We start from the raw sequence: 56,416 nt of genomic DNA, 5'->3' as shown, positions 1-56,416 counted from the left end.
TGCGAAGTCGCGGAAGAACTACGCCGATGCGCTGGCCACCATCACCCCAGCGCTCGTGAAGACGAAAACGGGGATGCCCGACACCGCGCTCATGCGGCGCGCGCTGTACGGGTGGGCGTACAACCGGAACCGCTGGGACGAGAGCCCGCCGGACGATGTGGCCCGCGCTCTCGCCTGGATCTCAAAACACTCGATGCCGGTCTCTGCGATGGAGGACCCAGCGACCGTGCGTCTGGCCTTGGATGCACTGTCCCTACGGCTGGACGGGAAAGAGGCATCGCCGCGCACCGCGAAGCGCAAGCGAGCCTGCCTGAGCGATGTTCTCGGGCTCGCCGTGGAAGAGCAGTACTTCACCATGCCGGTCAACCCGATCACGGCCGTGAAGTGGACTGCCCCGAAATCGGTGGAAGCGGTCGACCCCGAGAGCGTCGCCAACCCTCGCCAGGTCCGCGCGCTGCTGGCGGGGGTGCGTGAGCAGGGGCCGCGTGGGCGACACCTGGAAGCGTTCTTTGGGTGCCTGTACTACGCAGCCATGCGCCCCGCCGAAGCCTCCGGATTGCGCGTGAGCCAGTGCCACCTCCCGGAGACGGGGTGGGGCATGCTCACCCTGCGGCAAGGAATCGTCCGGGCCGGACGGAGCTGGACCGACGACGGAACGGCACATGAGACGCGTCACCTCAAGGCCCGCGCCAAGAAGGACTCCCGTCCGGTACCGATCCCACCCCACTTCGTCCGCCTACTGCGGGAGCACATCACCACGCACGGCACGGCACCCGATGGGCGCCTTTTCCGGACGAACCGCGATGGGCTGCTACAGGAGACCGGATATGGAGAGGTGTGGGCCAAGGCCCGGAAGGACGTACTGACCGAAGCGGAAACAGCCTCGCTGCTGGCCCGCCGGCCCTACGACCTTCGGCACGCCGGCGTGTCGTTCTGGCTCAGTTCCGGGGTGGACGCCATGGAGTGCGCCCGCCGGGCCGGACACAGCATCGCGGTGCTGCACAAGGTGTACGCCAAGGTGCTTGACGAGACCCAGGAGCGTGCGAACAGCCGGATCGACGCCGCACTTCGGGAGTGGAACGAGCCCGAGTGATCATGCTCACCCCCGGGGGACACCTGGGGGACACGCACTGATCGACAGTGGGATATGGGCGGTACGAGGTGAGACACGTCCACGTCCCGTCAACGGCGAATCGAACAGCACGGGCAACGCAGAGACCCCCTCTCACCAGGTGATTAACCTGGTGAGAGGGGGTCTCTCTCAGCGTGGCGGCGCCAGGATTCGAACCTGGGAAGGCTGAGCCGGCAGATTTACAGTCTGCTCCCTTTGGCCGCTCGGGCACACCGCCGGGGATGCTGCCCTTCGAACCGTCTTTCGGCGGTGCTCCGTGGCAACGACGTAAACAATACCCGATGCCCAGGGGTGCTTCGCCACCCGATTGATCTGCGCCCGCGGGGCGTGGGGTGACTAGGCTTGGGCGGATGCGGCCCGGGTCCACGACAGGCTCGGCGCCCACCCCCACGTACGCCGATACACATCCGTACGCACGCCGACACGCACCCCGATACAAGGAGCCACAGGACATGGCCGACTCCAGTTTCGACATCGTCTCGAAGGTCGAGCGGCAGGAGGTCGACAACGCCCTCAACCAGGCCGCCAAGGAGATCTCCCAGCGCTACGACTTCAAGGGCGTGGGTGCCTCGATCTCGTGGTCCGGTGACAAGATCCTGATGGAGGCGAACTCCGAGGACCGGGTCAATGCGGTCCTCGACGTCTTCCAGTCCAAGCTGATCAAGCGTGGGATCTCGCTGAAGGCGCTCGACGCGGGCGAGCCCCAGCTCTCCGGCAAGGAGTACAAGATCTTCGCGTCGATCGAGGAGGGCATCTCCCAGGACAACGCGAAGAAGGTCGCGAAGATCATTCGTGACGAGGGCCCGAAGGGTGTGAAGGCCCAGGTGCAGGGCGACGAGCTGCGGGTCAGCTCGAAGAGCCGCGACGACCTTCAGGCCGTTATCGCCCTGCTGAAGGGCAAGGACTTCGACTTCGCGATCCAGTTCGTGAACTACCGGTAAGCCGCTGACCCATCGAGCCATGGAGCCATCGAGCCGCTGGACCGACGGCTTCACGGCTTCACGAGGAAGGGTGGGCACCTGGCCGGTGCCCACCCTTCTCGCCTGCTGGCTGCGGTCCAGGGTGACTCAGTCGCGCGAGTTGCCGAACAGGAGACGGTAGGCGATCAGGAGGACGAGTGAGCCGCCGATCGCGGCCGCCCAGGTGGCGCCGTCGAAGAAGTCCTTCGAGATCGGGTGGTCCAGCCAACGGGCCGATATCCAGCCGCCGATGAACGCGCCCGCGACTCCGATGAGTGTGGTCCCGAGGATGCCGCCCGGGTCGCGTCCCGGCAGCAGGAACTTGGCGATGGCTCCGGCCAACAGCCCGAGGATGATCCAGCCGATGATGCTCATGCCCTGAACCTGCCCTTCCGCGCTGTGCCCGCACAGTCCGCGGGCTGTGATCTACGTCCCGGCGAACCATGCGGATCCTGCCGGAGAGGACGTCAGGGCCATGCTCCGCGGTTGCACCCGGTCAGTAGGGTGCGGCTCATGACGCAATCCGCTGCCGAACTGCGGCGCACCCTGGGGGTGACCGACGCCGTCGTCATCGGGCTCGGTTCGATGATCGGCGCCGGCATCTTCGCCGCCCTCGGTCCGGCTGCCCGCGCCGCCGGTTCCGGGCTGCTGCTCGGACTCGCCGTCGCCGCCCTGGTCGCCTACTGCAACGCCACGTCCTCAGCTCGGCTGGCCGCCCTGTACCCCGCCTCGGGCGGCACGTATGTCTACGGACGCGAACGGCTCGGTCCGTTCTGGGGTTACCTCGCGGGCTGGTCGTTCGTGGTCGGGAAGACGGCCTCCTGTGCGGCGATGGCTCTGACGGTGGGGGCGTACGTCTGGCCGGGACAGGCCCATGCCGTGGCCGTCGCTGCTGTGGTGGCACTGACCGCGGTGAACTACGGCGGCATCCAGAAGTCCGCGTGGCTGACCCGGGTGATCGTGGCGGTGGTCCTCGCTGTCCTCGCTTCCGTCGTGGTCGTGTGTCTCGGGTCGGGTGCGTCCGAGGCCGGGCGGCTGGACGTGGGGGCCTCGGGCGGCGCGGGCGGGGTGCTGCAAGCTGCCGGTCTGCTGTTCTTCGCGTTCGCGGGTTACGCGCGCATCGCAACCCTCGGCGAGGAGGTACGGGACCCCGCGCGCACCATCCCCCGCGCGATCCCCCTGGCCCTGGGTATCACGCTGGTCGTCTACGCGGCGGTGGCCGTGGCTGTCCTTTCTGTGCTCGGTGCCGACGCTCTGGGACGTGCAGGTGCGCCGCTGGTCGAGGCGGTGCGGGCGGCCGGGGTGCCGGGGCTCGCGCCGGTGGTGCGGGTCGGTGCCGCCGTGGCCGCGCTCGGCTCGCTGCTCGCCCTGATCCTGGGCGTCTCACGGACGACGCTGGCCATGGCACGGGACGGACATCTGCCCCGCGCGCTGTCCGCCGTCCACCCCCGTTTCCAGGTACCGCACCGGGCTGAGGCGGCCGTGGGCGCGGTGGTCACGGTCCTCGCCGCCACGGTGGACGTCCGGGGCGCGATCGGGTTCTCCTCCTTCGGTGTGCTGGCGTACTACGCGGTGGCCAACGCGTCGGCATGGACGCTGAGTTCGGCTTCGGGATCGGGATCGGGTTGGTCTGCGGGTTCAGGATCGGGATCGGGATCGTCCGCGGGTTCGACGTCGGATGCAGATTCGGGTTCAGATTCGGGTTCAGGTTCGGGTTCGGTGGCTCGAGTGGTTCCGGCGGTGGGTCTGCTCGGGTGCGGGGTACTGGCGTTCGCGCTTCCGGCCGTTTCGGTGGTTGTGGGGGCGGGAGTACTGGGGGTCGGGGCGGTCGCGTACGGGGTACGGAAGTTGCGGGCGCGGTAGTGGAGGCAGCGCCGTACGTGGGGCGGCTCCGTGGGGGCGGTGCGGCTGACAGGTCGGCCGTGGCGCATGCCCTGGCGGGCGGCGCGGCCCGCGCGGCCTGTTGTTAACCCCGCCCGAGTCGCAGTCGCCGCACCGCGGTGTGCGGCGTAGGGGTCGGTGTCCCCTCTCCCGTCAGGACGCCTGAACTGACCGGCTCGTGCGTATTCGGAACTCCGCCCAAGGGGCCATCTCCAGCTCCTCGTTCATCTCCTCGTACCAGCCCGTGCCGTCGACCCACGTTCGCAGCCAGTCGGCGAGGGTGGCGCTGTCGACGAACCAGGAGTGCTCGCAGTCGCCTGCGTTGGGTTCGAAGAGCAGGACCGGGGCTCCCTCGGTGCGGCAGTCCACGCACGCGTACATCGCGCAACCCCAGTGGGATATCGGCAGGACGCCTTCGGGCCAGGGCCAGTCGGGGTCCTTACGGCCGCTCTTGCGGTTGGCGAGGTACTGCACGACGGCGGCGGGCTCGCCGGCCGGCGGACTGTCGAGGAGGGGCAACAGCCCGTACTCCGGGCCGAATCCACCGTCTCCTATGTGCAGGTACAGGTCTGCGAGCAGCGGAGGCAGGCGGAAGCCCAGCGCGGCCTCGGCGCGGCTCAGGGTGGCCGCATCCACCGGCTCGGGGAGGGAAGCCCAGCCCCACGGACGGGTGTTGCGGGCCTTGTCCGCCACCCGTGCCAGCAACTGCTCGCTCTCGGTCATGCATTCATGATGCAGCGCGGCACCGACAGTCGGGCGGGCCTGTGGACAACCATCGACCTGTGGACAACCCCCGGCCCGAGCCCGACCACCAGCCTGTGGACAACTGCCGACCTGGAAAGCCTGGACGCCCCCGGCGACCACGACTCAGCCCAATGCGCCCCCCTTCCGCTCAGGCCAGGCGGACCTCGACCCGATCGCGCTCGGCGAGAAAAGCGACGAGCTCATCGAAACTCGGCGGGCGGCGGACGGCGTGCGGGGTGACGCCCAGACAGCGGTGGGCGACCTCGGAGTCGTGCCAGACCAGGCGGAAGGGCGGAGCTACGCCCCAACGGCCGTGCAGGCAGTCGTTCAGGGCGTCCAGGCCCCACCCGAAGTAGCCACCGGGGCCGTTGACCGCCTCACCCAAGGCGCAGAAGAAGCCGGGCAGGTCGGTGATATGGCGGCCGTCGAGATGACAAATCGTGTCCGGTGCCAGGTCCGGGCGGCCGTGTTCATGGTTGTCGAGCGCTGTTCGCAGCCAGAACCGGCGTCCTTCGGGACCGCACTGCTTCCAGCGGTTGCACTCCTCCGGGCGCCCCGCTCCCCACAGGTCCCACACCTCTGGGGCTGCGAGCGGTGGCCGCTCCGACCACAGGTCGAGGGTGAGGTCGACGAGGCCGGGACCTCGAGCTGACGGGATCCAGGCCCGCAGCTCGCCTTCGGCGGCGGTCTGCACGGGACGCCCGGACGAGTCGACACGGAGGAGCTTCGCGTGTCCGAGGTCTTCCTCCCCGGCGTCCAACGCGGCCTTAAGGGCGCCTTGTGGTGAGCATCCGAGCAGGCGCACCGGCGGTTCCGTGGGATCGTCCTGAGGCTCTCGGAGGTGAGCCAGGTCGCGGCATGTGCCGTACTGTCCGTTCTCCGCGGCAAGCAGCCGATAGCCCGGGGACAGCGGCGGGCGCCTCGGATAGTCGTCCTGATCGTCTTCGGCTTCGGTGCCCTCGATCGTGACGTCGCGGAGGGTCAGATCGCGGGCGCAGGGGCGGTCGCCGAGTACTCGGACGTCTTCCAGGTACCACTCGCCGCCCACCGCGCCAGCCTTGTCAAGGATCTCCAGGATCAGTTCGCCGAGGGGCGCCGAGCCCGTGGCACGCGCCTCTACGAGGGCTTCCCGGAGGACGCCTTCAGGAGCGCAGCCCAGGAGTTCGTACGTCTTTCGGACCGGTGGCGGCGGGTCGGCGAAGAGGTCGGTGACGTCCTCGCACAGGGCCCAGGTCGCCTCGTAGCCCTCATGGCCCTCGAACTCGGCCTGACGGTCGTACGACAGCAGGACGTACTTCGGTGCCCCCACTCCCCCGACCCGCCCGTCAGCGGGCCGCGAACGGTACGTCCGTGGGGACGATCTCCCGGCCCAGCGGGAAGAGGGACACGGGGATCAGCTTGAAGTTGGCGATGCCGAACGGGATTCCGATGATCGTCAGGCAGAGGACGAGTCCGGTCGCGATGTGGCCCAGGGCGAGCCACCAGCCGGCGAGGACCAGCCACAGGACGTTGCCCAGGCAGGAGGGCGCGCCCGCGTCCCGGCGCTCGATCGTGGTGTACCCGAAGGGCCACAGGGCGTAGACGCCGATGCGGAAGGCGGCTATCCCGAACGGGATGCCGATGATCGTGATGCAGAGCAGCACACCCGCGGCCAGGTATGCGAGGAAGAGCCAGAAGCCGCTGAGGATGAGCCAGATGACGTTCAGGATGGTTTTCACTGGGGGCGACCTGCCATCTTCTCGAGCCGGGCGATGCGCTCCGCCATCGGCGGGTGCGTCGAGAACATCTTGGACAGTCCCTGACCAGGGCGGAAGGGGTTCGCGATCATCATGTGACTCGCGGTCTCGATACGTGGTTCCGGGGGCAACGGCAGCTGCTGGGTGCCCATTTCGAGCTTGCGCAGGGCGCTGGCGAGCGCGAGGGGGTCGCCGGTGAGCTGGGCTCCGGAGGCGTCCGCCTCGTACTCCCTGGACCGGCTGATCGCCAGCTGGATGAGGCTGGCCGCCAGCGGACCGAGGATCATGATCAACAGCATGCCGAGCAGGCCCGGGCCGTCATCGTCGTCGGAGCGGCCGACGGGGATCAGCCAGGCGAAGTTGACCAGGAACATGATCACGGAGGCGAGCGCGCCGGCGACCGACGAGATCAGGATGTCGCGGTTGTAGACGTGGCTGAGCTCATGGCCGATGACGCCGCGCAGTTCGCGCTCGTCCAGGATCCGCAGAATGCCGTCGGTGCAGCACACCGCGGCGTTGCGCGGGTTGCGGCCGGTCGCGAAGGCGTTGGGGGCCTCGGTCGGCGAGATGTACAGGCGCGGCATGGGCTGGCGGGCCTGGGTGGAGAGCTCGCGAACCATGCGGTACAGGGCCGGCGCCTCGAACTCGCTCACCGGGCGCGCGCGCATCGCGCGTAGAGCCAGCTTGTCGCTGTTCCAGTACGCGTACGCGTTGGTGCCCAGCGCGATCAGGACGGCCACGATCAGCCCCATGCGGCCGAAGAAGCTGCCGATGACGATGATGAGTGCGGACAGCCCTCCGAGGAGGACTGCGGTCCTGAGCCCGTTGTGCCGGCGGTGCACGGTGCGCCCTCCAAGTGGTGCCGCAGAGGAACCCTTTGCTTACTGGTCTCCGATGTCTTCCGAGCCACTGGTCCGTGGTGTCACGTCCAGTGGACCCTTCCGTTCTCCTCAACGCCAGGCGGCGGCCACGAGTTCCCTGGTGGGCGTGGAGGCCCAGGTGGGCCGTCCGGGTGACGGGTCGGGAGACAGGTCGGGTTCGGGTTCCGGAAGGGTGACGGCTCGCTTCTGTGCCGGTGGTTTCAGAAGAGGCCGGTGTCGGTGAAGCGCAGCACCAACTGGGGTGCGCCGGAGAGGACGAGACCGAGGACTCCGGTCAGGGCGAGCGCCGCGGTCAGGGGGGCGGGAACGCGGTGCGCGGCCGGTTCGCCCTCGGGGGCCCGGAACAGCAGGGTCGTCCACTGGAGGTAGTAGAACAGCGCGATCACGACGTTGATCGCCATGACGACCGCCAGCCAGCCGAGTCCCGCGTCCACGGCCGCCGAGAACACGGTGACCTTGGCGAACAGGCCGATGATGCCCGGCGGCAGCCCGGCCAGGCAGAGCAGGAAGAAGGCCATGAGGAGGGCGGCGAGGGGGTTGGACGCGTAGAGGCCGCGGTAGTCGGAGAGGCGGTTCGCGGTCCTCGTACGGCCCACCAGAGCGGCCACCGCGAAGGCGCCGAGGTTCACGGCGGCGTACATGAGGGCGTAGGCGACGGTGGAGCCCACGGAGCGCTCGGCATGGTCGGTGTACGCGGCCGCGGCGATCGGGACGAGGAGGTAGCCGGCCTGGCCGACCGAGGACCAGGCGAGCAGTCGTACCGCGCTGTACGCGCGCGTGGCCTGCTGTCGCAGTGCGCCCACATTGCCGACGGTCATGGTGAGGGCGGCCAGAGCGGCGAGTGCCGGTCCCCAGACGTCGGCGTACGACGGCAGGGCTACGACGGTGACAAGGATCAGGCCGGAGAAGCCGACCGCCTTGCCGACGACCGACAAGTAGGCGGCGATCGGGAGGGGCGCGCCCACGTACGTGTCGGGCACCCAGAAGTGGAAGGGCACCGCGGCCGTCTTGAAGGCGAAGCCGACGAGGGTGAGGACGACGCCGGTCTGGGCGAGGGTGTGGAGCTGTCCGTCGACGTGCTGGATGCGGTCGGCGACCTGGGTGAGATACAGGGTGCCCGTCGAGGCGTACACGAAGCTGATGCCCATGAGGCTGACCGCGGTCGCGGTGACCGAGGACAGGAAGAACTTCAGGGCCGCTTCGGACGATTTCCTGTCGCCGTGCCGGATGCCCACGAGCGCGAAGGCGGGCAGTGAGGCAACCTCCAGGGCGACGATCAGGGTCGCCAGGTCGCGGGAGGCGGGCAGGAGGGCGGCGCCGGCCGCGGAGGAGAGCAGCAGGAACCAGTACTCCCCTTCGGGGAGCTGCTTGTCGGCGTCCTTGAGGGTGGTGACCGACAGGAGGGCCGCCAGCAGGGCTCCGCCGAGGACGAGGAACTGGATGACGAGGGTGAAGCGGTCCACCGTGTAGCTGCACACGCGTGTGTCGCCGGTCAGGCAGAAGGTGCTGCGGTCGCCGTCCAGGAGGGGCAGCAGCAGGAGCGCGGAGGCGGCGAGGCCCGCGACCGACAGCCAGCCGAGCAGGGCCTTCTTCCGGTCGCCCACGAACAGGTCGGCGACCAGGACGACGAGCCCGACGACCGCCACGAGGGTGGGGGGTGCGATGGCGAGCCAGTCGACGGACTGGACGAGGTTCGCGGCCATCACGGCCGGCGACTCTGCCGAGGATGCCAATGGCGTGGCCACGGCGGCCAGGGTGCTCATCGTTTGCCTCCTGCGAGGAGCTGCTGCACGGCCGGGTCGGTCAGGCCCAGGAGGGCCTTCGGCCACAGGCCCGCTACGACGGTGAGGGCGACGAGTGGCGTCCATGCGGCGAACTCGTAGGTGTGGACGTCGGCGAGCTGCGGGGCGTCCTGGGGTACGGCGCCCATGCAGACGCGGCGGACCACGACGAGCATGTACGCGGCCGTCAGGAGGGTGCCGAACGCGCCGATCGCCATGAAGGTGAGGAAGGCGGGGCGGCTGAGATCGTCGGCGGGCTTGAACGCGCCGAACAGGGCCAGCATCTCGCCCCAGAAACCGGCGAGCCCGGGGAGCCCGAGCGAGGCCACCGCTCCGAAGGCCAGCAGGCCGCCGAGGCGGGGGGCCTTGCCGTACAGGGCGGCGCCCGTCTCCTCGGCGAGGGTGTCGAGATCGGTGGTGCCCGTACGGTCCTTCAGCGCGCCGACCAGGAAGAACAGGAGTCCGGTGATGAGGCCGTGGGCGATGTTGGCGAACAGGGCGCCGTTCACGCCGGTCGGGGTCATGGTGGCGATGCCGAGGAGGACGAAGCCCATGTGGCCGACGGAGGAGTAGGCGATGAGGCGTTTGAGGTCGCCCTTCGCTCCCCTCTTGGCGAGGGCGAGGCAGGCCAGGGATCCGTAGATGATCCCGACCACGGCGAAGGCGGCGAGGTAGGGCGCGAACTCGCGGAAGCCGTCGGGCGCCACCGGCAGCAGAATGCGCACGAACCCGTACGTACCCATCTTCAGCAGGACACCGGCCAGCAGGACCGAGCCGACGGTGGGGGCGGCGGTGTGGGCGTCGGGCAGCCAGCTGTGCAACGGCCACATCGGGGTCTTGACCGCGAGCCCGATCCCGATCGCCAGAACGGCGATGACCTGCACGGATGTGGTCAGCGACCGGCCGTTGTCAGTGGCGAGTGCCACCATGTCGAATGTGCCCGCCTTGATCCCGATCAGGAGCAGGCCGAGCAGCATGACGACCGAACCGAGCAGGGTGTACAGGATGAAGCGCCAGGCGGCGGCCTGACGTTCCGCGCCGCCCCAGCGGGCGATGAGGAAGTACATCGGGATGAGCACCGTCTCGAACGCGAGGAAGAACAGCAGCAGATCGAGGACGGCGAAGGTCGCGAGGGTGCCGGACTCGAGGACGAGCAACAGCGCGACGAAGGCCTTCGGGGTCGGCCCCGAAGGCATCTTGAAGTAGGAGTAGAGCGCGCAGAGGAAGGTCAGCAGCGCGGTCAGGACCAGAAGGGGGAGGGAGATGCCGTCGATGCCGAGGTGGATGCGCACGTCGAGTGCGGGGATCCAGCTGATGTCGGTCGTGGCCTGCATCTTCGACGGATGGTCGTGGTCGAAGCCGAGCGCGAGGACGATCGCGGCGATGAGGATCACGCCGGTGACCGTGACGCCGTGCCGCAGCACCGCCTGCTCGGGCGACTTCCCCCTCAGTCCGGGCGGGGCGGGCAGCAGGGCCGTGACGGCGCCGAGGAGCGGACCGGCCACGATCAATGCCAGAAGGAACTGCATCACGGACTCGTTGATATCGATCACGCCTGCTCACGCTCCCGTGGCGACGAGGACGACGGCGACCGCGAGGACGACGGTGCCGGCGAGCAGCGCGCTCACATAGGTCTGGAGATTGCCGGTCTGGGCTCGCCGTACGGCGACGCCGAGCCAGCGGGGCAACGCGCCCGCGCCGCGCACGTACGTCTCGACGACCTCCCGGTCCAGGAACCGCACGAGGGTGGCTCCGGCCTGGACGGGGCGGACGAAGACGGCCGTGTACAGGGCGTCCAGGTGGAAGCCGACGGCCGCGTGGCGGTGCAGGGGCCCCAGCAGCAGCCGGCCGGGGTCGGCGGGGTCGGGCGCGTAGGCCACGTCTCCGTAGGCGGGCTCGTGGGTGGCGATGGCCTCGGCCTCGACCAGTCCGGCGTCGCCCTCGGGGTGGGCGGCGACCGCACCCAGCGGGACGGCCGCCGCGGCCGCGCTGGTGTGGCGCCAGGCGGCGTAGGTGACCAGGCCGCCGATCAGGGCCACGCCCGTGCCGAGGACGGAGGTGGTGAGGGTCGGGGTGAGGTCGCGTCCGTCGAACCAGTCGGGCAGCACACGGTAGGCGAAGGCGCCGAGGGCGAGGGAGGGGACTGCGAGAACCCACAGCACCACGTTCATCGTCAGCGGCTGGCGGCCGTGGTCGGGCGCTTCGGCGCCTCGTCCGTGGAAGGCCAGCAGCCACAGGCGGGTCGCGTACGCCGCGGTGAGCAGGGCCGTGATCAGGCCGGCGACCAGGGTGATCCAGCCGGCGGCGCCGGGGGCGTGCTCGGTGTGGCCGGTGGCGACGTGCTCGGCGGCGCCGAGGACGGACTCCTTGGAGAAGAAGCCGCTGAAGGGCGGGATCGCGGCGAGCGCGAGGAGCGCCACGGTCATCGTCCAGAAGGCGTCGGGAACGCGGAGGCGCAGGTCCTTCATGCGGGACATGGCGGCGAGTGAGTTGGTGCCGGCGGCGTGGATGATCACGCCGGCCGCGAGGAACAGGAGCGCCTTGAAGGCGCCGTGGGACAGGAGGTGGAAGACGGCGGCGCCGCGGTCGCCGACGGCGAGGGCGCCGGTCATGTAGCCGAGCTGACCGATCGTCGAGTAGGCGAGGACGCGTTTGATGTCGTCCTGCGCGAGGGCGGCGAGACCCGAGCCGAGCATCGTGACGGCGGCCATGACGGCGAGGACCACCATCGCGGCCCGGGACGCCTCGAAGACCGGAAGGAGACGGGCGATGAAGTAGACACCGGCGGCGACCATCGTCGCGGCGTGGATGAGCGCGGAGACGGGCGTGGGGCCCGCCATCGCGTCGGGGAGCCAGGTGTGCAGCGGGAACTGCGCCGACTTGCCCGCCACGCCCGCGAGGAGGAGCAGGGCGATCAGGGTCGGGTGGTCGAGTCCGCCGTGCGCGACGGTGTCGAGGACCTTCGTGATCCGGAAGGACCCGGCGTCGGTGGCCAGCGCGAACAGGCCGATCAGGAAGGGGACGTCGCCGAGCTTGGTCACCAGGAAGGCCTTGAGGGAGGCGGCGCGGGCCTCGGGAGTCTCCCAGTAGTGGCCGACGAGGAAGTACGAGCAGATGCCCATGACCTCCCAGCCGACCAGCAGCACGATCAGGTCGCCGGAGTAGACGACGAGCAGCATCGCGGAGGTGAACAGGGAGACGAGAGCGGCGTACGAGGGGTAGCGCGGGTCGTCGCGCAGATAGCCCGTCGAGTAGATCTGCACGCAGGTGGCGACGAAGGCCACCAGGACGGCGACGAGGGCGGCGAAGCCGTCGATGTGCAGGGCGAGTTCGATCGGGACCGAGCCGGTCGGCGTGAGTTCGGTGGCCGCGTTCACCGCCTGGTCGCCGCCCTGGCGTACGGCGACCACCGCGGCCAGTGCGAGGGCGGCGAGCGTCGGGACGACAGCGAGGGGGCGGACGAAGCCGGGGGCGGTGCGGCCCAGGAGCAGGCCGGCCGCGGCACCCAGGAACGGAAGGAGGGGGACGAGGACGGCGAGGGTGGTCGTGGTCACGCGGTGGCCTCAGCCTTCCCGGTCCGCCCGGTCTCCGCGGCCGGCTCGGCCGTGCGGGCGTCGTCGTCGGTGTCTTCGGGGCCGTGGCCCTCGGCGGTGTCGCGGAGCTTGTCGATGTCTGCGGTGCCGCGGTTGCGGTGGACGGCGAGGACGATCGCGAGGCCGATGCCGATCTCGGCCGCGGCGATGGCGATGGTGAACAGGGTCAGGGCCTGACCGGAGTGCAGGGTCTCCTCGGCGGCCTTGCTGAGCCAGACGTCGAAGGCGACCAGGTTCAGGTTGACGGCGTTGAGCATCAGCTCGACCGACATCAGGACGAGGATCGCGTTGCGGCGGGCGAGGACTCCGTAGAGGCCGGTGCAGAAGAGGAGGGCGGCGAGTACGGCGGGATAGGCGAGGTGCATCAGCGGGCGCCTTCCTGCTCGGTCGGGTTGGTTGCCTCGACCGGGTTGCTTGCCTCGGTCGGCCCCGTTTCCTTGGTCGTCGACGCCGTTCCTCTGGCCGTCGGCTCGGTTCCCGCAGCCGATCGGGTTGCCTCGGATCGCCCATTTCGCCTGATCGGGCGATTACGGGAATTCGGAGCAGATGGGGAACTACCGGTCGCGGCTCGGGAGTTCAGAGGGGGAGAGCTCGACTCCGCCTTCGCCTTGCGGGACAGGACGATCGCGCCGACCAGGGCCGCGAGGAGCAGGACGGAGAGGGCCTCGAAGGGGAGCACCCAGTTCTGGAAGAGGCTGGCGCCGGTGGCCTCGGTGGAGCCGGCGGCGGGGCCGTCCAGGTCGATCCAGGTGGTGCGGAAGGCGTCGGCGACCACCCAGACCAGGGCCGCGGCCGCGGCGACGGCCACCACGAGGGCGGCCCAGCGGTTGCCGGAGTCGGCGTCCGGAGAACGGCCGATGGGGGCCCTGGTGAGCATCAGACCGAACAGAAGGAGGACGACTACGGAACCGACATAGATGAGGACCTGCACCCAGGCGATGAACTCGGCGGTGAGCAGGAGGTATTCGACGGCGAGGCCGCCGAGGGCCACCACCAGCCACAGGGCGGCGTGCACCAGCTGCTTGGTGGTGACGGTGACGAGGGCGGCGCCGAAGGTGACCAGGCCGACGAGCAGGAAGGCGACCTCGACGCCGGTCGGGGAGAGAAAGCCGTGGGATTCGGCGGCGACTGTGGTGAGTGTGGGGTGCGCCGTCGTCGCGGTGGCTGCGGCGAGGGTCACGGGGCGTCTCCCTCAGGGGCGGTGGGCCCGGCGGGCGGCTCGGTGGGCGGCTCTGGGTTAGATCCGGTCGGGTCCGTCGGCTGGGGCTGGGTCGTCGGCTGGGGCTGGGTCGTCGCCAGTTTTTCGGCGGTCTTGCGGGCGGCGGCGATCTCCTTCGGCTCCTCCGCGCCGGGGTCGAGGGCGGGCGGGGCCGGGACGGTCCACATCCACTCCCGCAGCTTGTCCCGCTCGTGGGTCAGGTCGCGGATGTCGGTCTCGGCGTACTCGAACTCCGGGGACCAGAACAGGGCGTCGAAAGGACACACCTCGATGCAGATACCGCAATACATGCAGAGGGAGAAGTCGATGGCGAAACGGTCGAGGACGTTGCGGCTGCGTTCGCGGCCACCGGGGGTCGCGGCGGGGACCGTCTCTTTGTGGGAGTCGATGTAGATGCACCAGTCGGGGCACTCACGGGCGCACAACATGCAGACCGTGCAGTTCTCCTCGAACAGGCCGATCACCCCGCGGGTGCGGGGCGGGAGGTCGGGCTGGGTGTCGGGGTACTGCTCGGTGACGGTCTTCTTCGTCATCGTGCGCAGGGTGACGGCCAGGCCCTTGGCGAGGCCGCTGCCAGGAATCGGGGCCATGGCTACTGGATCACCACCTTGACGATGCCGGTGAGGGCGATCTGGGCGAGGGAGAGGGGGACGAGGAGGGTCCAGGAGAGCTTCTGGAGCTGGTCCTCGCGCAGGCGGGGGTAGGTCACGCGGAGCCAGATGACGACGAAGGCGAGCAGGGCTGTCTTGAGGAGGGTCCAGACCCAGCCGAGGCCGTCGGCGCCCCAGGGGCCGTGCCAACCGCCCAGGAAGAGGACGGTGGTGAGGCCGCACAGGACGACGATTCCGGCGTACTCGGCGAGGAGGAACAGGGCGAAGCGGAGGCCGGTGTACTCGGTGTAGGCACCGAAGATGATCTCCGAGTCGGCGACGGGCATGTCGAAGGGAGGGCGCTGGAGTTCAGCGAGGCCGGCGACGAAGAAGACGATCGCGCCGACGATCTGCCAGGGCAGCCACCACCACTCGAAGGCGTCGAGGATGCCGGGGAGGGAGACGGTCCCGGCGGCCATCGCCACGGAGGCGGCGGTGAGCAGCATCGGGAGCTCGTAGGCGAGGAGCTGGGCGGCGGTGCGGAGGCCGCCGAGGAGGGAGAACTTGTTGGCGGAGGCCCAGCCGGCCATGAGGGAGCCGAGGACACCCACGCCCATCACGGCGAGCACGAAGAAGACGCCTGCGTCGACGACCTCGCCGACGGCGCCCTCGCCGGGGCCGATCGGGATGGCGAGGAGGACGAGGAGGTAGGGCAGGAGGGCGACGGCGGGGGCGAGTTGGAAGATGCGGCGGTCCGCGCCTGCCGGGACGACGTCTTCCTTCTGGGCGAACTTGACGCCGTCCGCGACGAGTTGGGCCCAGCCGTGGAAGCCGCCGGCGTACATGGGGCCCAGGCGGCCCTGCATGTGGGCCATCACCTTGTGCTCGGTCTGGCCGATGATCAAGGGGAAGGTGAGGAAGACGACGAAGACGATCAGGAGTCGCAGGGCGACGTCGAGAGCGTCGTTCACTGCGGGCCTCCGGTGGGGTGGTCGGGGGTGTTTCGGGGGTGGGGATTTGAGGTGTCGGTGGGCGACGGCTCGTCGGAAGTCGACTCGGCCGGGGGTGTCTCGGCTGGGGGCGTCTCGGCCGAGGGCGGGTCATCCGGGGTCGAGTCGTCGCCGGTGGTGGAGTCGTCGCCGGTAGTGGAGTCGTCGGGGGTCGAGTCGGCGTCCCGTGGGCTTGGAGCAGCGGGTTCGGAGCCCGGCTCGGCGGCTTCAGGGGCCGGGTTCTCGGACCCCGAGGGCTCAACGGGAGTCGTGGGTGGCTCAGGGACCGTGGGAGGCTCGGGGCTCCGGGTGAGTTCCGCGTCCTCGGGGGTGCGGGGTCGCTTCGGTACCGGGTCGTCGAAGGCCGGGCGGGCGTGGTGCCACGGGGCGTCGGAGCTGCGCGGGGGGACGGGGGTCCTGGGGCGAGCGGGGTTGGAGCCCGATTCCTCCGGAGACGGCGAGGGCGACGGCGACGGTTCGGGGGTGGTCGTGGCGCGCTGACTCGCGGATCCGCCCGAGGCACTGCGACCGCGGCGCGGGCCTGCGGGAGTAGCGCTGCTCGAGGTCGTACCGCTGCTCGCCGGGCGCTGTGAGGTGGCTGCATCCGACGCGGGCCGGCCCTTCGTCGGGGTGCCCGACGAGGACTCGGGCGAGCGGGCCGGTGCCGCCGACTCGGACGCGGGCGAGCCGGTCGCTGGTGCAGCCGACCGGGTCTCGGGCGAGTCAGCCACCGGAGCTGCCGACTCGGCCTCGGGCGAACCGGGCGTCGGAGCTGCCGACTCAGTCTCGGGCGAACCGGGTGTCGGAGCGCCGGACGTACCGGACTCCCCGACCTGGCTCACGGACCCGTCCGACGCCGACCGCGCCCGACGCGGGACTGCACCCGCAGCCCCAGCCGCAGTGCCTGCACCTCGCGTCCCCGCCTGACTCGCCGACCCCTCCGAAGCCGACCGCACCCGACGCGGAGCCGCACCCGCAGCCCCAGCACCAGCACCAGCACCCGGAGCCGGAGTCGTGCCCGCAGAGCCTGCCCCGGTCCCGGCACCCCGCGTCCCCGCCTGACTCGCCGACCCCTCCGAAGCCGACCGCGCCCGACGCGGAACCGCACCCCCAGCCCCAGCCCCGGCACCAGCACCAGCACCAGCACCCGCACCCGGAACCGCCCCCGCAGAGCCTGCCCCCGCGCCAGCGCCGGCCCCCGGCGTCTCCGTCTGGCTCGCCGAGCCCTCCGACGCCGAGCGGGCTCGGCGGACGGGGCGGTCCGAGGTGGGGCGGGGGGTGCGGGTCGGGCGGGTTGGGGTGGGGGGGAGTTGGCCCTTCTGGGGGCCCCAGTCGTTGGGGTCGGGGACTCCTGGGGGGAGCATCTGGCGGCGCTTGGGGCCGCCGTGTTCGGACTCGCCCGGTTCCTTCGCGCCGGGCCAGGCCTTGGCGACCCGGGCGGCCAGGACGAAGTCCTTGCGGAGGGGGTGGCCCTCGAAGGCCTCCGGGAGCAGCAGGTGGGCGAGGGAGGGGTGGCCCTCGAAGGTGACGCCGAACATCTCGTGGGTCTCGCGTTCGTGCCAGGCGGCGCCCGCGTAGATGTCGACGGCGGTGGGCAGGACCGGGGTCTCGTGCGGGACCGTCGTGCGGAGCAGCAGGCGTCGTACCGGGGCGAGGGCCGCCACGTGGGCTGCCACGCGGAAGCCGGTGCCGGGTTCGTCGACCGCGCTCAGCCAGTCGAAGTAGGTGCAGCCCAGCTCGTCGCGGGCGACAGCGAGCGCGGTGAGCCAGGACGCGGGCGGGACGTCCACCGTGAGGACCTCGTACGACTCCTCCGCGGTGGCCTCCGGGCCGAACAGTTCCTCGGCGGGGGCGGGCAGCCAGCCGACGGCCGTCACCGCGCACCCCCCTCAACAGAACCCGAATCCAAGCCCGAGCCCGAACCAGAACCAATAGCAGAAGCAGAAGCACCAGAAGCAGAATCAGAATCAGAAACAGGTCCGGTCGCCGACCCCGGTCCCTGCACCAACCCGCTCTGGAGCGCCGCCACCGACGCGCGGCCCCCGGACACTCCCGATGTCCCCGATGTCCCCGACGTTCCCGACATCCCCGACGTCACCCCGTACCGCTCCCCCAGCGACTCCCTCGCGATCTTCTCCTGGAGTTTCAGGATGCCCTGGAGGAGGGCCTCCGGGCGTGGCGGGCAGCCGGGGACGTAGACGTCCACCGGGATGATCTGGTCGACGCCCTTCGTCACCGAGTAGGAGTCCCAGTACGGGCCGCCGCAGTTGCTGCACGCGCCGAAGGAGATGACGTACTTGGGCTCGGGCATCTGTTCGTACAGGCGCTTCACCGCCGGGGCCATCTTGTCCGTGACCGTGCCGGAGACGACCATCAGGTCGGCCTGGCGGGGCCCCGGGGCGAAGGGGATGACACCGAGGCGGATGAAGTCGTGGCGGGCCATCGACGCGGCGATGAACTCGATCGCGCAGCAGGCGAGGCCGAAGTTGAAGACCCAGAGGGAGTAGCGGCGGCCCCAGTTGAGGACCACCTTCATCGGCTCGGGGGCGAGACGGGCCAGCGCGCCGAGCCGTTTCGGTTCCGGGAGCAGAACGGGTTCCGAGCCGGTCACGTCCATGCCAGGACTCCCTTCTTGTACGCGTACAGAAGCCCCACGGCGAGGAAGCCCAGGAAGACGAACATCTCCACGAGGGTGGCCGCGCCGTAGCCGGGGGCCGCGAAGACCGTCGCCCACGGGAACAGGAAGATCGAGTCGACGGCGAAGATGACGTAGAGGAAGGCGTAGACGTAGTAGCGGACCTGGGTGTGGGCCCAGCCCTCGCCGACGGGGTCGACTCCGCACTCGTACGTCAGGAGTTTCTCGGGGGTGGGGACCACGGGTCGCAGCAGGCGTCCGGCGCCGAAGGCGACCGCGACGAACAGCACGCCGACGACGGCGAGCAGTCCTACGACCGAGTACGACTGGAAGTAGTCCGCCGCGACGACAGTCGGATCGACGGTGCTTGCACCGACGACGGTCGGTTCCGGCACGTCCGCCCCTCGCTCCCTGTGAGCCGCTGAACACAGCGTGAGCTGCTGAACACCGCTGTTCGACGATCTGTACGCACGGGAGTCTAGGCCCTCGTAAAGGCGCGGTAAGCAGCCCATCACCCCTAGAAGGAGAGGGGGTGGGGTTTTCCCCAGCGCCTCGCGGCGGTCCACCTCATGGCGCACGGGCCTCTCGCCCGGCACGCTAGCCCATATGACCGAACGCCAATCGTCCCCGAGCCGTGCCGTGACCACCGGCAAATACGGCGGAACCGATGACGGCCGGCCGCCGCCGGCCCGCTTCGCCTACGACGCGCACACGTGGAAGGAGATCGCGCACCTGCTGGCGAACCTGCCCGTGTCGGTCTTCGGATTCGTCTACGTCGTGACGGTGCTGCTCACCGGTTTCTGGCTGACCGTGACGGTGATCGGATTCCCGCTGCTGGCGGCCGGTCTGCTGGGCGCGCGGCAGCTCGGCAAACTGGAGCGGGCGCGGGCCCGGGCGCTGCTGGGCGTGCGGGTGGACGAGCCGAGCCCGCTGCCGTGGCGCACCAGGAAAGGCGGCAACGGCTTCATCGCCCAGCTGTGGCTGGGGGTGAAGGACCCCGTGGGCTGGCGGACGGTGCTGTACGACTTCATCCGGCTGCCGTGGGGCGTGCTGACCTTCACGATCACGCTGACCTCGTTGTTCGTGCTGTGGCCGGTGCTGCCGTTCATCGCCCGGGGCCTCGCCGACGTGGACCGGGCGATGGTGCGGGGGCTGCTGTCGCCCTCCGACGAGCTGGAACGCCGTATCGCCGAACTGGAGTCGGACCGCGGGGTCGTGGTCGACACGGCCGCCGCCGATCTGCGCCGGATCGAGCGCGACCTGCACGACGGGGCGCAGGCCCGGCTGGTGAACCTGGCCATGGGGCTCGGTCTCGCGAAGGAGAAACTGCTGGAGGACCCGGAGTACGCGCAGGCGATGGTCGCGGAGGCGCACGGCGAGGTGAAGCTGGCGCTTCAGGAGCTGAGGGATCTGGCGCGGGGCATTCATCCCGCCGTCCTGACCGACCGCGGGCTCGACGCCGCCCTCTCCTCGGTCGCCTCGCGCTGCACGGTGCCGGTGAAGGTGACCGCCGACCTCGACGCGCGGCCGGTCCAGGCGATCGAGGGGATCGCCTACTTCACCGTCTCGGAACTGCTCCAGAACATCAGCAAGCACAGCGGGGCGCGGTCGGCGTCGGTCGACGTGTGGCGGGCGGAGAACCGGCTGCTCATCCAGGTGTGGGACGACGGCCGCGGCGGGGCCCGGCTCGACGGGGGCACCGGTATGCGAGGGCTCGCGGAGCGGCTGGACGCGGTGGACGGGCTGTTCGTCATCGATTCGCCGCCGGGCGGTCCGACGGTCGTCACGGCGGAGCTGCCGTGGCGCGACCGGGCGCCGGAGCGGTCGTAGGGCGCTCGTATCGGCGAAGGGGGTGGGGAAAACCCCCCTTCCAAGACGCCGACGGTCTCCATGGTCCGTCGACCTGCGACGCAGCAGGGTGGAACCAGGACGACACCACATGCTCAGGCGAGAGAAGAAGGACGACGTCGATGGCCACGGACTACGGGTACGACAGTGGGCTCGGGTTCCCCGAGACGCGGCACCGGCTGCCGGCGGGGCTGCGGGCGCCGTTCGAGGGACGGACCTGGCGGGAGTTCGGCTATGTGCTGCTGAGCCTGCCGATCAGCATCCTGATGTTCACGTACGCCGTCACGATGGTCTCGCTGGGCGCCGGACTGCTCGTGACCTTCCTCGGCATCCCGGTCTTCGCGGCGGGGCTCGCCGGGTGCCGTGGGCTCGGGGCGCTGGAGCGGGCGCGGGCGCGGGGGCTGCTGGGCCTGGAGGTCGCGGACCCGGAGCCGCTGCGGACCCGGGGCTCCGGGTTCATGGCGTGGATCGGGGCGGTGCTCAAGAGCGGCACGTCCTGGCGGACGCTGCTGTACTCGGTGCTGCACCTGCCGTGGGCGCTGTTCTCGTTCGTCGTCGCGGTGAACTTCTGGGTGTACGGCTGGGCGCTGCTGACGTATCCGCTGTGGTTCTGGGTGTTCCCGGCGTACGCCGGTCAGGACGGGCTTCAGCTGTACGGCGACGAGACCCACCACATCTACCTGGACAACCCGTTCGAGATCGGGGTGACCGCGCTGGTGGGGCTGTTGTTCACGCTGGCCACGCCGTGGATCGTGCGGGCGCTGACGACGGTGGACCGGGTGATGGTGCACGGGCTGCTGGGGCCGACCCGGCTGTCGGCGCGGGTGGTGGAGCTGGAGTCGGACCGGGGGGTCGTGGTGGACACGGCGGCCGCCGATCTGCGGCGGATCGAGCGCGATCTGCACGACGGGGCGCAGGCCCGGCTGGTGGCGCTAGCGATGGATCTGGGGCTGGCGAAGGAGAAGCTCACGGAGGATCCGCAGGCGGCGGCGCGGATGGTGGACGAGGCGCACGGTGAGGTGAAGACGGCGCTTCAGGAGCTGCGGGATCTGGCGCGGGGGATCCATCCCGCCGTGCTGACGGACCGGGGGCTGGATGCGGCGCTGTCCTCGGTGGCCTCACGGTGCACGGTTCCGGTGCAGGTGGAGGTGGATCTGCCGTCGCGGCCGGCGCCGGCGATCGAGGGGATCGCGTACTTCACGGTGTCGGAGCTGTTGCAGAACGTCAGCAAGCACGCGCGGGCCACGGGGGCGGCGGTGGACGTGTGGCGGGTGGAGGACCGGCTGCTGCTCCAGGTGGTGGACAACGGGGTGGGCGGAGCCGACGTGTCCGCGGGGTCAGGGCTCGCGGGGCTGGCGGAGCGGCTGGACGCGGTGGACGGGATCCTGGTGGTGGATTCGCCGGTCGCGGGACCCACCCGGGTGACCGCGGAGCTGCCGTGGCGGGGGGACCGCGTGTGACGGGTTGCGTGTGACGCGTTGCGTGTGACGGGGGTGTCCTCGAACGCCGGACGGGCTGAAAGGCCCGGGCCGGCGTTCGGGCTGAAAGGCCCGGGCCGGAGTTCGGGATGCGCGATCCGTTCGATTTTCGATTAAGGGGCCCCTAATCCCGTTGCCCTCGCCCCTCCGCATCCGAATGCTGGAATGCTGGACCTGTTCAGTGGACGGGCAGGCAGTGGGCTGGGGGGCCGAGGGTCGTGGAGGACAGGGTGCGGGTGGTCATCGCCGAGGATTCGGTGCTGCTGAGGGAGGGCCTGACCCGGTTGCTGACCGACCGCGGGCACGACGTCGTGGCCGGTGTGGGGGACGGGGACGCGCTGGTCAAGACCATCGGCGAGCTGGACGCCCAGGGCGAGCTGCCCGACGTGGTGGTCGCCGACGTGCGGATGCCTCCGACGCACACCGACGAAGGCGTGCGAGCCGCCGTGCAACTGCGCAAGACACATCCCGGGCTCGGGGTACTCGTACTGTCGCAGTACGTGGAGGAGCGGTACGCCACCGAGCTGCTGGCCGGGTCCAGCCGTGGGGTGGGGTACCTGCTCAAGGACCGGGTCGCGGAGGTGCGTGAGTTCGTGGACGCGGTGGTGCGGGTCGCCGAGGGCGGTACCGCTCTCGACCCCGAGGTGGTCGCCCAGCTGCTGGGACGCAGCCGTAAGCAGGACGTGCTCGCGGGCCTCACGCCCCGGGAGCGGGAGGTCCTCGGGCTCATGGCCGAGGGGCGGACCAACTCCGCGATCGCCCGGCAGCTGGTCGTCAGCGACGGGGCCGTGGAGAAGCACGTGAGCAACATCTTCCTGAAGCTCGGGCTGTCCCCGAGCGACGGGGACCACCGGCGGGTGCTGGCCGTGCTCACCTATCTGAACTCATGAGTTTCTGACACCGTGTCAGGAAATGACCGGGCCAGAACCGCCGGCCGCGAGGGAGCGTCTTCAGGGAAGTGTCGGAGGTCGCGCAAATGGTGACAAGTCAGGGCGTCGAATCGTCTCAAAACCACGTCCATCATGCGAATGGCCGAGGGAAGAGAACCCCGCGGTCGTAGGGTTGATCCTGGGAGAGGCCTGCGGGAAGGCCGCTCCCGAACAGCCGCCTCGAGGGAGGTCCAGTTCAGTGACCAGTCAGGTCAGCAGCCCAGCGGAGCAGGCCGACGAAACCGTCGTGGGAGAGCAGCGCAAAGAGCCGGGCGCGAAGGATGTCCGCCGTCTCGACCGGGTGATCATTCGTTTCGCGGGGGACTCCGGTGACGGTATGCAGCTCACCGGTGACCGTTTCACCTCGGAGACGGCCTCCTTCGGCAACGACCTGTCCACCCTTCCCAACTTCCCCGCCGAGATCCGGGCCCCCGCCGGGACCCTGCCGGGCGTGTCGTCCTTCCAGCTGCACTTCGCCGACCACGACATCCTGACCCCGGGTGACGCGCCGAACGTGCTCGTGGCCATGAACCCGGCCGCCCTCAAGGCGAACATCGCCGATCTGCCGCGCGGCGCGGAGATCATCGTCAACACGGACGAGTTCACCAAACGGGCGATGCAGAAGGTGGGGTACGCGGCCTCGCCGCTGGAGGATGGATCGCTCGACGGTTACAGCCTTCACCCGGTCCCCCTGACCACGCTGACCGTCGAGGCACTCAAGGATTTCGACCTCAGTCGCAAGGAGGCCGAGCGCAGCAAGAACATGTTCGCGCTCGGCCTCTTGTCGTGGATGTACCACCGGCCCACCGAGGGCACGGAGAAGTTCCTGCGGACCAAGTTCGCGAAGAAGCCGGAGATCGCCGAGGCGAACCTGGCGGCCTACCGGGCGGGCTGGAACTTCGGCGAGACGACGGAGGACTTCGCGGTCTCCTACGAGATCGCCCCGGCCACCAAGGCCTTCCCGGTCGGCACCTACCGCAACATCTCGGGGAATCTGGCGCTGTCCTACGGACTGGTCACCGCGTCTCGGCAAGCGGACCTGCCGTTGTTCCTGGGCTCGTACCCGATCACCCCGGCCTCGGACATCCTGCACGAGCTGAGCAAGCACAAGAACTTCGGCGTACGGACCTTCCAGGCCGAGGACGAGATCGCGGGCATCGGCGCGGCGCTCGGCGCGGCCTTCGGCGGGTCCCTGGCGGTCACCACCACGAGTGGCCCGGGTGTGGCGCTGAAGTCGGAGACCATCGGCCTCGCCGTCTCCCTGGAGCTGCCGCTCCTGGTGATCGACATCCAGCGCGGCGGCCCGTCCACCGGGCTGCCGACCAAGACCGAGCAGGCCGACCTCCTCCAGGCGATGTTCGGGCGCAACGGCGAGGCGCCGGTGCCGATCGTCGCCCCCTGCACCCCGGCCGACTGCTTCGACGCGGCGCTGGAGGCGGCCCGGATCGCCCTGACGTACCGCACACCGGTGATGCTGCTCTCGGACGGCTACCTGGCCAACGGCTCGGAGCCCTGGCGGATCCCGGAGCTGGACGAACTCCCGGACCTGACCGTGCAGTTCGCACAGGGCCCGAACCACACCCTGGACGACGGCACCGAGGTCTTCTGGCCCTACAAGCGGGACCCGCAGACCCTGGCCCGCCCCTGGGCGGTGCCCGGCACCCCCGGTCTCGAACACCGCATCGGCGGCATCGAGAAGGAGGACGGGACCGGGAACATCTCCTATGCCCCGGCCAACCACGACTTCATGGTCCGCACCCGGCAGGCCAAGATCGACGGGATCGACGTACCGGATCTCGAGGTCGACGACCCGCACGAGGCGCGCACGCTGGTTCTGGGCTGGGGGTCGACGTACGGGCCCATCACGGCGGCGGTACGGCGGCTGCGGACGGCCGGTGAGTCGATCGCGCAGGCCCATCTGCGCCACCTCAACCCCTTCCCGCGCAACCTGGGCGCGGTGCTGAAGGCGTACGACAAGGTCGTGATCCCCGAGATGAACCTCGGGCAGCTCGCCCTGCTGGTGCGGGCGAAGTACCTGGTCGACGCGCACAGCTACAACCAGGTCAACGGCATGCCGTTCAAGGCCGAACAGCTCGCCACGGCTCTCAAGGAGGCCATCGATGGCTGAGACGTCCACGGAAGGCACGGGCACGATCGAGGCACTCTCGCTGGTCCCCAAGGCCGAGGGGCGCCAGAGCATGAAGGACTTCAAGAGCGACCAGGAGGTCCGCTGGTGCCCCGGCTGCGGTGACTACGCGATCCTCGCGGCGGTCCAGGGCTTCATGCCGGAGCTGGGGCTGGCCAAGGAGAACATCGTCTTCGTCTCCGGCATCGGCTGTTCCTCCCGCTTCCCGTACTACATGAACACGTACGGCATGCACTCGATCCACGGCCGGGCGCCGGCGATCGCGACGGGCCTCGCCGCCTCGCGCCGCGATCTGTCGGTGTGGGTGGTGACGGGTGACGGTGACGCGCTGTCGATCGGCGGCAACCACCTCATCCACGCGCTGCGGCGGAACGTCAACCTGAAGATCCTGCTCTTCAACAACCGGATCTACGGCCTGACGAAGGGGCAGTACTCCCCCACCTCCGAGGTCGGGAAGATCACGAAGTCGACGCCGATGGGGTCGCTGGACGCGCCGTTCAACCCGGTGTCCCTGGCGATCGGCGCGGAGGCGTCCTTCGTGGCCCGCACGGTCGACTCGGACCGCAAGCACCTCACGTCGGTGCTGCGGGCGGCCGCCGCGCACTCCGGCACGGCGCTGATCGAGATCTACCAGAACTGCAACATCTTCAACGACGGCGCCTTCGAGGTCCTCAAAGACAACCAGCAGGCGGAGGAGGCGGTGATCCGGCTGGAGCACGGGCAGCCGATCCGCTTCGGCGCGGACCTGTCCAAGGGCGTGGTCCGGGACGCGGCGACGGGTGACCTGAAGGTGGTGCCGGCGACGCCGTCGAACGAGGCGGAGATCCTGGTCCACGACGCGCACTCCGCGTCCCCGACGACCGCCTTCGCCCTCTCCCGCCTGGCCGACCCGGACACCCTCCACCACACCCCGATCGGCGTCTTCCGCTCGGTGGACCGCCCGGTGTACGACACCCAGCTGTCGGACCAGCTGGACACGGCGATCGAGCAGAACGGCAAGGGGGATCTGGGGGCGTTGTTGGCGGGCGGGGACACCTGGACGGTGGTCGGGTAGTTCCACGGACGGCACGATCGAGGGCCCGGCGAGCATTACCGCGCCGGGCCCTCGACTCATTCCCCATCAGATGTCAGGGATGTCCTTTTTTGCACGGATGAGCGTTTCGCGCGTGATCACAACAATACGCTCGTAGTTCGCCCTGGCCGCATCGCCCGGAAGCAAGGCATCCAATTCTTCCGTACGATCGGTACCGATGACCGCAAAATTTCCGTCGCTCAATTCGAAAAGGTCAGGGCATGTCTCGCCCGTGACGCTTCCCCGTTGGCGCGGAGAGTCTCCGAGACGTCGGACAATAGTGGCGGCAGGGAGTTCGCTGTACACGCGGGCTCTCTTCTACGGGCGGCCACATGAGGCGTGGACGCCCTCGTGCTGAGGGTGGAATACCGGAACGCCCGCCCAACGCTATCAGAATGAGCAAAGCAACGGGATAAATTGAAATTACGCCCGACGGAGCAATCGCGCGCGTCACTTTGTCGATTTAATTCCCGGAAATCAGACGTCGGCGGATCCGGTATCCGGGCCGACAACCCACCACTCGTCCGGGTCTTCCGCCAGCTCCTCCATAATCACGTCGACGGCTTTCCCCACGCGCGCTTCGAGGGTCTCCGCCGGCAGGCTTCTGCGGTGCTGGCCGGTCATCTGCCAGTAATCCTTGAACACCTGGTTCCTGCACAGCACGCGCAGATGTCCGATCAGCGCGCTCCAGTCGTACACGCCGACGCGATGGCCCAGCAGGATCGCGCTGTACTCGCGGTTGGCGAAGATCACCTGTCGTCGCTTGCCGGCGGAGACCCCGTCCAGCGTGCTCATGGCCGACGCCAACGTGGGATCCGCCAGAGCGTGGTCGACCTGTGCCGCGATGATGCGATGGTGCTGGAGCAGGTTGGCGTACCGGATCTCGTCGGCGAGGCGGGTCAGCTCGCGCAACAGCTCAAGGGCCAGTTCCTCCTGGCGCCTGCGCCAGACCTGACGGGGAAAGGGGGTGCGCACCCGACCGCCCCTCGCCCTGCCAGGAGAACCGATCCTTCGCGCATGAGGATTGTGTGTGGCCAATGCGAACCCCCGCGTCAGGCGTCCGGGCGCCGGGCGGTTGGGCTCGTGGGTGGGACGAGGACCGGCGCGTGGTCGGGCACAGCGGCCCGCCCCCAGGATGCCGGGCGGCTCAAGTCGGCACGGGAGGCGGAGAGGGGGCGCACGGAAGGACGAACCGCTCATGTCAACCGACGCCCTGCCCTGTGTGTGCCCAGCGAGCGCCGCCCGCATTCGTGCCGCCCTCTCAGGCCCAGGGCGTCAGCTCTGTTCGCGCCCGGCTTTCTTGGTGTCGTACCTCTCCCGCGCCTCCTGCACCGCGTCCATCCGCCTGGCCGTCCACTCCGCCAGGCCGCGTACCTGTTCCGCCGCCTCGTGGCCGAGGTCGGTCAGGGAGTAGTCGACCCTCGGGGGGATCACCGGTTTGGCGTCGCGGTGGATCAGGCCGTCTCGTTCCAGGGTCTGGAGGGTCTGGGTCAGCATCTTCTCGCTGACGCGGCCGATCGCCCTGCGGAGTTCGCTGAAGCGGTAGGGGCGGTCGAGGAGCTGCAACAGGACCAGGACGCCCCAGCGGCTGGTCACGTGTTCCAGGACCAGGCGGTGGGGGCACATCGACTCGCCCTGCGCCGTCATGACCTCCGAGAGGAGGTTCTCCGTACTTACCGACATGCAAGTACCTTACTTCAAAGTGGGTACTTTCGCAGAGTTAGCGCCTCCCCTAGGGTTAGTGCCATCCGCACCCCACAAGGAGATCGCAGACCATGAGCATCGTCGTCACCGGAGCCACCGGACACCTCGGCCGCCACGTCGTGGAGCAGCTGCTGGAGAAGGTTCCCGCCGAGCAGGTCACCGCCGTCGTCCGCACCCCGGAGAAGGCCGCCGACTTCGCGGCGAAGGGCGTGAAGATAGCCGTCGCCGACTACAACAGCCCCGAGACCTTCGACAACGTCTTCGCGGCCGGCGACAAGGTGCTGCTGATCTCCGGCAACGAGTTCGACAAGGGCCGCCCGGCCCAGCACCAGGTCGTCATCGACGCCGCCAAGGCCGCGGGCGTGGCCCTCCTCGCGTACACCAGCGCCCCCGGCCCGCTGAGCGCCGCGCTCGCCGACGACCACCGGGCCACCGAGGAGGCCCTGCTCGCCTCCGGCCTGCCCTACTCGCTGCTGCGCAACGGCTGGTACAACGAGAACTACACCGAGAACCTGGCCCCCGCCCTGGAGCACGGTGCCGTCGTCCAGGCCGCCGGTGACGGCCGTATCTCCACCGCCTCCCGCGCCGACTACGCGGCCGCCGCCGTGGCCGTCCTGACCGGAGAGGGGCACGAGAACTCGACGTACGAGCTCGGCGGCGACGAGGCCTGGAGCTTCGCCGAGTACGCGGCCGAGCTCAGCAAGCAGACCGGCAAGGAGATCGCCTACAACGCCGTGTCGGTCGAGGCCTACATCGGGATCCTGACGGGCGCCGGGCTGCCCGAGCCGCTCGCCGCGGTCTTCGCCGGGGTGGACGCCTCCATCGAGAAGGGTGAGCTGCTCGTCACCTCCGGCGACCTCTCCCGCCTGACCGGCCGTCCGACCACCCCGATCGCCACGTCGATCGAGGCCGCGCTCAAGGGCTGACCCCCGCCCGGGGCCACCACGGCACCCCACCCCCGCCTGTCATGACCGTATGGCGATACGGGCATGACAGGCGGGGGTGCTCGGCGTTACCTTCGTGCAGGCGAGGAGAGTGCGACGAGGAGGGTCCCGTGAAGTCGAGAGGCGAGCGGCACATAGGTCTGCTGAACGGCTTCGCCGCGTACGGCATGTGGGGGCTCGTGCCGCTGTTCTGGCCGCTCCTCAAGCCCGCCGGGGCCGGCGAGATCCTTGCTCACCGGATGGTGTGGTCGCTCGTCTTCGTCGCCGTCGCGCTCGCCTTCGTACGGCGCTGGGCCTGGGCCGGTGAGCTGCTGCGGCAGCCGCGCAGGCTGGCGCTGGTCACCGTTGCCGCCACCGTGATCACCGTCAACTGGGGCGTCTACATCTGGGCCGTGAACTCCGGCCATGTGGTCGAGGCCTCGCTCGGGTACTTCATCAACCCGCTCGTCACCATCGCGATGGGTGTGCTGCTGCTCAAGGAGCGGCTGCGGCGCGTGCAGTGGGCGGCGGTCGGGGTCGGTGCCGCCGCGGTGCTGGTCCTGACGATCGGGTACGGGCGGCCGCCGTGGATCTCCCTCACGCTCGCCTTCTCCTTCGCCACCTACGGCCTGGTCAAGAAGAAGGTGAACCTCGGCGGCGTGGAGTCGCTGGCCGCCGAGACCGCGATCCAGTTCCTGCCCGCGCTCGGCTACCTGCTGTGGCTGAGCAGCCGGGGCGGGCTCAGCTTCTCCGCCGAGGGCCCCGGACACGCGGCGCTGCTCGCCTCCACCGGCATCGTCACCGCGCTCCCCCTGGTCTGCTTCGGCGCCGCCGCGATCCGCGTGCCGCTGTCCACCCTGGGGCTGCTCCAGTACCTGGCCCCGGTCTTCCAGTTCCTGCTCGGCGTCCTCTACTTCCACGAGGCGATGCCGGCCGAGCGCTGGGCCGGGTTCGCGCTGGTCTGGCTGGCCTTGACGCTGCTCACCTGGGACGCCCTGCGCACCGCGCGGACGGCCAGGAGGGAGATCGCGAGGGCCGCGACCACGGTCGGTGCCGTACCGAAGGCGGAGAGCCCGGTCGTGGGTCCGGGGGTCCCGGCCTCGGGTGCGGGCGTCCCGGCCGCGGGTCAGGGGGTCCCGGCCGCGGGTCCGGAGGTTCTGGACTCGCCCGCCGCGAGGCCGTAGCGGGGGCGGTGTCAGTGGGCGCCGCTATAAGTGACGGTATGACACCCGTGCACTGGAAAGTCGTGATCGACGCCGAGGACCCGCATGCCCAGGCCGACTTCTGGGCGGCCGCACTGCACTACGAGAGCGAGGACAACGACGCCCTGATCCAGCGGCTGCTGGAGCTCGGTGCCCTGCCGCGCGAGGCCACCGTGGAGTACCACGCCCGGCTGGCCTTCCGGGACCTGGTCGCCGTACGGCATCCGGACGACCCGTACGACAAGGACAGCGGAACCGGTCTGGGGCGGCGGCTGCTCTTCCAGCGGGTGCCGGAGCGGAAGACCGTGAAGAACCGGCTCCATCTCGACCTGCATCCCGGGGAGGGCAGACGGGCGGCCGAGGTGGAGCGGCTGACGGGGCTCGGGGCGAGCGTGCTGAACGAGGTGAGCGGGCCCTCGGGGGCGTGGGTCGTCATGCAGGACCCGGAGGGGAACGAGTTCTGCGTCCACTGAGCGCGGTCGCGGTCGCTGGACGCGGTCGCGGGTGGCGGTCGCGGTCGCGGTCGCGGGTGGCTGTCCCGGTTGGGGGCGGTCCCGTCGCGGGTCGCGGTCCCGTCGCGGGTCGCGGTCGCGTCGCGGGTCGCGGTCGCGTCGCGGGCCGTGGTCGCGTCCACTGAGCTCGTTCGCCTTCCGGGCAGGCGAACCCTTGTCCGAACTTCCCTGACCGAATAGCGCCCTTGACGGTGAGTCAACCTCAGCTTCACCATCCAGGCACCATTCGCTGTGGAGTTCCTGTGACTTCAGGGACTCCCATGGAATTCGGAGCCCCCCACATGAAGCTCTCGGTTCCCGGGCGCGTCACGGCCACCGCCGTCGCCGCCACCGTCTCCCTCCTGGCCGGCGGATCCATAGCCGGCGCGGCCCCCGCGGGAACATCCGCGGTGGCCGCGGCCCCGGACATCCCGGTGGCCAACGTGAAGGCGCACCTCACCCAGCTCCAGTCCATCGCCACCGCCAACGGCGGCAACCGCGCGCACGGCCGCGCCGGTTACAGAGCCTCGCTCGACTACGTGAAGGCCAAGCTGGACGCCGCCGGATTCACCACGACCGTCCAGCAGTTCACGTCATCGAGCCGCACCGGGTACAACCTGATCGCCGACTGGCCCGGCGGCGAGACCAACCAGGTGATCATGTCCGGCTCGCACCTCGACAGCGTGACGGCGGGCGCGGGCATCAACGACAACGGCTCCGGTTCGGCGGCCGTCCTGGAGACCGCGCTGGCGGTGTCCCGGGCCGGCTTCCACCCCACCAAGCACCTGCGGTTCGCGTGGTGGGGAGCGGAGGAACTCGGCATGGTGGGTTCCAAGTACTACGTCAACAACCTGTCGACGGCGAACCGTTCGAAGATCAAGGGCTACCTCAACTTCGACATGATCGGCTCGCCGAACCCGGGTTACTTCGTCTACGACGACGACCCGGGCATCGAGAAGACCTTCAAGGAGTACTACGCCGGCCTCGGCGTCCCGACCGAGATCGAGACCGAGGGCGACGGCCGCTCCGACCACGCCCCCTTCAAGAACGCGGGCGTTCCGGTGGGCGGGCTGTTCAGCGGGGCGGACTACATCAAGACGGCGGCGCAGGCGGCCAAGTGGGGCGGGACCTCGGGGCGCGCCTTCGACCGCTGCTACCACTCGTCGTGCGACACGACGGCCAACATCGACGACACGGCGCTGGACCGCAACAGTGACGCGGTGGCGTACGCGGTGTGGGGGCTGTCCCAGTAACGGGACGTAACGGGGCCTCCTGGTTCCGTGCGGGTCTAGGAGTCGGCTTTCCGGGCGCGTTCCGCGAGGCGGAGCATGCGGGAGCGGGCCGACTCCAGCCTGTCCGGTTCACCGGCCGCCGGGCCTTCCCCGGCGGCCATCTCCGTCCACAGGGCGAGCAGGTCACTGCCGAGGGCCAGGCCGCGGGAGGGATCCCGTACGGCCTTCCACGCGGTGACCGCGCTCTGCACGTTGCCGTAGGCCGACTCGGCGTCTCCGGCGCGGTGCTGGATGCCGGCGAGGTCGAGGGAGATCACCGCGGCCTGTTCCGGTTCGCCGCCCAAGTAGGCGATGTACGCGGCGAGTTCACGCACCCGCAGCACATCGGGATGCTCTTCGCCGAGGGTCTGCGACGCTTCGGCGACCACGTCCTGGGCCAACTCCGCGGCGACCTCCGTCCGCCCCTCCCGCACGGCCGCGCTGATCCGCTCCACGGGCTCCCCGAGCACCGCCGTGTCCTCGACGACCAGCCCCTCCCCCATCACGGCCTCAGCCACCGCATCGAACCCCCGCACAGGGGCCGGCTGGGGGTCGGGGTCGTCGAGAAGAGGGACGGGGGTGAGGAGGGGGGCGGGACGGGGGGTGGAGCCGGCTGAGGGGAGGGGGGTGGCGGTGAGGTCGGTCGGGGGGAGGGGGGTGGGTCGTGTGTCGGTGGGGGGTGGGGTCGGGGTAGGGGTCGGGGTCGTCGAGGGAAAAGGCGTCGGCGTGTAGGCGGAGCGGGGGGAGGCGAGGGGCTCGGCGGCGGATGCGGGACGGGCGTCCATGACGGGGGGCGGACCGAACGCGCCGGTGGGGGGTACGGCGGTGCCGGGGGCCGGGGCCGGGGCCTGGAGCGGAGAGGGCCGGCCGGAGGGCGAGGACTGGTCTGGAAGCGGGGCGGAATCCGAGGCGTCCGCCGCGCTGGGCGGCCGCGTGTCCTGGACGTGGCGCAGGGCTTGGGTGGGGTCCGGTTCGGCGTCCGACGGCTGGGGCACGGAGAGCTTCCGCATCCGGAAGGTGACGTCGGACTCCCGCCCGGGCTCGTCGAACTGCCGCACGGGCTGATCGGGCGGGGCGGGTGCCGTGGAGGGCTCGGGCGCGCGGTCGTACGCGGCGGGTGCGGCGGGTGGCTCGGCCACGGGGGCGAACGAAGCGGGCACACCGGCATCCCCGGACACACGGTCGTACGGCGCGGGCGCGGCGGAAGGCTCGGGCTCGCGGTCGTACGCCGCGGGCGCAGCGGAAGGCTCGGCCACGGGGACGTACGAAGCGGACGCGGCGGCATCCCCGGACACACGGTCGTGCGGCGCAGGTGAACCCGCGTCCTCGGCCCCACCGTCATGCCGGCCAGGTGCGGCGGAGGCCGGTCGCGGTTCGGGGTGGGGTGTCGTCGGGAGGAGGATCGGGCCGGACGGTGCCTCGAAGGGCCTCGGCGTTTCGGGGGCCGGTTCCTCGGGGCGGGGCATGCGGATCGGCTCCGCGGTGAAGCGGCTGGAGCCGTCCGTGGTGATCTCCAGGGGGACCACGTAGCCGATGCGGGCATCGTGGACCGTGGCGTGGACGGGGTGCCCCGTGGAGAGGGCGAGGTGGTGGAGGTGGGTCAGGACGGCCTGGTGGAGTTCCTCGCCCGGCGGTGCGGTGACCGTCCTTCCGGCCACCGTCGCGCACTCGCCCGTCAGCGGGACGCGGACGTCGATCGGGGTAGCCCCCCACTGCTGGTCCCGCTTCTTGTCGCGGCTGAGTCGAGACATCTCATCCCTCACGGTCGTGCACGTACTGTCGAGTCTCTCCGCTCGCCCCCGGTTCTCACGTCACCGTGATGTCACAGGCCTGTTCCAGGAGCCGGTGGCGGGCGGGATGACAGGGTCGGGGCGTGGGCATGCGCACCGGAGTACGGCGAGAGGCGGAGAACGTGCAGCACCAGGGACCGGAGATCTGGATCCGCGGACCGGTGACCCCGGCCGGGAGGCGGTTCGCGTGGGTCGGTACCCATGGTGGCGCCGGTGTCTCCACCCTGGCCACCGTCTACGGCGGTCACGACAGCGGTCGGGCCTGGCCGGGCCCCGGCGCCCCGACCTCCGTGCTGCTCGTCGCCCGGACCCACGCCGCCGGCCTGCTCGCCGCGCACCGCGCCCTGGAGGGCTTCCGGCACGGAGAGCATCCGCCGGGCTTCGACCTCGACGCCGTCGTGCTCGTCGCGGACGCCCCCGGACGCCTCCCCCGCCCTCTCGCCGGCCGGATCAAGGAGATCGAGTCTGCGGTCGACGTGTACCGGGTGCCCTGGGTGTCCGACTGGCGTCTCGGCGACCTGAACGGCAAGCCGCCCCGCGGCACCGAGGCCCTGGTCCGGCTCGTCCGGTCCGCCGCGCCCTGACGACCTCGGCCCTCACCTCCCCTCACGTCCCCTCGCCACCCGCCCCGTCGTGACTCACCCTGGACATCTCTATGCGCACGCATATAATGCACGTGCGATTACTTTCGTACGCCGCCCATCCGGGAGATCTTCATGACGCGCCGCTTCCTGTTCGTGCTCGGCAGCAGCCGCAGCGAGGGCAACACCGAGCTGCTGGCCCGCCGGGCCGCCGAGCAACTGCCCCCGGACGTCGAGCAGCAGTGGATCGACCTCGCCACGCATCCGCTGCCCGACTTCGAGGACCTCCGGCACGACACGGACCACGCGCGTCCGACGATCGGCCACACGGCACTGCTCTTCGACGCGACGCTCGCGGCGACCGACATCGTGATCGCCTCCCCGCTGTACTGGTACTCCGTCTCCGCGCACGTCAAGCGCTACCTCGACCACTGGTCGGGCTGGCTGCGCACCCCGGGGGTCGACTTCAAGGCGACCATGGCGGGGCGCACGCTGTGGGGTGTCACCGCACTGGCCCACGAGGAGTTCGAGGTCGCCGATCCGCTGGTCGGCACCCTGAACAACTCGGCCGCGTACCTGGGGATGCGCTTCGGAGGGGTGCTGCTCGGCAACGGCAGCAAGCCCGGTGACGTCCTGAAGGACACCGAGGCCCTCACCCGCGCGAAGACGTTCTTCGAGCAGGAGGCCCCGCTCGCGCGGTACTCCTACGAGCAGCTCACGCCGTGATGTCCTTCGCCGTGAACCTCGCCCACGCGGCCGAGCCGAACACCGCCGCGTACAGCGCCTGGAGGCCCAGGTTCCTCACCAGGTCGTCCCAGTAGACCGGTTCCCGCATGAGGTCGGCGAAGGACAGCCAGTAGTGGGAGAAGAAGTACGGCTGGAGGGCGTGGAGCTGGGGGATCTGGTCGAGGATCTGGACCGTGATCAGCAGGCCGACGGTCGTGGCCATCGCCGCGATGCCGCTGTTCGTGAGCGTCGAGACGAACAGGCCCAGGGCCGCAACGCCGACCAGTGACGCGGCCACCACCAGGGCGATCAGCAGGGCCCTTCCGAGGCCCTCCGCGAAGGTGATTCGGGTGCCGGAGATCGTGGTGAGGTCACCCAGCGGGAAGAGGAGGGCGCCCGTCGCCAGCGCCGAGACCGCCACCACGAGGGTGGCGACCAGGCAGAACGTCATCACCGTCGCGTACTTGGTCAGCAGCAGGCGGGTGCGGCCCGCCGGGGCGACCAGGAGGTAGCGGAGGGTGCCGGCGTTGGCCTCGCCCGCGATCGCGTCGCCCGCGATGACGCCGATGGCCATGGGGAGGAAGAAGGGGAGGGTCGCGGCGAGGGCGGTGAAGACCAGGAACAGGCCGTTGTTGGTGATCTGGGAGATGAAGGCGGGGCCGTTGCCACTGGGGCCTGACGGGTCGTCGCCTCCGGTCTCGATCTTTACCGCGATGCCTACGAGGATGGGGACCGCTGCGAGTACCGCCAGGAGGGCGAGGGTGCGCCAGCGGCGGAAGGTGGTGCGGAGTTCGTTGCGGAAGAGGGTGCCGTAGAAGGTTGTACGGCGGCTGACGGCCGGTGGGGGCTGGTCGCGCAGTTCCCCGCGCCCCTTGGGGGTGATCTCCTCAGCCTGCGACATCGAAGCCCTCCCCCGTCAGGGCCACGAAGGCGTCCTCCAGGGATGCGCGTTCCAGGGCGAAGCCTCGCACCCTTACCTCCGCCTTCACCAACGCGGCGTTGATGTCGGCCAGTTCGCGGTCCGGGGGTTCGGCTGTCACGCGGTCCTCCTCCAGGACCACATCGCCTACGCCCTGTTCCTTCAGCACCCGTGCCGCCTCCGCCGGGTCCGGAGTCGTCACCACCAGTCTCCCCCTCGCCCCCGCCGCCAGCTCCCCCACCGGGCCCTGGGTGATCAGGCGGCCCTGGGCCATCACGGCCACGTGGGTGCAGACCTGTTCGATCTCGTCGAGGAGGTGGGAGGAGAGGAAGACCGTCGTGCCGTCGGAGGCCAGTTCCCTGACGAGGGAGCGGATCTCGCGCATGCCCTGGGGGTCGAGGCCGTTGGTCGGTTCGTCCAGGACCAGGAGGCGTCGGGGTTGGAGCAGGGCCGCCGCCAGGCCCAGGCGCTGTTTCATGCCCAGCGAGTACGCCTTCGCCTTCTTGCCCGCTGCGGCGGCGAGGCCCACCCGGTCCAGTGCGGCCGCCACCCGGGTGGGCCGGGTGCACGGGTCGGCGGTGGGGTCGGCGGCGTCGTAGCGGACGAGGTTGTCGCGGCCGGAGAGGAAGCCGTAGAGGGCCGGGCCCTCGATGAGGGCGCCCACGTGGGGCAGCACGGTCCGGGAGGCGCGCGGCATGGGGCCGCCGAGGACCCGGGCCGAGCCGGAGGTCGGTTCGATGAGGCCCATCAGCATGCGGATGGTGGTGGTCTTGCCGGAGCCGTTGGGGCCGAGGAAGCCGAAGACGCTGCCCGCCGGGACGGTCAGGTCGAGACCGTCCACGGCGAGTTGTCCGCCGCGGTAGCGCTTGGTGAGGGCGCGGGTGACGATGACGTCCTCACCGGCGCCCTGCGGAGCGCTGTCGTCCGGCCCCTCCGGATCCGGTTCCGTGGCGGACGGTTCGCCCATCGGCTTCCTCGATTCGTCGTGCTCCTGGGGACTACTTCCCCGCGTCGGCCGCCTTCACCAGGGCGTCCTTGGTGACCGCGCCGACGTAGACCTTGCCGTCGTCGGTGATCAGGGCGTTGATCAGGCGGGTCTTGAAGACGGTGCCCTGGCCGAACTTGCCGGAGACCTTGTCGCCGAGCGAGTCCAGGAAGCTGCCCGCGTCACCGCCGACCTCGGAGCCGGACGGGACGCCCTTGCCGCCGGTGTCGAAGGTGGCGATGGAGTCCCAGCCGTCCCCGATGACGTTCAGGCCCTCGGGGCCGTTCTTGCCGAGCTCGGCGGAACCCTTGTCCAGGTGCTTGCGCTGCTCCTTGCCGAAGTCCTCCGCGTGTCCGGGCGCCTTCGACGCGTCCCCCGCGTCCCCCTCCTCGACCTTCGCGCCCTTGGGCGGGGTGAAGTCGAAGGTGGAGGCGGCCGGCCTGGCGAAGCTGACCTGGGTGAATCCGGCGTCCACGACGGCCGCTCCGCCGCTCGCCGGGGTGAGGGTGAACTTCAGGGGCAGGCCGGTCTTCGCGTCGACCGCGACGGTGATCTGACCGACCGTCGTGTTTTCGTCCTTGGGCTTGATGACCAGGCGGTAGGCGTCCCGGCCCGCGACCTGGGCGGTGCCCTCGACGGTGATCGAGGTGGTCTTGTCGGCGGCCTTGAGGGCGTCCTCGGCGAGGTCCTTGGGGGTGGCCGGGAGCTCGTCGTCCTTCTGCTTCCCGTCCCGCTCGGAGGCGGTGGTGTGGAAGACCGAGTTGGACTTGCTGTCGTAGCCCCAGACGTCCTTGCCGTTGTGGATGAGGCTGTACTCGGCCGCGTCCTCGAGCAGCGAGACCTTCTGCTTGTTCTCGCCGTCGGCCGCGACGCGCAGGGTGTGGGTGCCGGAGGCGAGCTCGGTGAGCTTGGCCGAGGGGTCGGCGGAGGAGCCGTCGCCCGAGCCCGAGGGGCCGGCGGCGGAGCCCAGCGAGTTCGCCAGGCCGCCGAGGTCCGGCAGGCCGAGATCGGTGGTGATCTTCACGGTGCCGGACAGCTGCTGGACGTCCGACGCGGCGATCTTCTCGACGAGTTCCTGTGCGCTGATCTTCGGCAGGTCGGGGTCGCCGGAGTCGGCGAGCGCCGGGACGAGCCCGATGGTCGCCGCCGCGACTCCCACCACCGTGGCCGGGACGACGTAGCGCGCGGCCTTGCGCCGGCGCGCCGCGCGCAGTTCCTCGGCGTCCGCGGCGGTAGCGCTGTCGTCGGATGCGTTCGGTGCCATGTGTGCCTTACCTCCGTCGTCGGCGGCGGCTGTCAACTCCCGTACGTCCACCCGTAGCCGCCATTCTCACCCGAATCGGTGAGGAGTGGTGTTTTCCGTGGTGTCCATCTGACCAAATCGGCCATGAACATGCGTCAGACCACGGAGCCAACTCCGCGTACACCTGGGGTATGACACGACGGGCGAACGCCCCCTACGGAACCCGTAGGGGGCGCCCGTTCCGGGCACGGTCAGCCGGCGCGGTGGACCACCGCGTCGCACAGCTCCATCAGGGCCGCCTTCGCGTCGCACTCCCGCAGCGGGGCCAGGGCCGCGCGCGCGTCCTGGGCGTACTGCACGGTGTCCCGGCGGGCCTGTTCGAGGGCGGGGTGGGCGCGCAGCGCGGCCAGCGCCTCGGCGTGCCGGGCGTCGTCGGTGAGGTCGGAATCCAGGAGCTCGCACAGGGCGATGTCCTCGGCGAGCCCGAGGCGGGCGGCCCGCTCGCGCAGCCGCAGCACCGGCATGGTGGGGATGCCCTCGCGCAGGTCGGTGCCCGGGGTCTTGCCGGACTCGTGGGAGTCGGAGGCGATGTCCAGGACGTCGTCGGCGAGCTGGAAGGCGACGCCGAGGCGCTCGCCGTACTGGGTCAGGACGTCGACGACCCGCTCGTCGGCGCCGGACATCATCGCGCCGAAGCGGCACGAGACCGCGACCAGCGAGCCGGTCTTGCCGCCGAGCACGTCGAGGTAGTGCTCGACCGGGTCACGGCCGTCCATGGGCCCCGCGGTCTCCAGGATCTGGCCGGTGACCAGGCGTTCGAACGCCTCGGCCTGCACCCGGACCGCCTCGGGGCCGAGGTCGGCCAGGATGTGCGAGGCCCGGGCGAACAGGAAGTCGCCGGTCAGCACGGCCACCGAGTTGCCCCAGCGGGTGTTGGCGCTGTCCACGCCGCGGCGCACCGCGGCCTCGTCCATCACGTCGTCGTGGTACAGCGTGGCGAGGTGCGTCAGCTCCACCACCACGGCGGACGGCACCACGCCGGGTGCGTACGGGTCGCCGAACTGGGCGGCGAGCATCACGAGGAGCGGCCGGAACCGCTTTCCGCCCGCGCGCACCAGGTGCTGGGCGGCCTCCGTGATGAAGGGGACCTCGCTCTTGGTGGCTTCGAGCAGTCCCTCCTCGACAGCCGTCATTCCGGCCTGGACATCGGCTTCCAGAGCCTGGTCCCGCACGCTCAGCCCGAACGGCCCGACGACGGTCACGAGGGGTCTCCTGTCTGCTGGTGTCTTCTGGCGGTCAAGCGGAATGTCGATAAGGCGCTGCCATCACTCAAGTCAGCGTATCCGGTCACCTTTGGATCACCGATAGCGCCCGCCCCGTCCATGCCAGGCGGTATCGGATCACGACCGGTATGTTTTTGATCACCTGAAAAGAACGGATATCCATCGACTTGTAGGGAAGTAACCGACTGTGTCCCAGCTGCGCCGCACCGTGCGCCCAGTGCGTTGACACACGAGACGGTCCACGAGGACGTCCGTGTCCCGATGCCGGACGGGACGCTGCTGTACGCGCGCGTGTGGCGGCCGCTCACTCCCGAACCGGTACCCGCGATCCTGGAATTCCTGCCGGACCGCCTCACCGGCCGGACCGCGGCCCGCGACGGCCGCCGCCACCCCTGGTACGCCGCCCACGGCTACGCCTCCGTCCGGGTGGACGCGCGCGGGCACGGCGACAGCGAGGGTGTGCCGGGCGAGCCGTACGGGGCGGCCGAGCCCGCCGACGGGGTCGCGGTGATCGACTGGCTGGCCGCGCAGCCCTGGTGCGACGGCCGGGTCGGCATGATCGGCAGCTCCGGGGGCGGCTTCGGCTCCCTGCGGATCGCGGCCCTCGCACCCGGGCCGCTCCAGGCGGTCGTCACGGTCTGCGGCACCGACGACCGCTACGACAACGACGTGCACTACCTGGGCGGTTCCGTCCTCGCGGTGGACACGCACGCGTGGGCGGCGGCCACGCTCGCGCTCACGTGCCGGCCGCCGGACCCGCTCCACGTCGGCGACGCCTGGCGCGACATGTGGCTCGGGCGCCTGGAGGCCGTGGAGCCGCCCCTGCACACCTGGCTCGCCCACCAGACCCGCGACACGTACTGGCGCCGGGGCAGCGTCCGCGAGGACTACGGCGCGATCGACGCGGCCGTCCTGGCGGTGGGCGGATGGCACGACCCGTACCGCGACACCGTCCTCCGGCTGGTCGAGCACCTGCCCGCCGACCGGGTCCGCGGGATCATCGGCCCCTGGTCCCACCCGGACCCGGACCAGGGTCCGCCGGGCCCGGCGAGCGGCTTCCTCCGGGAGACCCTGCGCTGGTGGGACCAGCACCTCAAGGGGGTCGACACCGGCGTGATGCGCGAGCCCCTGCTGCGCGCCCACGTCAGCGACTCCCACCCCCCGGCGACGGCCCACGGCACCCTGCCCGGCCGCTGGGTCGGCGAGCCCGCCTGGCCCTCCCCCCACGTCACGACGGTGTCGTACGGCCTCCAGGGCCCCGCCGTGCTGGTCCGTTCGCCCCAGCACACGGGGGTGGACGCCGGCCGGTTCGTCCCGCTCGGGAACGACGCCGATCTGCCGCCGGACCAGCGGGAGGAGGACGCCCGCTCGGCCTGCTTCGAGTTCGCGGTGGGCGAGGAGACATGGGTGCTGGGGCGGCCGCGGGTGCGGCTCAGGGTGACCTCGGAGGTGGCGCGCGGGCAGGTCGTCGCTCGGCTGTGCGATGTAGCCCCGGACGGCTCGTCGACCCTGGTGACCCGGGGCGCGCTCAACCTCTCCGCGCGCCTCGGCCGGGACCGGGCGGTGCCCTGGGAGCCGGGGGCCACGCAGGAGGTCGCCTTGGAGCTGAACGGCGTCGGGCACGCCTTCCGGCCCGGCCATCGCATCCGGCTCGCCGTGTCCTCGGCGTACTGGCCGTGGATCTGGCCGCAGCCCGAGTCGCGGGCCGGTTTCACGCTGGACCCGGCGGGCAGCTTCCTCGAACTGCCGGTGCGGGGGCGTGCGGCGGACCTCGCGTTCTCGGATCTCGCCGCTTCGGACTCCGCGTTCTCGGACTCCTCGTTCTCGGCCCCCTCGTTCTCGGACCCCTCGCTCTCGGGCATCCCGGTCTCGGGCGTTGCGGTCTCGGGCGTCGCGTCCGCGAACCCCGCGCTCCCGGACGGTGCGGCCGAGATGCCGGAGCCGGCCCTGCCGCTCGGGGTGGACCGTGGCGTGGCCGCCGACGGGTGGAGTCCCGTGACCCTGGACGAGCCCCGTCCCGAGCGCCTGGTGGTGCGGGACGTGGCCAAGGGCGAGTGGCGTCTGGAGGTCGATCCCCGGTACGGCGGCACGCGCGTGTACCCCGACGGGCTGGAGTGCACCGAGGACGTGCGGGAGACGTACACGATCGACGAGCAGGACCCCCTGTCGGCGCGCACCCGCTCGGACTGGTCGATCCGGCTGCACCGGCCGGACCTCGCCTGGGACACCACCGTGCGCACCCGCTCGGAGATCAGCTGCGACGGCAGCGACTTCCACACCTCGAACGAGGTGATCTGTACCGAGGGCGGCGAGGTGGTCTTCCACCGGACGTGGGAGAAGCGGATCCCACGGACGGCCGGTTGACTCCGAGTTGGGCCTCTTGCCCGTTTTGGGCGTCTTGCGCACAGGCGTGACTTGACTCACTCCGGCTGACGGACCGGCAGATATCCGGAATACCTCAATCCGCCTTTTCCCGTGCGCAAGTTGAGGCTTGCTACCGCAAAGGATCAAGTGCCCCAAATGCCCCCGACCAAGGTCAATAGGCATTGCATGTGAATTCGCCACTTGTTCCGGACATGTGCTCTCGCATACGTTCCCGGCCTGTCGGGCGGACGCCGAATCCTGCCACCGCCCGTACACCCACCGAGAACCACGGCAGGAGCGGGGGACCCAGGTAAGTCGCCGGACCGGGCGTCTTCGGACATACCGGTACGGCTTGGGGTGAAGTCATGCCTTTTGCGGGCATGGCCGGGCAACTCCCCGCCCGAACCCGACAGCTCACCTCGCAGGCGACGGAGAGGAACTTCGCCATGTCCGCTGCCGCTCAGCACCGCGCTTCCCGCACCAACCGACTCGTCCGCAAGCTCGCGATCGCCGGAACCGGGGTCGCCGTCCTCGCGCTCCCGCTCGTCGGCGCGACCACCGCGTCCGCGGCCACCCCGACCGTGCAGACCGCGACCACCCTCGGGTACGCCAACAACCTCGACGGCTGGATCCGCGCCTCCCTCGCCGTCATGGCGGAGCACGGGATCCCCGGCTCCTACGACGGCATCTACCGCAACGTCATCCGCGAGTCCTCCGGCAACCCCTACGCCATCAACCTCTGGGACTCCAACGCGGCCGCCGGCACGCCCTCCAAGGGCCTGCTCCAGGTGATCGACCCGACGTTCAACGCGTACCACGTGGCCAACACCTCGTGGGACCCGTACGACCCGGTCGCGAACATCACCGCGGCCTGCAACTACGCGGCGGCGCGGTACGGGTCCATCGACAACGTGTTCGGCGCGTACTAGGACGCGTACCAGGCACGGCGCCTGCCGGGAACTACGCCTGGCTGAACAGTCTTTCGAGGACGACGGCGATGCCGTCGTCCTCGTTCGACAGGGTCACCTCGTCGGCCACGGCCTTGAGTTCGGGGTGCGCGTTGGCCATCGCGACGCCGTGGGCCGCCCAGTCGAACATGGGGATGTCGTTGGGCATGTCCCCGAAGGCGATCGTCATCTCGGGGCCCAGGCCCAGGTGTTCGGCGGCCAGTGCGAGGCCGGTCGCCTTGGTGATGCCGCATGGCTGGAGTTCGACGGTGCCGGGTCCGGACATGGTGACGGTGGCCAGCGAACCGACCACCGAGCGGGCCGTGACCGCCAACTCGTCGTCGGACAGGTACGGGTGGCGCAGCAGAACCTTGCTGATCGGCTCGCACCACAGGTCGTCGCGCCGGCCGACCCGTACGGCGGGCAGGGTCGGGTGGGGCATCAGATAGCCCGGTTCGATGAGGGTGAGCCCGTCGACACCGTCCTGGTCCACCGCCGCGTACACCAGCCCGACCTCGGCCTCGATCTTCCCCAGCGCGGTCTCCGCCAGCTCCCGGTCCAGGGTCACCGACCAGAGCAGACGGTCCGCGCCGGCGTCGTACACCTGGGCGCCCTGTCCGCACACCGCGAGCCCCGTGCTGCCGAGGTCGTCGAGGAGCGGCCGCACTCTGGGCGCCGGCCGTCCGGTCACGACGAGGTGCTGGGCCCCGCCCTCCGCCACCCTCGCGAGCACGGCCAACGACCGGTCGGAGAGGGTGTCGTCGGCGCGGAGCAGCGTGCCGTCCAGGTCGGTGGCGATGAGTGAATATGCGGGGGAGGCGGCCATGATCAGAGAATACGGATGGTTGGCCCCTCCGACTCGACGCGAACCGGACGGCTGCCGCTTTCACATCTGTTGACGGCAGTTCCGGTTCTGGGGGTGCGGCGGTGTGCTGCGCACCGCCACCGTGCGCCGCGCCCCGGTGTGCGGGCGGGGCGGGGCATGTTCGGTGCGGTTCGGGCCCGTTGAGGCGGCGAACGAGTGGGGGCGGGCAGTGCGGGGAGCTCCGCGCCGCGGTGACCGGTCGCGACCCCGCCCGCCTTCTGCCGATGCACCCGATGGCGCCCGCCGCCCCGGCTGCCCGTCCGCGACAAGGCGGCCGCGCTGGGCCGCGGTTGGGGTGGGGGGACGGGCGCGCCCAGCCTGCCCCGTACCGACGCGTCCCGCGCCACGGCGACCGGCGCAACCCCTGCCTCACGGCGACGCGCACCGCGCCACGGCGACCGGCGCAACCCCTGCCTCACGGCGACGCGCACCGCGCCACGGTGACGGGCGCAACCCCGCTTGCCTCATCCAACGGGCCCCGTGGCGCAGGGACCGGTGAGCTCCCCCGCCTGCCCATCCCGCGGACCCCACGCAGCCCTCCCCTGCCCGCGGAGCGCTACGCCGAGTCCCGCACCACCAGTTCCGTCGGGAGGATGATGCCTGCCGGGTCCTCGCCGGCGATCTGGGCCAGGAGCATGCGGACCATCTCGGTGCTGATGCGGTCGAAGGGCTGGCGCATGGTGGTGAGGGCGGGGGCGATGGCGGTGGCCGCCGGTGAGTCGTCGAAGCCGCCGACAGCGATGTCGTCGGGCACCGAACGACCCGACTGCTGAAGGACGTTGACCACGCCCAGGGCCATGAGGTCGGAGGCGACGAACACGGCGTCCATGTCGGGCGCCTGGGACAGCAGGCGCCGGGCAGCGCGTTCGCCGCCGCTGCGGCGGAAGTCGCCCTCCACCACGAGCGCCGGGTCGTAGGGCAGGCCCGCCTCGGCGAGCACGTCCCGGTAGCCGGCGAGCCGGTCCGGCCCGCCCGGCATGTCCAGCGGCCCGGTGACCATGCCGACGCGCCGACGGCCGCCCGCGAGGAGATGCCGGACCATCTCCTGGGCGCCCTCCCGGTCGGCGGCGGCCACGTAGCTCACCTTGGTCCCCCGCCCGATCGGCTTGCCGCACACCACCAACGGGATCCCGGCGTCGTGGAGTTCGGCGGCGACCGGGTCACCGCTGTGGTTGGACAGCAGCAGCACCCCGTCGACGTGGCCGGAGGTGATGTACCGGGTCAGGCGCCGCCGGTCGTCGTCGCTCTCGGCGAGCATGAGCAGCAGCGGGATGTCGTGCTGGGCGAGCCGCTCGGTGCACCCCCGCAGCAGGACGTTGAAGTTGGGGTCCTCGAAGAACTTCTCCTGCGGTTCCGTCAGCAGGAACGCCACCGAGTCGGAGCGGCCCGTACTGAGGCTGCGGGCATGCCGGTTGACCACGTACCCGGTCTTCCTGATGGCGGACTCCACGGCCCGCCCGGCGGCGGGCGAGACGTAGTGGCCGCCGTTCAGGAAGCGGGAGACGGTGCCCCGCGACACGCCCGCCTCCCGGGCGACGTCGTGGATGGTGGGGGGCCTGCGGCGCCCGTTCGCACTCGTGGTCATGGTCCTCGTCAACTAGAGACTTCAGCAGGGGTGTTCAGGCCTTGACCGAGCCGCTCAGCAGGTCCAGGGACCAGAACCGCTGGATCACCAGGAAGAGCCCGATCAACGGCAGGACCGCGAGCAGACAGCCGGTGATGACCAGGGTGTAGAGGGCCGGCTGCGAGGCGCCCTGGGCGAGCAGCGTGTAGAGGCCGAGGGTGATCGGGAACTTCTCGTCGTCGGCGAGCATCACGTACGGCAGCAGGAAGTTGTTCCAGATGCCGACGAACTGGAAGAGGAACACCGTGATCAGGCCCGGCATCATCATCGGTACGGCGATCCGCGAGAAGATCCGCCACTCGCTCGCGCCGTCCATGCGGGCCGCCTCCATCAGCTCGGCGGGCACCGACGCGGCCGCGTAGATGCGGACCAGGTAGACGCCGTAGGGCGAGAGGATCGACGGCAGCAGCATCGCCAGGTACGAGTCGGCCATGCCCAGCTTCGACAGCAGCAGGTACTGCGGTACGGCGAGCACGATGGACGGCACCAGGACGCCGGCCAGGATCATCTTGAAGACGGCCTCGCGGCCCCGGAAGGCGAACCGGCCCAGCGCGTAGCCGCCGGCGGCGGAGACCGCGGCCGAGAGCAGGGCGCCGAGACCGGCGTAGAAGGCCGAGTTGGCCATCCACCGCCAGAAGATGCCGTCCCGGTAGGCGGTCAGGTCGCTCAGGTTCCGGAAGAAGCCACTGCCGGGGGCGAAGGTGAAGGTGGAGAAGAGCTCCGACCGGTCCTTGGTCGCCGCGACGACCACCCAGGCGATCGGGATCAGGCAGTACAGCGCGCCGAGGAGCAGCACGAGCGTGGGCACCCAGGCGGTGCGGCGGCCGCCCTTGGGGCCGGCGGTGAGGGTGAGCGGGGTCATGCCCGGTCCTCCCGGGTGTAGCGGTCGGAGATGCGCAGCAGGGTGAAGGAGAGGACGAACGTGGCCAGGGCCAGGACGACCGCGGTGGCGGAGGCGCCGTAGATGTCGGACTGGAGGAAGGCCTTGTCGTAGATGGCCATCAGGGGGCTCCACGAGCTGGGCAGCCCGTTGGTGAGCGGCTTGAGGGCCATCGGCTCGGTGAAGACCTGGAGGGTGGCGATCACCGAGAAGAAGAAGGTGAGCACCAGGGAGGGCAGCACGATCGGGACCTTGATCCGCAGGGCGATCTTCAGGTCGGACGCACCGTCGATCCGGGCCGCCTCGTAGATGTCCGGCGGGATGGCCCTGAGGGCGGTGTAGATGACGATCATGTTGAAGCCGGTGCCGCCCCAGACCGCGATGTTGGCGAAGGAGAGGTAGAGGTTGCCGCCGTCGAACAGGTCGGGCTGCGGGAGGCCGAGCTTGTCCAGCAGGTAGTAGAAGGGACTGACGTCCGGCAGGTAGAGGAAGCCCCACATCAGGGCGGCGATGATGCCGGGCACCGCGTACGGCAGGAAGATCGCCAGCCGGGCGAAGGGCGCGCTGCGGGCCCGCGGGGTGTCCAGCATCAGCGCGAACAGCAGCGCGAGGCCCAGCATGGTCGGGATGACGATGAGGCCGTAGCCGAAGGCCCGCAGGACGCTGTGCCCGAACTCGGAGTCCTTCAGGACGTCGGTGTAGTTGCCGAGGCCGTTCCAGACCTGCTGCCGGGCGCCCTTGCCGAGGCCGATGCCCTTGACCTGGACCCTGTGCAGGCTCAGCCAGATCGCGTACCCGATGGGCACCACGGTGAAGGCGGCGAAGAGGGTGAGGGTGGGCACCAGGAACCAGTACGGTGCGCTGCGGCCACGGCGGCGGGGGCGGCTGGGGCGGACGGTCTGGGCGGCGGTGCCGGTGCCGTCCGCCAAGGGGCCGGCCTCGACGAGGCCGGCGCCCTTGAGCGGCGCGCTGGTCATGCCTCGGTCACCTCGAAGCCCTGCTTCTTCATGTCGGCGAACGTCTTCGACTGCACGGTGGCGAGGGCGGAGTCGAACTGGGCCTCCTTCTTGGCCTTGGTGGCCTTGCCGAAAGCGTCCTGGAAGGTGGTGTAGGCCGTGTTGACGTTGGGGCCCCAGGCCGCGGCGGCCGTGGTCGCGGCGATCTGGCCGGCCGTGGTGTAGAAGTCCGCCTGGTTCGAGAAGAACTCCGGCGTGGTCAGCACGTCACCGGACTGGCCCTTGGTGGCGGCCGGGTAGATCGCGACCTCCTTGACCAGGGCGGCCAGCGCCTCCGGGTCGGTGTTCAGCCAGGTGGCGAACTTGGCGGCGGCCTCGGCGTGCTTGGAGTCGGTGGAGACTCCGGTGGAGGAACCGCCCCAGCTGCCGGTGACGTTCTCGCCGGACTTCCACTGCGGCAGCGGGGCCATGCGCCACTTGCCCTTGGTGTCGGGCGCGGAGGAGACCAGCACCCCGGGCGCCCAGACCGCGGAGACCCAGGCGAGGTGGGTGCCCTTGTTGAGGGCGTTGTTCCAGGCCGGGGTGTACATCGGCTGGTTGTCGATGACGCCCTCCTGGACCAGGCCGCCCCAGAACTCGGCGACCTGCTTCGTGGCCGCGTCGTCGATGCCGACGGTCCACTTGCCGCCGGAGCCGACGGTCCACCACTTGCCGCCGGCCTGCTGGGCGAGGCCCGCGAACAGGCCGGGGTCGTTGGAGGAGAAGGTGGTCAGGTAGGCGTCCGGGACGGCTTTCCTGGCGGCGCGGGCGGTCTCGGCGAACTCCGTCCAGGTCTTCGGGACCGACAGGCCGTGCTTCTTGAAGAGGTCCTCGCGGTAGTAGAACATCAGCGGCCCGGCGTCCTGCGGGATCGCGTAGAGCGCGTCCGTGCCGAGCGTGACCATGCCCCAAAGGCCCTCGGCGAACTGGGACTTGGTGTCACCGGCGTACTTGGTGATGTCGGCCAGCACGTCGTTGGAGACCAGGGTGGGCAGCGACTGGTACTCGACCTGGATGAGGTCGGGGGCGTTGCCGGCCTTCTTCGCGGTGATCAGCTTGGAGACGATCTCGCCGCCGCTGGCCTGCTTCGACACGGTGACCGTGATGTCGGGGTTCTTCTTGTTCCAGATCGCGGCGACCTTCTCCATGTTCGGAGCCCACGACCAGTAGGTCAGCTTGACCGGCCCGCTGTCGCTGCCGCCGGAGTCGTCGTCGGAACCGCCGCAGGCGGCGAGGGTGCCGGTGAGGCCGAGGGCTGCGGCCCCGGCAAGGATGCTGCGCCTGCTGATCTGGCGGCGGTTGATCGACATCTTCATCTCCCCTGACTTGGAACCAGCCGTTCCCGGACATCCCGCGTACGCGGCAACCGCCGTGGGGGGAGGTTCTGCGGACGGGTCCGAGAGGCTGTGCGCGAGGGCCGCGCGGCTCTGTGATCGTGCACAGTAGAGAATTGTTTCGGGGCCTTGTCAATGGCGGGTGCGTGGGGTTACCTACTTGTTGCTCGCCCCTGACTGGGGCGAGGGGAGCTGTGCACGATCACAGAAAATGAGGGTTTTCTGGTTCGTCAGGCGGTTCACCGACTCCCCTCGCCCCGCTCCACGTCCTGCTCCTCGTCCTGCTCCTCGCCCCGCTCCTCGTCCTGCTCCTCGTCCAGCCCCCGACGTCTCCCCGGCTCGCCCCGGCTCTCCCCGGCTGTTCCCGGCTCTCCCCTGGCCACCGGAGCCCCCGCATCACCGGTGTCTCCGTGACCGTCCGCGAAAGGACCCTTTGACATGCGCAGACGCAGTGTGCTCACCGCTGCCGGAGCCGCCGCGCTGGCCGTTCCCGTGCTGGGGGCCGCGCCGGCCACCGCCGCACCGGCGTCCGGTCGGCGGGGCTGCCTGGAGATCCGGGGTGTGGACATCTCCTCGCTGCCGAAGAACGAGGACCACGGGGCCGTGTACCGGACCGCGGAGGGCCGCCGCGAGGACCCGGTCCGCCTGATCGCGCGGGCCGGTGTCACCCACGCCCGCCTCAAGGTGTGGGTGAACCCGGCCGACGGCTACAACGACAAGGCGCACGTCCTGGCGCTGGCACGGCGGTTGAAGCGGGCCGGGGTCGGCATCTGGATCGACTTCCACTACTCCGACAGCTGGGCCGACCCCGCCCACCAGACCAAGCCGGCCGCATGGGCGGGCCTGGACGTGCCGGGGCTGGCCAGGGCGGTGTACGACCACACGGCCGATGTGCTGGGTGCGTTGCGCAGGCAGGGCACGCCCGCCCAACTCGTGCAGATCGGCAACGAGTTGAACGGCGGGCTCATCTGGCCGGAGGGCAACTGGGAGCACTTCGACGCCATGACCGCCTTCCTCAAGGCCGGTCTGAGGGCGGCCCGCGACACCACCCCGCGCGTCCGCACGATCCTGCACCTGGCGAACGGCGGCGACAACGGGCTGTACCGCTGGTGGTTCGACAACGTCGTGTCGTACGGCGTCGACTTCGACGTCATCGGGCTCTCGTACTACCCGTTCTGGCACGGCCCGCTCGCGGACGCGGCCGCCAACATGGCCGACATCACGGCGCGTTACGGCAAGCCGTGCGTGATCGCGGAGACGGCGTACCCGTTCACGCTGGAGAGCGAGGACGACGTCAACGACATCATGAACAGCCCCTCGCAGCTGACCGACGGTTTCCCCGCCACTCCGGCCGGCCAGGCCGCGTGGCTGCGCACGGTGGCCGACCTCGCCGCGGGCGTCCCGAACGGCCAGGGCCTCGGCTACTGCTACTGGGAGGGCCTGTGGACCTACCGCGCGGGCAGCGGCTGGGACCCGACGAACCCGGCCTCGGGCAACGCGTGGGAGAACCTGGCCCTGTTCGACTTCGAGGACCGGGAGCTGCCGGGGCTGGGGACGTTGGGGCGGTACCGGGGGTAGGGGCGGGGTCCCACCACGGGACGCAGGCGGCCGGGCGGGGCCGTGGACGCTGAGACCTCATGGGGTGGGCCCCGGCCGGGCGTGGGGTGTCCTGACCGAATCAGGTTCAAGAGGAGAGCGGATCAAGGGCAGCGCAAAACCCCCTCTTTGTGATGCCGGTGCCAGACTGCGCGCCGGAACATCTGATCCATTGGGGGAACCGTGGGCTCGTCACGCTTCGTCGCCCTGGCCGCGAGCACGCTGGTCGTCGTAGGTGCCCTGGTCGGGGCGCCGGCCGCCACGGCAGACACCGGGCAGCCCGGGACGTTGTACGTGCAGGGCGTCGACTGGTGCAGCGACACCGGCCCGGGCACGCAGGACATGCCGTTCTGCTCCGTGCAGGCCGCCGCCGACGTGGTGATGCCGGGTCAGACGGTCGACATCGTCGGCGCTCCGTTTCAGGGCGGGAAGGTGACTCTCACCCGGTCCGGCACTCCCTCCGCACCGATCACCTTCCAGGGCGTCTCCACCGACCCCGTCAACACCTCGGCCAACCTGGTCCTGCCGCCGAACCTGGACGGAACGATCACCCTGTCGGGCGTGCACGACGTCCACGTGTCCTACCTTCTGCTGGACCACACCTCGACCGACGCCGTCGACGTCAAGGGCTCGCAGGACGTGGTGCTGGACCGTCTGCACATCGCCGATCAGGCCTCCTCGGGTGCGGCCGCGGTGACCGACGGGGTGTCCGTCGACGGCGCCTCCTCCGGCGTCACCGTCTCCCGCAACCAGATCTTCGACAGCTCCGGGAACGCCGTCCAGGTCGCGTCCGGCGCGCACGACGTCACCGTGACGACCAATGAGCTCGTGACCAGCCGGTATGCCGAGGTCGCGGTCAGCGGCACCGCGACCGCGGAGGTGACGGGCAACACCCTCGACGACTCGTGCGGTCCGGGCCTCACCATCGACGGCGGCTCCTCCGCGACGGTGGAGAACAACGTCTTCACGGGCTTCGGGGGGAGCGTCGTCTGTCCCGCCCCGACGGCCCCCGCGCTCTCCGTCGCCGCCGACTCGGCGGCTTCCGTGACCGCCGACTACAACGCCCTCGCGGTCAACAGCGGCCGGACCGAGTACTCCTGGGGCGGCGCCGCGTACACCGCGGTCGCCGCCTTCACCGCGGCCACCGGCCAGGGCGCCCACGACCTCGACCACGTCGGCTACGCCTACCCGGACGCCACGGACGAGAACTCCCCGGTGATCGACTCGGCCGACGCCGACGCGCCGGGCGAACTCGCCACCGACGTGCACGGCGCGCCCCGGGTCGACGACCCCCTCGTCGCGGACACCGGCACCGGCGCCCGGACGACGTACGACCGCGGCGCCTTCGAGCGGCAGGACACGTTCCCCCCGCCCAGCGGCCCCACGTCGGCCAGTGGTATCGGCCCGCTCAGCGTGTCGGTGACACCGGGCAGCCCGCGGCCCGGCACCTGGGGTCTGCCGGAGACGTACACGGTGGACTTCGGCGACGGCAGCCCGGCCGTCACGGACGCCTCGGGGACCGTGACGCACACGTACACCGTCCCCGGCGTCTACGCGGAGAAGGTCACCGTCACCGACGCCAACGGGTCCAGCGCGAGCCGGACGGCGAAGGTCACCGTCGGTACGGCGACGCCTCCGGCCACGTCCGCGGCCGTGAGCGCGGAGATCGGCCAGGGCACCGTGGACGCGGGAAGCGCCGTCCTCACGTTCGACCACTCGGACAACTGGGAGCTCGCCTCCCGCACGGTCTCCTGGGGCGACGGCAGCAACAACAACGTGCCCGTCACCCGGGGGGCCGCGGGGCACGACTACGACTACGACGTCCCGTTCCGCACCTACACGGTGACCCTGACGCAGACCGACATCTTCGGGCGGACCGCCACGGCCACCACCACCTTCCGGCCGGCCGACTCCTACACGCCGCTGACGCCACCGGAGTACGACTACCAGGGCACCGTCAAGGCGCACGGCCTCCTCACCCTCGACAGCAGCACCCTGCACACCGACACGAACGGCGTCGACGCGGCAGCGCTGCGGGTCACGGCCACCGGCGGCAGCTCGGGCGGCTACCTGACCCTGTATCCGTACGGCACGACGCGGCCGTCCGTCTCCGCCGTGAACTTCGCCGCGCACCAGACCACCGAGAACGGCATGACGGTCAGGACGGACTCCTCCGGGAACATGTACCTCTACAACGGCAGCGCGGCCTCCGTCAGCGTGAAGATCGTCACCGCCGGGATCTTCAGCCACGCCCAGTTCGGGCGCTCCTACACCCCCGTCGCCCCCGTCCGGGTGCTCGACACCCGCAACGGCACGGGCGGCGTCACGGGCCCGGTGGGGGCCGGGAAGTCGATCACCGTCGCCGTCGCCGGGACCCACGGCGTCCCCGCGGGTGCGGCGGCCGTCGTCCTCGACGTCCAGACGACGAGCGCCCAGGCCTCCGGGTCGCTCGGCGTCACCTCGCACGGCATGGCGGACTCGGCCGTCACCACGTCGTACTGGGCCAAGGGACAGACGGTGTCGAACCTGACCGTGGTGCCGCTCGTCGACGGCAAGGTCGTGCTGCACAACAGCAGCAGCGGCTCCGTGCAGATGGTCACCGACGTCTTCGGCTACGCGGATGCCACCGGCACCGGCTCGGTCTACCTGTCGTCCACGCCCACCCGGATCCTCGACACCCGCGACGGCACCGGTACCGGCGGCCGCGTCGCCAGGCTCGGGGCGCACCAGACGCTGAAGCTCAGGGTCGGCGGCGTCCACGGCATCCCGTCCTCCGGCACCACGGCCGCCGACCTGGTGCTGACCGCCGTCAGCCCCACCGCGGGCGGCTACCTGACCGCCTGGGCCGACGGCACCACCCGGCCGGGAACGGCGAGCCTGGACTACGGCACCGGACGGACGACTCCGAACGAGATCCTGCCCCCGGTCGGGTCGGACGGGTACGTCGACCTCTACAACGGCGGCTCCACGGCCGTGAACGTCCTCGCCGACCAGTACGGCGCGTACGTGGCCCAGTGACCGCCGACCCGGCCCGCCTCCGCCAGAGGGGCGCCGGGTGGCGGTGACGGCTTGCGTCGGCCTAGCCGTGATGTGTCGCCAGATGCCCCGCCAGCCGCGGTGAGGCGAACTCGGTGCCGCAGACGAAGCGCATCACCGGGCCGTAGGAGGCCGCCGCCGGGAGGCCGGTGAAGTACAGGCCCGGTACGGAGGAGACGTAGCCGGCGCCGAGCCTGGGGGTGCCGCGGCTGACCGCCAGCTCGGTGCGCAGTTCGTGGCCGAGGAAGTCCATCGCGGCGATGTCGACGCGGTAGCCGGTGGCCGCGATGACGTGGTCGGCCGCGAGGCGGTCCCTGCGGCCGGTGTGGTCGAGGACCTCCAGCACCGGGTGGCCCTCCGTCCCGTCCGCGGTGACGATCCGGTCCACCTCGGTGACCTGGACCTTGCCCTCGAAGCGGTCGCGCAGCCACCACGCGCCGAGCGGGCCGAGGACCCGGCGCACCAGGTAGTGGCGGGTGCTCTCGGGGAGCAGACGGTAGGGGTGCGGGTAGTAGGTCAGGGCCCACAGCGACCAGGCGCGGCCGAACGGCGACTCGGGGCGCAGCCTCGGCTGCCGCCACGGGGGCGCACCGAAGGCCACCCGGCCGTGTCCGCGGGCGACCACCCTGACCTGCGCGCCGGCCTCCGCGGCGAGGGCGGCGGTCTCCAGGGCGGACTGGCCGGCGCCGACGACGATCAGCTCCTTGCCCGCGTACCGGGTGAGGTCGTGGTGCTGGGAGCTGTGCGAGAGCGGGGCGATGGGGGCGGGGCCGTCGGGGGCCGCGGCGGCCAGTTCCGGGGGCAGGTGGGACAGGCCCGACAGCCCGGTGGCGACGACCACGGCCCGTGCGGTGAAGGACTCCCCGGAGTCGAGCTTGAGCTGGAAGCCGCCCTGTTCGCTGCGGTCCACGGAGACCACCCGCACCTGCTCCAGTCCGGGTACCAGCTGCCGCTGGAACCACTGGCCGTAGGCGATGAAGGTCTCCACGGGGATGATGTCCTCGTCCGTGACCAGCCGCGGGATGCCCGCCGCGTCGCAGTAGTCGGCGAGGGTGTGTCCGGGCTGGGGCGCGTCCAGGCTGGAGGCGGCCGGGGTGGACTTGAGGAGCATGCCCGCGGGCATGTGGTCGCGCCAGCTGACCATGGGGTCGCCGAAGACGCGCACGGGTATGCCGCGCGCCCGCAGATGGGCCGCGGTGGACAGGCCGAAGGGCCCGGCGCCGATGACTGCTACCGGATGGATCACGAAGTCCCTCCCCAGGACGTTCACTTCGTCACTTCGTGGTGGAGCTGCTGGTCAACTGGTCAGGCCGCCGCGGCGGTTGGTGCGCCACAGCTGGTAGAGGTGCTTGGCGCCTGGCCGCACGAAGCGGCCGAGCATGGTGAGGAACGGCAGCGGGTCGTCACCCGCGAGCCAGGCCAGTTCGGTCCCGCTGGGCCGCTTCGGCGCGTGCGGGGTCGTATAGCCGCTGCGGCGGTAGGCCAGCAGGGCGGGCAGGTCGATGTTCTCCACGACATAGCGGTGTCCGGCCCGCTGTTCGCCCTCCGGGACGGCCCGCCCGGTCAGGTCCAGGTGCATGGCGCGGACGACGTCCACCCCCGACTCGCTCTCGAAGAGCCGGAACTGGGCGCCCATGCGGGGGTTGAAGTCGAGGAGTTTGTACTGGCCGTCGCGCCGGTCGAAGCGCAGGTCGAGGTCGATGATGCCGGTGTAGCCGAGCTGTTTGACGAAACGCGCGGCGAGGTCCGCGAGTTCGGGGTTGTCGACGACGTAGGCGTTGGCCGTCATGCCCGCGTGCGGCGGCCAGGAGCGCACCTTGACGCCGGTGAACAGGGCCAGCGGGGTGGAGTCGGCGTCGAAGTAGGCGTGCACGATCCAGTCCTCGGCGTCCTCCCGGGGCAGGTACTCCTGGAGGATCACCCCGGGCCGCTCGCCCCAGTCACGGGCGAGGGCGAGCAGCCCTTCGCGGGTGGCGATGCGGGTGGTGCCGCCCACCGCGGGCCGCGTGCGCCGTACGAACGCCTCGCGGTTCTTGGCCACCACGGGGAAGCGGGCCTTCTCGGCGAAGGCCACGATGTCGTCGTACGACTGCGGGAAGGCGGCCTCGGGACTGGCGATGCCGTGCTCCACGCACAGCTCGTGCAGGCCCTGTTTGCTGGCAAGGCGGCGCGGCAGACCGGCTTCCACGCCCGGGAAGAGGAAGCGGCCGCACAGGTCCCGGCGGTGCTCGGCGATCAGGACCGCGGCCTCCTCGTCGGTCGGCACGAGGACGGCGGGGCGGCCGATGCGGCGCCCGATCCGGATCAGTCCCTCGACCAGCCGCCCCGGGTCCTCGGTGCCGGTGGTCGGCCAGACGAAGGCGCGGGTGAGGTAGCGGGAGACGGCCGCGGGCGTCCAACGGTCCTCGGTGATCGCGTACATGGGCACGCCGAGGCGGCCCAGACTGCGGATGGCGCCCACGCCGCCGTGGTGCAGCGGGTAGTCGCCGAACTTGACGATCAAGGCCGGTACTTCGGTGTCGGCCTCGAAGGGCACACTGCTCGAACTCCTGGCCACGGTCCCCCCACGCGTCCCCCGACGGACGCGACCCCACCCATCCCGTCCGTGTCTCGCAAAGGACGCTAAGCCGGAATGGTCCACTCCGACCGTCCCTTAACGGGACATTGCCAACTCTTTGGCCACATCGCCAACCCTTCAGACACTCCCGCCAACAGTGGCTCCGCCGTAACGTGTGGCGCGACCACCGGCACCGCGCGTTCGAGAGTGAGGCAGCACCCCATGCCCCCCTTCGATGTCCCCGAGGGCGACCCCTTCGGCCCCCACAACCTCCCCTACGGCGTCTTCTCCACCCCCTCCTCGCCACGGACCGTCGGCGTACGGCTCGGCGACCACGTCCTGGACGCGGGCGCGGCGGCCGGCGCGCTGGGCTCCCCGTACGCCGACCTGCTGGCCCGGCCCACCCTGGGCCCGCTGCTCGCGGCGGGCCGCACGGCCTGGTCGGACGTACGGCGGGCGCTGACGGCATGGGTGACGGTGCCGGCCCACCAGGAGGTGATCGCGGACTTCCTGCACCCGCTGCCCTCGGTCGAACTGCACCTGCCGTTCGAGGTCGCGGACTACGTCGACTTCTACGCCTCCGAGAACCACGCCCGCAACGTCGGGCAGATCTTCCGCCCCGACGGCGAGGCACTGACCCCCAACTGGAAGCACCTGCCGATCGGTTACCACGGCCGCTCGGGCACGGTGGTGGTGTCCGGCACGGATGTCGTACGGCCCTCCGGCCAGCGGAAGACTCCCGCCGACGCCGCTCCCGTCTTCGGGCCGTCGGTGAAGCTCGACATCGAGGCGGAGGTCGGCTTCGTGGTCGGCGTCCCGTCCGCACTGGGCCGGCCGGTCGGGCTCGGCGACTTCCGCGAGCACGTCTTCGGGCTGTGCCTGCTCAACGACTGGTCGGCGCGGGACGTCCAGGCCTGGGAGTACGTCCCCCTCGGCCCGTTCCTCGGCAAGTCCTTCGCCACCTCGGTGTCCGCGTGGATCACCCCGCTGGACGCGCTGGAGGAGGCACGGTTGGCCCCGCCGGAGCGCACGCACGAACTCCTTCCCTATCTGGACGACACGGTCCCCGAGGTCGAGCCGGGCGGCTACGACCTGCGGATGTCCGTCGCGATCAACGGACACGAGGTGTCCCGGCCGCCGTTCGCCACCATGTACTGGACCGCCGCCCAGCAGCTGGCGCACATGACGGTGAACGGGGCGTCGCTGCGCACCGGCGACCTGTACGGCTCCGGGACGGTGAGCGGGCCCACGGCGGACGAGCGGGGTTCCCTGCTGGAGCTGACCTGGAACGGCCGGGACGTGCTGGAACTCCCGGACGGCAAGCGGACGTTCCTGGAGGACGGGGACGTGGTGACCCTGTCGGCGTGGGCACCCGGCCCGGGCGGGGCCCGGGTGGGCCTGGGGGACGTGGTGGGACGGGTGGTGCCGGGCGACCGGTGAGGTGAGCTGAGGTGAGGGGTGCGGGGGTGGGAGGGCGGCGGGGGTGC

General features: G+C 70.7%; 50 protein-coding genes, 1 tRNA gene and 1 riboswitch (1 of these 52 cut by a window edge). Of the genes, 19 read left to right on the top strand and 32 right to left on the bottom strand.

The genetic code is table 11. From position 1 onward, the window contains the following. Positions 1-1,093 carry the 3' portion of a tyrosine-type recombinase/integrase gene (locus AQJ54_RS00990; protein ID WP_062232938.1) on the top strand. 287 nt of this gene lie to the left of the window's left edge, so the window shows 1,093 of its 1,380 coding nt (coding positions 288-1,380); its start codon lies off the left edge, out of view; its stop codon occupies positions 1,091-1,093. Between the two features lie 174 nt (positions 1,094-1,267). Here AQJ54_RS00990 and AQJ54_RS00985 read toward each other — a convergent pair. Next, a tRNA-Tyr gene (locus tag AQJ54_RS00985) sits at positions 1,268-1,349 on the bottom strand. Between the two features lie 235 nt (positions 1,350-1,584). Here AQJ54_RS00985 and AQJ54_RS00980 point away from each other — a divergent pair. Further along, positions 1,585-2,073: a YajQ family cyclic di-GMP-binding protein gene (locus AQJ54_RS00980; RefSeq protein WP_062023344.1), complete on the top strand. Its 489-nt coding sequence runs from the start codon at positions 1,585-1,587 to the stop codon at positions 2,071-2,073. A gap of 126 nt (positions 2,074-2,199) precedes the next feature. On the opposite strand, the gene AQJ54_RS00975 is transcribed toward AQJ54_RS00980, so the two are convergent. Beyond that, the gene (locus AQJ54_RS00975) at positions 2,200-2,466 is read right to left on the bottom strand and encodes a GlsB/YeaQ/YmgE family stress response membrane protein (RefSeq protein ID WP_020135873.1); all 267 of its coding nucleotides are present in this window, start codon (positions 2,464-2,466) and stop codon (positions 2,200-2,202) included. Between the two features lie 138 nt (positions 2,467-2,604). Between AQJ54_RS00975 and AQJ54_RS00970 the strand changes: the two genes are divergently transcribed. Next, on the top strand, positions 2,605-3,954 hold the full coding sequence (locus tag AQJ54_RS00970; RefSeq protein ID WP_062232935.1) for an APC family permease: 1,350 nt from the start codon (positions 2,605-2,607) through the stop codon (positions 3,952-3,954). 171 nt (positions 3,955-4,125) lie between these two features. Here AQJ54_RS00970 and AQJ54_RS00965 read toward each other — a convergent pair whose 3' ends face one another. The 14 genes from AQJ54_RS00965 to AQJ54_RS00900 all read right to left on the bottom strand — a co-directional run bounded on the left by AQJ54_RS00965 (position 4,126) and on the right by AQJ54_RS00900 (position 18,535). Then, a complete protein-coding gene (locus AQJ54_RS00965; protein WP_062232933.1) occupies positions 4,126-4,695 on the bottom strand; it encodes an SMI1/KNR4 family protein in 570 nt (189 codons plus the stop codon). A 169-nt stretch (positions 4,696-4,864) separates the two neighbouring features. After that, complete coding sequence (locus AQJ54_RS00960) at positions 4,865-6,025, bottom strand: barstar family protein (RefSeq protein ID WP_062232931.1); 1,161 nt, start codon at positions 6,023-6,025, stop codon at positions 4,865-4,867. A 16-nt stretch (positions 6,026-6,041) separates the two neighbouring features. Continuing rightward, entirely contained in the window at positions 6,042-6,434 is a 393-nt protein-coding gene (locus AQJ54_RS00955; protein WP_062023337.1) for a YccF domain-containing protein, read from the bottom strand. Beyond that, positions 6,431-7,294 (bottom strand): zinc metalloprotease HtpX, encoded by an 864-nt coding sequence (gene htpX / locus AQJ54_RS00950; RefSeq protein ID WP_062232926.1) that lies wholly within the window; start codon positions 7,292-7,294, stop codon positions 6,431-6,433. Before htpX ends, AQJ54_RS00955 begins: the two co-directional genes overlap by 4 nt. Before the next feature lie 239 nt (positions 7,295-7,533). Then, positions 7,534-9,096, bottom strand: a complete 1,563-nt coding sequence (locus AQJ54_RS00945; RefSeq protein ID WP_381005509.1) for an NADH-quinone oxidoreductase subunit N — start codon at positions 9,094-9,096, stop codon at positions 7,534-7,536. Beyond that, entirely contained in the window at positions 9,093-10,667 is a 1,575-nt protein-coding gene (locus AQJ54_RS00940) for an NADH-quinone oxidoreductase subunit M (protein ID WP_062023334.1), read from the bottom strand. The genes AQJ54_RS00945 and AQJ54_RS00940 overlap by 4 nt, the downstream gene beginning before the upstream one ends. Positions 10,668-10,673: 6 nt before the next feature. Next, positions 10,674-12,668 (bottom strand): NADH-quinone oxidoreductase subunit 5 family protein, encoded by a 1,995-nt coding sequence (locus tag AQJ54_RS00935; RefSeq protein ID WP_062232923.1) that lies wholly within the window; start codon positions 12,666-12,668, stop codon positions 10,674-10,676. Then, positions 12,665-13,072: an NADH-quinone oxidoreductase subunit NuoK gene (gene nuoK / locus AQJ54_RS00930; protein ID WP_062232921.1), complete on the bottom strand. Its 408-nt coding sequence runs from the start codon at positions 13,070-13,072 to the stop codon at positions 12,665-12,667. Before nuoK ends, AQJ54_RS00935 begins: the two co-directional genes overlap by 4 nt. Further along, the gene (locus AQJ54_RS00925) at positions 13,072-13,887 is read right to left on the bottom strand and encodes an NADH-quinone oxidoreductase subunit J family protein (protein WP_062232908.1); all 816 of its coding nucleotides are present in this window, start codon (positions 13,885-13,887) and stop codon (positions 13,072-13,074) included. Before AQJ54_RS00925 ends, nuoK begins: the two co-directional genes overlap by 1 nt. After that, a complete protein-coding gene (locus AQJ54_RS00920) occupies positions 13,884-14,516 on the bottom strand; it encodes a NuoI/complex I 23 kDa subunit family protein (RefSeq protein ID WP_062232905.1) in 633 nt (210 codons plus the stop codon). Before AQJ54_RS00920 ends, AQJ54_RS00925 begins: the two co-directional genes overlap by 4 nt. A gap of 2 nt (positions 14,517-14,518) precedes the next feature. Beyond that, on the bottom strand, positions 14,519-15,487 hold the full coding sequence (locus AQJ54_RS00915) for a complex I subunit 1/NuoH family protein (RefSeq protein WP_062023325.1): 969 nt from the start codon (positions 15,485-15,487) through the stop codon (positions 14,519-14,521). Continuing rightward, entirely contained in the window at positions 15,484-17,382 is a 1,899-nt protein-coding gene (locus AQJ54_RS43120; protein ID WP_079069674.1) for an NADH-quinone oxidoreductase subunit C, read from the bottom strand. The genes AQJ54_RS00915 and AQJ54_RS43120 overlap by 4 nt, the downstream gene beginning before the upstream one ends. Beyond that, a complete protein-coding gene (locus AQJ54_RS00905; protein WP_062232900.1) occupies positions 17,379-18,122 on the bottom strand; it encodes an NADH-quinone oxidoreductase subunit B in 744 nt (247 codons plus the stop codon). Before AQJ54_RS00905 ends, AQJ54_RS43120 begins: the two co-directional genes overlap by 4 nt. Then, positions 18,113-18,535 (bottom strand): NADH-quinone oxidoreductase subunit A, encoded by a 423-nt coding sequence (locus tag AQJ54_RS00900; RefSeq protein ID WP_020135887.1) that lies wholly within the window; start codon positions 18,533-18,535, stop codon positions 18,113-18,115. Before AQJ54_RS00900 ends, AQJ54_RS00905 begins: the two co-directional genes overlap by 10 nt. 211 nt (positions 18,536-18,746) lie before the next feature. Here AQJ54_RS00900 and AQJ54_RS00895 point away from each other — a divergent pair, with 211 nt between their 5' ends. From AQJ54_RS00895 to AQJ54_RS00875, 5 genes are all read left to right on the top strand, one after another. Continuing rightward, positions 18,747-19,970 carry a sensor histidine kinase gene (locus AQJ54_RS00895; protein WP_107120988.1) on the top strand — a complete coding sequence of 408 codons (1,224 nt, stop codon included), beginning with the start codon at positions 18,747-18,749 and terminating at the stop codon, positions 19,968-19,970. Between the two features lie 140 nt (positions 19,971-20,110). After that, complete coding sequence (locus AQJ54_RS00890) at positions 20,111-21,448, top strand: sensor histidine kinase (RefSeq protein WP_062232892.1); 1,338 nt, start codon at positions 20,111-20,113, stop codon at positions 21,446-21,448. A gap of 248 nt (positions 21,449-21,696) precedes the next feature. After that, positions 21,697-22,356 carry a response regulator transcription factor gene (locus AQJ54_RS00885; protein WP_030327239.1) on the top strand — a complete coding sequence of 220 codons (660 nt, stop codon included), beginning with the start codon at positions 21,697-21,699 and terminating at the stop codon, positions 22,354-22,356. A gap of 238 nt (positions 22,357-22,594) precedes the next feature. After that, positions 22,595-24,523 (top strand): 2-oxoacid:acceptor oxidoreductase subunit alpha, encoded by a 1,929-nt coding sequence (locus AQJ54_RS00880; RefSeq protein WP_062232889.1) that lies wholly within the window; start codon positions 22,595-22,597, stop codon positions 24,521-24,523. After that, the gene (locus tag AQJ54_RS00875; protein ID WP_062232885.1) at positions 24,516-25,595 is read left to right on the top strand and encodes a 2-oxoacid:ferredoxin oxidoreductase subunit beta; all 1,080 of its coding nucleotides are present in this window, start codon (positions 24,516-24,518) and stop codon (positions 25,593-25,595) included. Before AQJ54_RS00880 ends, AQJ54_RS00875 begins: the two co-directional genes overlap by 8 nt. 66 nt (positions 25,596-25,661) lie before the next feature. On the opposite strand, the gene AQJ54_RS43115 is transcribed toward AQJ54_RS00875, so the two are convergent. The 3 genes from AQJ54_RS43115 to AQJ54_RS00865 form a co-directional block, all read right to left on the bottom strand. Continuing rightward, complete coding sequence (locus AQJ54_RS43115; protein ID WP_079069672.1) at positions 25,662-25,919, bottom strand: hypothetical protein; 258 nt, start codon at positions 25,917-25,919, stop codon at positions 25,662-25,664. A 171-nt stretch (positions 25,920-26,090) separates the two neighbouring features. After that, complete coding sequence (locus AQJ54_RS46555; protein WP_246091097.1) at positions 26,091-26,588, bottom strand: DUF6082 family protein; 498 nt, start codon at positions 26,586-26,588, stop codon at positions 26,091-26,093. A 300-nt stretch (positions 26,589-26,888) separates the two neighbouring features. Next, a complete protein-coding gene (locus AQJ54_RS00865; protein WP_062232881.1) occupies positions 26,889-27,296 on the bottom strand; it encodes a winged helix-turn-helix transcriptional regulator in 408 nt (135 codons plus the stop codon). Positions 27,297-27,388: 92 nt separating this feature from the next. Here AQJ54_RS00865 and AQJ54_RS00860 point away from each other — a divergent pair, with 92 nt between their 5' ends. From AQJ54_RS00860 to AQJ54_RS00845, 4 genes are all read left to right on the top strand, one after another. Then, positions 27,389-28,243 carry an SDR family oxidoreductase gene (locus AQJ54_RS00860; protein WP_062023305.1) on the top strand — a complete coding sequence of 285 codons (855 nt, stop codon included), beginning with the start codon at positions 27,389-27,391 and terminating at the stop codon, positions 28,241-28,243. A 128-nt stretch (positions 28,244-28,371) separates the two neighbouring features. Further along, positions 28,372-29,424: an EamA family transporter RarD gene (rarD, locus tag AQJ54_RS00855; protein ID WP_062232879.1), complete on the top strand. Its 1,053-nt coding sequence runs from the start codon at positions 28,372-28,374 to the stop codon at positions 29,422-29,424. 38 nt (positions 29,425-29,462) lie between these two features. Continuing rightward, complete coding sequence (locus AQJ54_RS00850; protein ID WP_062232877.1) at positions 29,463-29,915, top strand: VOC family protein; 453 nt, start codon at positions 29,463-29,465, stop codon at positions 29,913-29,915. Positions 29,916-30,235: 320 nt separating this feature from the next. Further along, positions 30,236-31,186 (top strand): M28 family metallopeptidase, encoded by a 951-nt coding sequence (locus tag AQJ54_RS00845; protein ID WP_062232875.1) that lies wholly within the window; start codon positions 30,236-30,238, stop codon positions 31,184-31,186. A 35-nt stretch (positions 31,187-31,221) separates the two neighbouring features. Here AQJ54_RS00845 and AQJ54_RS00840 read toward each other — a convergent pair whose 3' ends face one another. After that, the gene (locus AQJ54_RS00840) at positions 31,222-32,955 is read right to left on the bottom strand and encodes a tetratricopeptide repeat protein (protein WP_062232873.1); all 1,734 of its coding nucleotides are present in this window, start codon (positions 32,953-32,955) and stop codon (positions 31,222-31,224) included. Positions 32,956-33,083: 128 nt separating this feature from the next. On the opposite strand from AQJ54_RS00840, the gene AQJ54_RS00835 reads away from it, so the two are divergent. Both AQJ54_RS00835 and AQJ54_RS00830 read left to right on the top strand, forming a co-directional pair. Further along, a complete protein-coding gene (locus tag AQJ54_RS00835) occupies positions 33,084-33,578 on the top strand; it encodes a DUF6668 family protein (RefSeq protein ID WP_062234778.1) in 495 nt (164 codons plus the stop codon). A gap of 132 nt (positions 33,579-33,710) precedes the next feature. Beyond that, the gene (locus AQJ54_RS00830) at positions 33,711-34,301 is read left to right on the top strand and encodes a flavodoxin family protein (RefSeq protein WP_062232871.1); all 591 of its coding nucleotides are present in this window, start codon (positions 33,711-33,713) and stop codon (positions 34,299-34,301) included. On the opposite strand, the gene AQJ54_RS00825 is transcribed toward AQJ54_RS00830, so the two are convergent. The 4 genes from AQJ54_RS00825 to AQJ54_RS00810 all read right to left on the bottom strand — a co-directional run bounded on the left by AQJ54_RS00825 (position 34,291) and on the right by AQJ54_RS00810 (position 38,710). Further along, entirely contained in the window at positions 34,291-35,202 is a 912-nt protein-coding gene (locus AQJ54_RS00825) for an ABC transporter permease (protein ID WP_062232868.1), read from the bottom strand. The two genes, AQJ54_RS00830 and AQJ54_RS00825, sit on opposite strands and share 11 nt — an antisense overlap. Then, a complete protein-coding gene (locus AQJ54_RS00820) occupies positions 35,189-36,187 on the bottom strand; it encodes an ABC transporter ATP-binding protein (protein WP_062232866.1) in 999 nt (332 codons plus the stop codon). Before AQJ54_RS00820 ends, AQJ54_RS00825 begins: the two co-directional genes overlap by 14 nt. Positions 36,188-36,218: 31 nt before the next feature. Continuing rightward, entirely contained in the window at positions 36,219-37,469 is a 1,251-nt protein-coding gene (locus tag AQJ54_RS00815; protein WP_062232864.1) for a LolA family protein, read from the bottom strand. Between the two features lie 230 nt (positions 37,470-37,699). Then, entirely contained in the window at positions 37,700-38,710 is a 1,011-nt protein-coding gene (locus AQJ54_RS00810) for a polyprenyl synthetase family protein (protein WP_030322013.1), read from the bottom strand. Positions 38,711-38,992: 282 nt separating this feature from the next. Here AQJ54_RS00810 and AQJ54_RS00805 point away from each other — a divergent pair, with 282 nt between their 5' ends. Further along, a complete protein-coding gene (locus AQJ54_RS00805) occupies positions 38,993-41,095 on the top strand; it encodes a CocE/NonD family hydrolase (RefSeq protein WP_062232862.1) in 2,103 nt (700 codons plus the stop codon). Between the two features lie 267 nt (positions 41,096-41,362). Further along, a riboswitch (cyclic di-AMP (ydaO/yuaA leader) is annotated at positions 41,363-41,538 on the top strand. Positions 41,539-41,541: 3 nt separating this feature from the next. Beyond that, positions 41,542-42,024: a transglycosylase SLT domain-containing protein gene (locus AQJ54_RS00800; protein WP_062232859.1), complete on the top strand. Its 483-nt coding sequence runs from the start codon at positions 41,542-41,544 to the stop codon at positions 42,022-42,024. 31 nt (positions 42,025-42,055) lie between these two features. Here AQJ54_RS00800 and AQJ54_RS00795 read toward each other — a convergent pair whose 3' ends face one another. The 6 genes from AQJ54_RS00795 to AQJ54_RS45535 form a co-directional block, all read right to left on the bottom strand. Then, positions 42,056-42,868, bottom strand: coding sequence for a Cof-type HAD-IIB family hydrolase (locus AQJ54_RS00795; protein ID WP_062232857.1), 813 nt, complete (start codon positions 42,866-42,868; stop codon positions 42,056-42,058). A 595-nt stretch (positions 42,869-43,463) separates the two neighbouring features. Next, positions 43,464-44,492 (bottom strand): LacI family DNA-binding transcriptional regulator, encoded by a 1,029-nt coding sequence (locus AQJ54_RS00790; RefSeq protein ID WP_062232853.1) that lies wholly within the window; start codon positions 44,490-44,492, stop codon positions 43,464-43,466. 34 nt (positions 44,493-44,526) lie between these two features. Beyond that, complete coding sequence (locus tag AQJ54_RS00785; protein ID WP_062232851.1) at positions 44,527-45,393, bottom strand: carbohydrate ABC transporter permease; 867 nt, start codon at positions 45,391-45,393, stop codon at positions 44,527-44,529. Further along, positions 45,390-46,388 (bottom strand): carbohydrate ABC transporter permease, encoded by a 999-nt coding sequence (locus tag AQJ54_RS00780; protein ID WP_062232848.1) that lies wholly within the window; start codon positions 46,386-46,388, stop codon positions 45,390-45,392. Before AQJ54_RS00780 ends, AQJ54_RS00785 begins: the two co-directional genes overlap by 4 nt. Continuing rightward, on the bottom strand, positions 46,385-47,722 hold the full coding sequence (locus tag AQJ54_RS00775) for an ABC transporter substrate-binding protein (RefSeq protein WP_062232846.1): 1,338 nt from the start codon (positions 47,720-47,722) through the stop codon (positions 46,385-46,387). Before AQJ54_RS00775 ends, AQJ54_RS00780 begins: the two co-directional genes overlap by 4 nt. A gap of 257 nt (positions 47,723-47,979) precedes the next feature. Beyond that, on the bottom strand, positions 47,980-48,180 hold the full coding sequence (locus AQJ54_RS45535) for a hypothetical protein (protein ID WP_159055493.1): 201 nt from the start codon (positions 48,178-48,180) through the stop codon (positions 47,980-47,982). On the opposite strand from AQJ54_RS45535, the gene AQJ54_RS00770 reads away from it, so the two are divergent. Both AQJ54_RS00770 and AQJ54_RS00765 read left to right on the top strand, forming a co-directional pair. Continuing rightward, the gene (locus tag AQJ54_RS00770; RefSeq protein ID WP_062232843.1) at positions 48,179-49,318 is read left to right on the top strand and encodes a glycoside hydrolase family 53 protein; all 1,140 of its coding nucleotides are present in this window, start codon (positions 48,179-48,181) and stop codon (positions 49,316-49,318) included. The genes AQJ54_RS45535 and AQJ54_RS00770 overlap by 2 nt on opposite strands. Positions 49,319-49,519: 201 nt before the next feature. Then, entirely contained in the window at positions 49,520-52,354 is a 2,835-nt protein-coding gene (locus AQJ54_RS00765) for a PKD domain-containing protein (RefSeq protein ID WP_062232841.1), read from the top strand. Between the two features lie 61 nt (positions 52,355-52,415). Here the strand turns inward: AQJ54_RS00765 and AQJ54_RS00760 are convergent, their stop codons facing one another. Both AQJ54_RS00760 and AQJ54_RS00755 read right to left on the bottom strand, forming a co-directional pair. Next, positions 52,416-53,618, bottom strand: coding sequence for an FAD-dependent oxidoreductase (locus tag AQJ54_RS00760; RefSeq protein WP_062234775.1), 1,203 nt, complete (start codon positions 53,616-53,618; stop codon positions 52,416-52,418). 51 nt (positions 53,619-53,669) lie between these two features. Then, positions 53,670-54,908 (bottom strand): carboxylate--amine ligase, encoded by a 1,239-nt coding sequence (locus tag AQJ54_RS00755; protein ID WP_062232838.1) that lies wholly within the window; start codon positions 54,906-54,908, stop codon positions 53,670-53,672. Between the two features lie 243 nt (positions 54,909-55,151). Here AQJ54_RS00755 and fahA point away from each other — a divergent pair, with 243 nt between their 5' ends. After that, positions 55,152-56,369 (top strand): fumarylacetoacetase, encoded by a 1,218-nt coding sequence (fahA, locus tag AQJ54_RS00750; protein ID WP_062232835.1) that lies wholly within the window; start codon positions 55,152-55,154, stop codon positions 56,367-56,369. The last annotated feature ends 47 nt before the right edge of the window (positions 56,370-56,416 follow it).

It is taken from the genome of Streptomyces griseorubiginosus (genome assembly GCF_001514195.1).
GTDB classification, from domain to species: domain Bacteria; phylum Actinomycetota; class Actinomycetes; order Streptomycetales; family Streptomycetaceae; genus Streptomyces; species Streptomyces griseorubiginosus.
The sequence above is the reverse complement of the archived record's forward strand: the minus strand, read 5'-3'. Positions and strand labels throughout refer to the sequence as shown.

What these genes read in the sequence shown, in the direction of transcription:
- AQJ54_RS00980 (WP_062023344.1), top strand. Translation starts at nt 1,585, where the DNA reads ATGGCCGACTCCAGTTTCGACATCGTCTCGAAGGTCGAGCGGCAGGAG.
- AQJ54_RS00975 (WP_020135873.1), bottom strand. Translation starts at nt 2,466, where the DNA reads ATGAGCATCATCGGCTGGATCATCCTCGGGCTGTTGGCCGGAGCCATC.
- AQJ54_RS00970 (WP_062232935.1), top strand. Translation starts at nt 2,605, where the DNA reads ATGACGCAATCCGCTGCCGAACTGCGGCGCACCCTGGGGGTGACCGAC.
- AQJ54_RS00965 (WP_062232933.1), bottom strand. Translation starts at nt 4,695, where the DNA reads ATGACCGAGAGCGAGCAGTTGCTGGCACGGGTGGCGGACAAGGCCCGC.
- AQJ54_RS00945 (WP_381005509.1), bottom strand. Translation starts at nt 9,096, where the DNA reads ATGAGCACCCTGGCCGCCGTGGCCACGCCATTGGCATCCTCGGCAGAG.
- nuoK (WP_062232921.1), bottom strand. Translation starts at nt 13,072, where the DNA reads ATGCACCTCGCCTATCCCGCCGTACTCGCCGCCCTCCTCTTCTGCACC.
- AQJ54_RS00920 (WP_062232905.1), bottom strand. Translation starts at nt 14,516, where the DNA reads ATGGCCCCGATTCCTGGCAGCGGCCTCGCCAAGGGCCTGGCCGTCACC.
- AQJ54_RS00905 (WP_062232900.1), bottom strand. Translation starts at nt 18,122, where the DNA reads ATGGACGTGACCGGCTCGGAACCCGTTCTGCTCCCGGAACCGAAACGG.
- AQJ54_RS00895 (WP_107120988.1), top strand. Translation starts at nt 18,747, where the DNA reads ATGACCGAACGCCAATCGTCCCCGAGCCGTGCCGTGACCACCGGCAAA.
- AQJ54_RS00890 (WP_062232892.1), top strand. Translation starts at nt 20,111, where the DNA reads ATGGCCACGGACTACGGGTACGACAGTGGGCTCGGGTTCCCCGAGACG.
- AQJ54_RS00875 (WP_062232885.1), top strand. Translation starts at nt 24,516, where the DNA reads ATGGCTGAGACGTCCACGGAAGGCACGGGCACGATCGAGGCACTCTCG.
- AQJ54_RS00865 (WP_062232881.1), bottom strand. Translation starts at nt 27,296, where the DNA reads ATGTCGGTAAGTACGGAGAACCTCCTCTCGGAGGTCATGACGGCGCAG.
- AQJ54_RS00860 (WP_062023305.1), top strand. Translation starts at nt 27,389, where the DNA reads ATGAGCATCGTCGTCACCGGAGCCACCGGACACCTCGGCCGCCACGTC.
- AQJ54_RS00850 (WP_062232877.1), top strand. Translation starts at nt 29,463, where the DNA reads ATGACACCCGTGCACTGGAAAGTCGTGATCGACGCCGAGGACCCGCAT.
- AQJ54_RS00845 (WP_062232875.1), top strand. Translation starts at nt 30,236, where the DNA reads ATGAAGCTCTCGGTTCCCGGGCGCGTCACGGCCACCGCCGTCGCCGCC.
- AQJ54_RS00840 (WP_062232873.1), bottom strand. Translation starts at nt 32,955, where the DNA reads ATGTCTCGACTCAGCCGCGACAAGAAGCGGGACCAGCAGTGGGGGGCT.
- AQJ54_RS00835 (WP_062234778.1), top strand. Translation starts at nt 33,084, where the DNA reads ATGCGCACCGGAGTACGGCGAGAGGCGGAGAACGTGCAGCACCAGGGA.
- AQJ54_RS00830 (WP_062232871.1), top strand. Translation starts at nt 33,711, where the DNA reads ATGACGCGCCGCTTCCTGTTCGTGCTCGGCAGCAGCCGCAGCGAGGGC.
- AQJ54_RS00825 (WP_062232868.1), bottom strand. Translation starts at nt 35,202, where the DNA reads ATGTCGCAGGCTGAGGAGATCACCCCCAAGGGGCGCGGGGAACTGCGC.
- AQJ54_RS00820 (WP_062232866.1), bottom strand. Translation starts at nt 36,187, where the DNA reads ATGGGCGAACCGTCCGCCACGGAACCGGATCCGGAGGGGCCGGACGAC.
- AQJ54_RS00815 (WP_062232864.1), bottom strand. Translation starts at nt 37,469, where the DNA reads ATGGCACCGAACGCATCCGACGACAGCGCTACCGCCGCGGACGCCGAG.
- AQJ54_RS00805 (WP_062232862.1), top strand. Translation starts at nt 38,993, where the DNA reads ATGCCGGACGGGACGCTGCTGTACGCGCGCGTGTGGCGGCCGCTCACT.
- AQJ54_RS00800 (WP_062232859.1), top strand. Translation starts at nt 41,542, where the DNA reads ATGTCCGCTGCCGCTCAGCACCGCGCTTCCCGCACCAACCGACTCGTC.
- AQJ54_RS00795 (WP_062232857.1), bottom strand. Translation starts at nt 42,868, where the DNA reads ATGGCCGCCTCCCCCGCATATTCACTCATCGCCACCGACCTGGACGGC.
- AQJ54_RS00790 (WP_062232853.1), bottom strand. Translation starts at nt 44,492, where the DNA reads ATGACCACGAGTGCGAACGGGCGCCGCAGGCCCCCCACCATCCACGAC.
- AQJ54_RS00785 (WP_062232851.1), bottom strand. Translation starts at nt 45,393, where the DNA reads ATGACCCCGCTCACCCTCACCGCCGGCCCCAAGGGCGGCCGCCGCACC.
- AQJ54_RS00780 (WP_062232848.1), bottom strand. Translation starts at nt 46,388, where the DNA reads ATGACCAGCGCGCCGCTCAAGGGCGCCGGCCTCGTCGAGGCCGGCCCC.
- AQJ54_RS00775 (WP_062232846.1), bottom strand. Translation starts at nt 47,722, where the DNA reads ATGAAGATGTCGATCAACCGCCGCCAGATCAGCAGGCGCAGCATCCTT.
- AQJ54_RS00770 (WP_062232843.1), top strand. Translation starts at nt 48,179, where the DNA reads ATGCGCAGACGCAGTGTGCTCACCGCTGCCGGAGCCGCCGCGCTGGCC.
- AQJ54_RS45535 (WP_159055493.1), bottom strand. Translation starts at nt 48,180, where the DNA reads ATGTCAAAGGGTCCTTTCGCGGACGGTCACGGAGACACCGGTGATGCG.
- fahA (WP_062232835.1), top strand. Translation starts at nt 55,152, where the DNA reads ATGCCCCCCTTCGATGTCCCCGAGGGCGACCCCTTCGGCCCCCACAAC.